We start from the raw sequence: 57671 nt of genomic DNA on the forward strand, positions 1-57671 counted from the left end.
ATTGCTGTGGATCCTGAGGGAGAAAAAACTGCCCCATGGCATAATATTTATCTTTTAGATTTACTAATAAATCGCGTGCTTCTCCTACTGAAAAATCTCCATTTTTCAGTAGTTTATTAAAAAAAAGAGACGACAACCCATAGAGGCGTATACCAGAACCATCACTCTCTTGCGTTGCTAAGTTATAGCCTGAGCGGTAGCTAAAACTGGTTAATACATCTAGACCTTCTTTGACTAAGTCATGACTATTTATCAATGAACCATCTTTTGAAAAATGAACAATTAGACCTACTCCGCATGCCGAGGAGTCATGTTGACCTGGTGGACTGATGCAATGTTCTATGTGTTTCTTGACCATAGATCTCTCTTACTCACTAAAATAGTCTTACTAATCAGCAAGAATGTTATGATTTTTAGTTTCTAACCTATACATAAGAGTGGGCCTAATAAAACATGTAATCTAAGTATAGAACTAAATGATCACATAGGATCAAAATACTTCCATTGATGTAAAATCCGGAGAAAAAAATAGCTGTTGTCATCTCGTTATTTTCAAGGTGATCACATACTGGGCAGCAATAAGCTCTTGTTTTTATTATGCATGATTGGGCAGAAAAGCCTTGATTGTGCTAACGCTACATCAAGGCTACAAAACTACATGATTAAGTAACAAAGAGGGATCGCGATTGACTTGGGGATAGCCACTTGCTTGGCGTTCATAAACCCATTAATTTCGCAGTCACTAATAAAAGCAAATAACTTTTCAAAATAATTATCAATATTCAAAAAACCTATTTTTTATCCAGCGTTGCCAAGGGTTTTTTGTCGAATCATGGTAATGGATATGCTTATTTTTAGCTATGTTATTGGAAGATAAAAATAAGCGCCACGTTTGATTTCTGCAAAGCCAAATCAAAGTCAGCGCCATGGATATAATCTAAAATTTGAAATTAGCTTCTATCTCTTTTATTTAAGAATATTAACTCTTTGTTTCAGTAATTCATCTAACCCATTGAACTCGTCTAAACATTGCTGGACCTCTTTTGTAATTACATAAGGCAGAGATAGCGTAACTGGAGTTAAATAGAGTAAATCGCCAAGAGTTAAATACTGAGGACTATGAACTTCTGTAATAGTGCAATACATGATCGATTCGGAGGTTTCGGGATGGCTCACAGCAAGTTGATAGATGTGGACCGCAGCAGAGTTTTCTTCTGTATTCATCTTGAGCTTAACAAATTCAGGTAATTCTGTAACACCTAAAAAAGAATCTTTTTTGGTTAAAAAAAACTTATCATCTTTAATGGTTTGGCCAATAGAACCACCATGATAAATTTTATCATGCGTGCCTTGAAACCAAGCAGGGATTGATGAAGTAAAATGAACCATAGCACAGGTCCGCATGATCCCCCTTGAATTTAAATTGGTAACCCGTAAACACCCCTCTTGTAACAAAACCTCCACATCATAATAGTCAAATAATAATTTAATCCGCTGACTATTGAGTAACCCGCGCATTTTGCTAAGTACCCCCGGATCTCGTGAAGGTATTTTTTGGTTCACTTCACTATTCTTGGATTTAAAAAAAATATCTGGGGGTACCACTTGAAGTTTTGAATACATAAGTAATTATCTAAAACGAAATTAAGCACATTTTAAATTTACATGATTGGTATGTAAACATATTGGCAGAAACAGAGTTGGTTACTCAACTGCATAACAACCCCGCTTCTTCTACATTTTTAAATACCCTTAGGGGCTCTATAAAGTCAATGTTCGCGAACATCGAACGCCTAAAAGCTCGCTCTTAAGATCAATGCATTGCTCACTATTGCCTCCAGCGGCAAAACATTCGGACCAAGCATTATCACTCGGGTTGCCTGATTGCTCTGTAGAACTCCAATGATCTCCGACTAAGCACTTCGAGCCGGCACAGTTATCAATGAGTATGGGTAAATTATCAACCATGTTTTGTAGCGCCGGAGATGGGCAAATCAGGGCGCCAGAATCAGGTCCCATATCGCAAATAGAAGGTAAATACCAATCTGAATACCCATTAATTTCTTGTTTACAACGACCCGCGGCATAACTTGATAACGGAGGAATAGAAATGGCAAAATTACTGTAATAAGTATAAATATTATTGGTATTGCAAGAGCCATCTGTAATGCCATTGCAATTGGATTGCCCAGGATATAAGGTCGCAGGTGGGCTGGAGCTTTCATTAGGACTTGGAGCATCAGCCGTTGAGGCATCATCAATTCCCCAAATGCTTACTCCATTATCATAATTACCGGAACTATCTGAACTCCAGAGGATGCCGGTATTTGGCGAGACCTGGTCGATAAGTGCGGTAACCTTACCCCCCACACTTCCTGAGCTTATAGTTGTATCATCAATTGCATACACATACCCGCCTTGATAAATACAGCCATAACTAAGTACTGCTATTTTAATTTGGCTTTCGTTCGTATTACTACCCTTTACCGTGAGGATAGCATCAACTGGAACAGTGCCCGTGGTGCACGCAGAGCTTGCTGTATTACCGGGTGTAATCGTTATGCTACACGAGTTTGCAGGCCCTAATGTGCCACTACATGTTGACGCGGTAATGGCGGTTCCTGCTGGAAGCCCAAAGGATGTAACCGACACATTTGTGGCGGAAATTAATCCATTGTTAGTAACTGTTAGTGTTCTGGATTGACCTGTTAATGCCTCATTTACATAGACACAACCAATTGCTCCTAACGGACACTTAACTGAGAGCGCTAAGGAGGTCTTATTTGATATCAATGTTGTTTGATTTACGGAGTTAGTCAGCGTTATTTTTGTAGGCACTGTATTGTTAACAGAGAATAAACAATATCCATTCTTATTTGGTGTACATCCAGTCAAGGAGTAACCCGGGGTATTCACCTTGATACCCGCTGCGGGATATACACGATTAGGTATTGTAGTACGGATGCTTAAGGATAGAGCGGAAACCTCATAGTTTTGGCACGATAAGGGCCCTTTACCATTCAGACATAGGGTTATACTCACCTGAGATACCGTACCCGTAGCAGACACATTAAAAAAAAGTTCACTTCATCTATATCACCTTTATTCTTAACGGTTTCAAACCGTTCAATAAAGTTCTTGGTATATTCTGCCATAATCTGAGCATAGTCATTTTCCTCTATTTCCCAGTCACCCGACGTTTCAAAAAAACCACCGTAAGTATAAACCGTCGTGTAAAATAGCTCTATTTCTTGTTCAGTATACGATTGATTAATACAATCCTCTTTATTGCTAAAGCAAAGTATTCCCGAGTTCAAATCTAAACTAGAACGATAAGCAGTTTCTTTTGGATCGGCACTTCGTTGTAATAATTGTTTTAAGCCATCGTGGGAAAAATTATTTCTACTTATGCTAAAACCCGCTGAACCAACCATACAACCGGCGTATGTTACATCATAAAACCCATCATTTTTATGCATGGTCCGAAAATGGATCTTTTTAAGCAAGTCATTAGGAATTCTTAAGGGCTCCTGGCCTGGACAGATACCATGCTGGATAGAGGCAAGCAAACCTTGCAATGCTTTCAATATTTCATTTTCATTATGAATTTTCCCGTTGTCATTTTCATAACGCCGGTCATACTGCAGAGGTCCTTGTTCATCTTTCAATTTGCATCCATCAACATACAAACGATAAAGTTGTTCTGTAGGGATATTTCTAAGAAATGTTAAGCCTTGTTGCAAATTACCAAGCCCTAGCTTAGGTTGGGTATTTTGAGGTGCCATATGTATGTCTCTGTTAAATAAGTAAAAATCCATTTAAAAATAGATAGCGCCCACTCTATAATAGTGGCAATTAAAGAACAACATAGATAATATCTAATACCTTTGCTTGTTTTTTGCCATTTCCTGGTCAAAACAATTTGAATAATACGGCTGATAACTTGGAATGAAAACAACCTAAACGAACAATTTATACACTCTCGTTACATATCAACTGTTGTTTTATGCGCTTTTTATGTAACATAGAACCAATAAACTTATTTTTTAACCAAAAGAGAAAAGTATTGTGCCCGAGAGTTCGTCGAAGAAAAATACAGAATCATTAAGTGATCAAAATGCAAGCCTGCTCGAAAAATATCGAGTTAGTTTCAACTCTATTGCACAGATTAATTACGTTAGCGATGCATTTTCCGATCGTATTACTCTAAAAGGTTCTTCCCACACTATAGAAGAATGGCTCACAACCAAAGATCCGTCGAAACGAGCAGGTTTTCAAGCTTCATCAGCCCGTTATATACCGGAGGCCTTATATTTTCTTGAAAAACTACTTCCCTATATAATGAAAATGCGCCAAGTTCTTCCTTTTTTAGAAGAAGAAGACCGCATATGGGATGTTTTAAATAGAGATATCTCAACCCTAGATATAAAACAGCTTGAGCAAGAATTAATAGAGCAAGCTAAAATTACGAAAACTCAAGATTCGTTAAGCCAATCTGCAATAAAAAAGCAGCAAGCCGAAATAAGATCCATCAAAGACCTTATTCGAATTAAAAATGCCCCTACTGAAACAAGAAAACAATTAGTAAAAGAAATCCATCAGCTACAATTAGAAACGACGCAAATCTTAAAACAAGCTTACCAGGATCTTCTGGAACTATGGAATGGCTGCCTTCGAGACAATTGCCCTTTACCACTTAATCGCTCTGAAACAGCTATTTCTGATATCAAAAACAGCAATATAGAACAACTTATTAATGAAATCGAAAGCCTTCTACATTCCGAAGTTAGGCTGAAAAAACCCATATTCGGGCGTGAAATTGATAAAGATAGCTTTTTCAATGATACCCACAAAAGAACCAATACGCTGTCTCAACCAATAACTAAAGACGAAGAGAGCGAAATAAAAGATCCTGTGGAATTATTTTTAAAGCTTCAACAAAAACAAGTTTGCTTACTTGATGGATTTAATAAGGTTTTGAGCTCCATAGTTTATAATGCCGTGGGAACAGAAGGAATTAGACAATGTGAGCGTTACGAATCTGATTATGAAAAAGGAGCCCACAAATGGCATGGCAGCAAAAAGTTGCCTGTCCCTATTCAAGCTAATGATAATAATATTGCCATAATTGCCAAATGGATTTACAAAAATATTATGAACATGCACAACACGCTCACTAGCCAGGAAACACTGCAAAGAAGAACTAGCATTTTTGGTTTTTTAGCTAAAAAACCCTCTCGAAGCGAACCAAGCACACCACGGGTAAATAAATTAACATCTTATTCACAAAAGGAGTTAGAAGAAATTTATAAACTTGAACAGCAGATAGCACCTGTAGCAAAAAAACTAATGGATAGCCAACTTCCCTTAAATCAAGAGGAACGCCAAAACTATTTAGATCTGCATGCCAAGTTTGATATCTTAGTAAAACTAAGACCAGAGTATAAAACGTTACAAAACGACATAAGAAAGTTATTAGCCCCACCCGAGACTAAAGCCAAAGTAATGAGTACTGATGATGCAACTCAAGATATTAATCTAGTAATTTAGCTTAATTTAATGATGTTGTATCGTTTAAATACAACATCATCATTGGCCTCTAGCCTAATGGCTCTGAGGTTCAACGAGACGGACTTTTAATCCCATTATATATCCACTAATAATGCTTCTTTGCCCAAAATACACCAATCCTCCTCCAACTCCCAAATCACAACTTGCACAAAATTTGTATTATTCAGATATTTCAGCCATTGATTTTGCACTATTGCATATTTTTAAAATATAGATAGAATGCCCCGGCGCAATGGAAAAAAACAAATAAGCCCAACAATATCAAGGATATTATTATGGAAAAAATTACAAGGCTAGTGCCTCAAGCATGTATTGCATTACTCACATCCCTTTCTTTAACCGCATGTACATCTATTGGTCGTGTTCCACTTGATGTGAATCAACAACACACCATCCACCAAGCTAATGAAATATTGGCAACAAATCAAAAAACACTAGAAGTAGAGCCAATGGCTTCTCCCTCGGCCGCTTATGGTGGTGCATTTGGAGCTCCCGGAATTATTGCTGCCGCAGTGATAAACGGTGCCGTTGTTCATAGTGAAAATAAAAAAGCGGAAAAACGTTTTGACCCAATTCATAAGAACCTTGTCGGCGTAGATTTTAATCAACAAATGAATCAGCAACTTTCTAAAGAATTAAAAACCATAAAATGGTTACATTTCAATAAAGGCAAAGTTGATGGAGAGGTTTCTTTAGCCAAGAAAAATATACTTATCAACGAGTCTAAAGGTGATGCATTGGTCTATGTTGGTTTATCTTATAAACTTTCCCATAATACCCTAGATACACTCATGATGGCTGCGGATGTGGAAATATATAAAAAAGGTGTCCCAAGACCGACTTTAATCTACCAAAATAAATTCCAATACTTTGAAAAACTCGCTCCCCTACCAATTAACGAAGCCATTAAACATTGGGCTGATAATAATGCTGCCAAAGCTCGTCAGGCAATGCAAACAGGAATTCAATTCTTATCAAAAGCGATAGCCCAAGACATTCAAAATCCAACAACCAACTCAAATATGCATTATCCCGTGAACATTTGGTATACGGATGTAAGAGAGGGGCACGGAATCATTGAAGCAGGCCATCTCGAAGAGAAAATTGGTGATAAAAATGTTGTTCGTAACCGATTTGGTGAACTAACGATTATTAATGACCGATTAGTGACTAAGAGAACATAATTTTTGTCTTTCTCGTTTTCCTGCTTCTTAGTTTAAGAGGCAGGAAAAAATGGCCTTGTACTAATGACTCCAGCAATACACGTTTTTTGATGTATTCAATTTTAATCCCATTGAAATAATGGACATAGACCTACATAATGATCGCCCTTTAAACAAAATTCATTAACAAGGTGCATCATGCCCAAAAATAATGTTCCACGTCAAAATGTAAAAACCAATAATGATCCAATGAGCAAAAATCAATTTGTCTTTAAATTGACGCCGCCCCCCAGAAACTTAGATAATGATCCCTCCGTAATGAAATATCAATTTCACTTCAAAGTTGGTAAGGACAAAAATTTAGGCGATGCGGAACCCGTATATAAATCAAAGAAACGTTCGTCTCAATCCACAATGCCAACAATAATACAGTCTACTTATACGACCAGCTCTGTTTATTCCCCTGCATCCGAGGTGACCCCAAGCCTTTATAACAATGCGAATTCGCCACTATTCTTTACAACTCCTCCAAGTACGAATCGCACTTTATCACCACAAACAAGCGCTCTTAATACGTCGTTCACTAGAAATACAAAACTTCCTATCGTTTCCAGTATTAAGGCTGAGAAAATCAAAATGTCGAATTTGGTCAATGACGAAATGGTGGATGAGAAAAAATTAGACGTACTAACAATCCATACATTAGCTGAAACATTTCAGGTGCCAGCGAAAACTCTGGAAACAGATTTGACCATTGCAAAACGCTGGTAAACAAATTTAGTCCTAATGCACCCATCTTTTGGTAATAGAGTTTAAAAGTTATCTATTACCAAAAGACATACCTCAAGGCTTTTGTCTTCCTCTATCATAATTTAAAACCAAATTTTTAAAGCAGCTGCAATGTCTGGCTTTTTTAGTATTTATAGTCATGTGAGTTATTTCTTTAACAGATAATAAACGAAAAAATACTTATAAACTAAGCCCCGCACTACCACTCGATTCGAGGCTTGTTTATTTTATCGTTCAATGCTATCAATAATGTTCTGTAACATCACAAAATGGTACTACTATGGACGGTAAAATTGAAAAACAACCATTAACATTGACCCTGCTCGGCACCAATACAGAGTATTATCCAGAGCTAAAGAAAATAGCGAAACGCACTCCCTATACCAAAGGTGCTAAGGTATCCGATTATCCTAAAGGTGAAACCCTAAGCATTCTCTCTTCATTAATAAAAGCCCCGGCAGCGAAACGAAGCACGAAGACAGATGCCAAAAATCCCTACGCCTTGCAAGCAGACGAAATTACCGTAATTAATGGCCCCAAAACCGATGGCTCCAATGTCGGGGAAAAAATTGCCCATGGATTAGCAGCCATATTAAATGCCGTGAGCCGCGGGCAAATAAAAATCAATCTATTGGCCCATAGCAGAGGAGCAATAGAAGCTATTTTAATCGCGCATGAATTAGAAAGTATCCTCGCCATAATAGGTAGCTGCGCTAGCTTTAACGAGGTATTAAAAAATCTCAGCGAACAACAAAGTAAACGGCGTAAGGGCCCACCAGCCAATAATACTCCCGATATCATCGAACCCTTAAAAGCACAAATCAATCTAATCGCTCAGACAGAACAAGAATCCTGGTTTAATAGCTTAAAAAGCAACATAGGTGATATATCTTTAAGCTTATTCGCCGTTGATCCAGTTCCTGGCGATTGCTTTCCGATTACCTGGTATGACGAGCGATTTTTTGTCCTTCCAGCACTCATAAAGCACAGCGAATTCATCTATTATAGCAATGAACATTCAGACAGAGGATTTACGCCAGTATTTCCAAGTTTAGCCGATCCAGAAAAACAACGTTTTGCTTTTTATTCCATGCCTGGACACCATGGTACCGGCTCCAGCGGAAATAATGGCTCGCAACAAGACATCATAGTAGCTCCACAAGGCTACAAAACCACCCACGTGCAAAAATTAATGATTTACAAAATAATTCACTTTTTAACCCAACACAACGTGAGTTTTAATGATGGCAAACAAATATTCTTTCAACACAGCGCCTTAGGTAAAAAGTATATGGAAGCTGGCGAGGAAGCACAAAATATCAATTTAGCGAATCTCGATTTTCCTGCTATTTTGCGCATGCTATATAATAAAATACAAGAAAATCAAACAGGCTACGAAGCCTACAATGCCACCCACTACTCCTTCATGGGCCATAACAAACAGCGCATGATGCTCTATCAAGGCCATCGCTACGCGCTCTTTGATGATTACTTTACCGCCTACACCGGTTATGTCAACGAAGAGCATGCTTTACTAATACAGGCCTATTTTTTTAACTTATTTGGTCTTGATAATAACAAAACGAATCTAATTGAAATGCTTAATACCGCCGGAGCGGTTTTAGAAAAAAACATCATCAATCTCGTCAATGACGAACCCTCTATTTTGCAATCAGAATTGACTCGAGGCAGGATATTAGAAACCTTTGGTATCGTCATCCAATTAGTGAGCCAACAATATTTAACCCACTACTGGGATGCTAACCGCAAGCAAGAAAAAACCGAACTTTATCAAGCGCTACTGGCTATTCTTAATAAATTCGCAACCCTACCCAGTGCGAACCATCTAATCATGCAACAGTTTTGCGCCGCCTTGATGAACTTGTGCTTCGTCAACATCAACAGTACTTTAGTTTTACATGCTCAAGAATTAGAAAAGGAATTTAATTGTCTACAAGAGTCCGTAGACGATAGGCTCCAGCATTTCTTTACTGCAATTTTGACCCAATTAAATCATCTGGAAAACAGTCCGCAAGCAATGCTCGACGAAATAATCAATAATACAGCTTACAAACAATTACCCAATTCCCCGATAACACCTAAGCTAAGCTACATTTATCATCAACTTCTCGGTAAAGGCGTAGAGCAATACAGTATAGAACAGCTAAGCAAAAATTATGCGGAACAATTTAGCCATAGCATAGAGGAATTCAGTAAGCTTTATTTGCGCCTGCAAACGCTGATTGAGGACTTGGCCACGCTAAGGAGTATGGTCCCTACCGCGTATATTGAAGTGGAAGAGCTTTCTCTACTAACTAAAATACAAGCACTAACGGCCACGGCTGCCGAACGATATTACCAAGTCCCATCTCCAGCATTACCACCCAAAGCACCCAAAGATTCATTCCCCTATCTAGCCGAACAGCATGCAATAAAGCATTTTAATTTAGTCGATCGCTATCAAGAACCTACGCCTCCTAGTCTATGGTACAAAATGTTTTCCTTTTTCAGTAGCACAAGAAACTCGACTGGTGAACAAGAAGGCAATTGCGTCGAACTAGAAATAATCCCCGCCGAACCCCATTAAATTGAGCACGGGACTGGAAACTACGCAGTATTATCTCCTTAGCGTTTTCGCAAGTCCTTCATTTTTTTTAAAATATTACTTGTAATAATTTTTATGCGTACTAAAGTTAAAAGTTCCACTAAAATAAAGACGGAGAGATAATTTATGACGGAGCATCGGTGTTTCTTTAATCATGTTAAAAAATACTGCTCATATATAACCTTGACTATATTTACGCAGATCAATATGGCGCAGGCAGAAACTGCTTTAGGCCAAGGAATATATTATGACAATCAGCAAATTTCTAAATTAGCACAAACCTATCCTTCTCGGGTTTCAAAAGATGCTGGTTACCCACTAATCAATAATTATTCCACTTTAAAAATGTTATTTAGAGGCAGTCAATTTGGATTGGCTAATAAACCTCCAACTACAGGTATGTGGTGGACGCCTTTACTTGCCGTTGATAAACCTAGCGGACAAATTCAAGACAGTGATTATTTATCACCATTACTTTTGATTCCTAATCCTCTTACTGTGGGTTTAAGCGATCAAGGTATTGCCATGGGAATTCCATTACAAAAAGCGAATGTGGATACGGCACATATAGACAGAGGTTATACCAATACTCTAGACATTACCGTGACCACAGGGGATTTAAAAGGCACCGCCCCTTTGGTTTCTGATTATTCAGACTGGATGGTCAAAGCACAATGGGCCACTAATAATACGCCCTTATTAACAGCGAATATTATTGAAGGCTCGCCTTTTATCTTTGTTGAAAAGAAAAACCGGCAAGCTATTTCTTATTTGCAATTCAATAACTCCCAAGAGGCGAAACTCCTGGCACAGCAAAATGGAGCGAGTCTATTTAAAACTAAGAATGCTTCCGAGGGGAACTATCATTACTACGCCTATTATTCTAATCCTAATAAGGCAGCTAGCAGCTGGAAAACTGCCTCTGGTGTAGTAATTGTTCCCACCAATCAAGGAGGAAGCGGAACTATTGTTCCTGCAACATTAATCAATACGAATGATACGGATAGCTATTTTACTCTAGCAGCTATTCCTGCTGCATCCGATGCAGAAGCCATTCAATTGATGGGCCAATTACAGGCATATGCATATACCGTAATTAATAATACGACGATTAGCTATGAATATGACAAAGCAAATGCGCAGGTAATAACGCATTTTAATTTCACGACACAAACTACTTATAGCAATGCATCGGTACAAAAGCAGCCTGCGATAATGCTTTATCCCTGGCAAATTAAGAATATGAGCAGTGCGGATAAAGCCAATTGTTTATTAAACGATGAATGCAGTAGTAACAAGGGAGTAATTCAAACCTTGAAAGGAACCATGCACTTGTATGCCGTTCCCGGTACTGCATCCTTTACTACTCAAGTACCATTTAGAGGGATATTACCGGTATTACCCAGTAAGTTGAGCCAGAGCGATTTAACTAAAATTGGTAGTTACTCTTTTGCAATGCCAGCTGATCCACATCTGGATTCAAAAAATCCCTGGACTGATACTTATGCTACCGGCAAGTTATTAAGTCGCGAAGCACAATTAATTAAAATCGCTGATATGTTGATGCGTGCAGATAGTGCCTCCGCAACAAAATATCAAAATATTAGAAATACATTGCTAAAGCAACTCAAAGGACAAGTTACTAGTTTTCTAACCGGTTTAAACTATACGGATGCATGTCCTGGAGGCGCTAGTGATTGTGCACGCGCTCAAGCAAGCTGGTTTTATAGCTACAATAATGACTGGCATACAATGATGGGTTTTCCTAGTGGCTTCTTTACCGCCACCACGTTAACTGATCATGGCTTTCACTGGGGGTATTTATTAGACTCAGCAGCCACTATTGCTCAATTTGATAAAACTTGGGCGCAACAATATGGAGGAATGGTTAACTTATTAATTCGTGATATTTGTAACTACAAATATGGCGAAGATGGTAATGAAGCCACGCAATTCCCTCATTTCCGTAGTTTTGATCCCTACTCAGGTTTATCCTCAGCGCTGGGCATGCCTTACAGCCTAGACAATATCAATGAGGAAGATAGTGCTGAATTTATGAACTTAGCACAGGCAATTGTACTTTGGGGTATAAATACTCAGGGGCTTAGTTTTGCTGGTGATAATAGCTCTCCTCAAGATCTTTTAGAGACTGGTTTATATTTGTATACCACTGAGGAGCAGGCACTCAATCATTATCATTTTAATCAAAATCCGAACTCGGGAGTGTTTCCTACTGGTTGGGCTAATAACACCACAGGGCAAACATACCTTACAGTAGGTAATGTGTGGGGTGGTAAGCAAGACCGTTCTACTTATTTTTGTGCAGGACAGCCTTGTTATTATCAAAATTTAGCGTCAAACACCTTGCCTCTTACTGCAGGCTCGTTGTATTTAGGATTCGATGCGAGCTTTGTTAATAGGGTTTACACTCAAGATGCTAAAAATCCTTGTAGTGGCGATCCTAAAAACTCAGCGTATTGCGGAACTTTACTGAAGTATTTGGCCTTAGGTAATCCCACCCTGGCATCTCAGTATTACGCACAATATTTTGAGCAACAAGGTAATATTCCTGATCCAGGAGAAACATTACCAAGCATCTATTATTGGATTCAAAATTTAAGAAACTTAGGTAACTTAAATTCCAATATCACTGCCGATACCCCCAGTTACGCAGCCTTTGGTGCAGGTAGCTCATTATATGTAGCTGCTTATAATGGAGAGAACACCGCAAAAACTGTTCATTTCTATAATAATGGAGCTCTAGCCTGTACCTTAGAAAATATTCAACCTGGAGTTACACAAGGAAAACTTTGCGATGGAGACACTCCTCCTCCCACAACCCAATTTTCTTTTACGCTCTACCTGGGTTATCCCTTTAAACCAGTATTAGTTAATAATACGATCCAATGCCCTGATCCGGTGACGAAAAACCCTGCATGTTTGCTCAAAAACATAGCAGCACCTTCAACGATGACCGTTGCAGGAAGTAATGGCAATTTATGCACCTTAACGATTGGTGGTGATGGTTCAGTAACCCCTGTAAATGAAAAATCTAAGGGCTGTTACATTAATTCCAATCCTGCTACACCGACTTCAGCAGGAACGATTAATTTACCCGGTGGATTTTAAACTCATTTAGCCCGCCTTTACTGAGCTATGAGTTAAACTATGAAACGCTACGCCCATGGTGCATTAATGCACCATGGGCGTACAGACGCCATAATCGCCTTGTCGTGTCCCCACCAAAAGATAGTGGTTAGACAAGCTCACAGAAACCGTCTAAATTAAATACTACGTTAAAAGTATACTTAACAAGGAAGATGAAATGAAAGAACCTATAGAACCTCCTCGTCCTCTTGAGCCCGACGAACCACAACCTGTTCATAATCCAGAGGAACCATTAAAATAATAGTAATTTCGGCGTTTCATGTGGCCAAATAACTCTTGATGCAAACGTCAATCAAGAGCAATTCTCTTAGCCGGGGACTTTAATGAGCTCTCCAGGTAATGTTTTACTGCAACCATATCAAGTTTATTAATTCCCTTGCTCAAAAATTTTTATATAAAGCCTATATAATCGCGCATCGAGTTAGCTATTTTAATATCCGACTTTTCAATCGCGTCACCTCATCTTGGCTCTAAGATTGTTGAAGGAATATACTGATTATTGTTTAAACTAGACATATAATCCCTATCAATGTTATTGATGTAGTTTTTAGCCTGCCAATTGATCAAAATACGTTCACTTTGCAAGTTATTATATCCTCTATAAAAGTGATGCATTCAGATGAAAAAAAATATTTTTATAATGGCCTTGTGGATTGGTTTATGCAGTTTATTTTCTTTACATAGCGAGGCGGCAATACCCGTATTTGAAATAAAAGCGGTAACGAAAGTTCCCCCACAATTATTAGCAAACCGTATGCTATCGGTTCAATATACCGTAAAAAATAACAGTAAAAAATTGCGCACGTTAACATTAAAACCGATACCCGGAGTAGAGGAAGTAGCGGGAACGGCTCTTTGTCACAGCCCATTTAAGCTGGCGCCAGGTCAGTCTTGTTTTTTAAATTTGAAACTTAACGCCTCCCAAATGGGAGCAGGGATTCACTCAGGTCCGGTGCTTTGCCAAACTAAAGGCACTACCAATATTCCTAACCCTCTGCAGTGTTATAGTCCATCATTGGCGGAGCAATTGAATATCAAGATTATTCCTTGCGCGAACAACAGCTGCCTCAATAAAACAACCGAGCTTTTATTGCGCAACATAACCCGCAGTTATCAACAACAATACCATATCCCTGGCGTATTGGCGGGCATCTGGATACCTGGGCAAGGACAATTAATCATTGAAGATGGGGTGGCCGATATCAGTACCAGCCGGCCAATTAGTGCATTAGATCATGTACGAATAGCCAGTCTCACAAAATCGTTTACAACCACGGTAATTTTACAATTAATTGAACAAGGGTTAATAAATTTAAGTACACCGATTAGCAATTTAGGTTTTACGATACAAAATAATGGCGCAACCATTGCCCAGTTGGCCAATATGCGTAGCGGAATTTTTAATTACAGTGCCGATCCTAACTTTCTGCAAAACTTAGTTGATAACTTTTTAAGAAAATGGTCGCCACAAGAGCTGGTTACTATTGCAAATGGCAATGCTATTTATTTTGCGCCAGGAAGCGATTGGCATTATTCCAATACGAATACCATTATCCTGGGAATGATTGTCGAACAGTTAACTGGAAATTTCATTGGTAAGGAGATTTACCAGCGAATCATTCGCCCCTTGGGCTTAAATGAAACCAGTTATCCGACAACACCGGCAATGCCAGTTCCGTTTGCAAAAGGATATGCCGGCACTGATTTGGAAGAAGTAACGTATGTAGACCCATCTTTTTCAGGAGCAGCCGGAGGAATGATTTCCACCCTCGGGGATTTAAAAACCTGGGTAGAATCTCTAGCTACAGGAAGCCTCTTATCAACACCAATGCAACAACAGCGCATCAATAGTCTTTTACCGATTAGTTTCGACCCTTGTGCTGATAATGATCCTTCACGCCCACATCCAACCTGCCCAGAATATGATAATTATGGCTATGGGATGGGCTCAATTAACGGGTGGCGCGGACATACCGGAGATTATTTTGGTTATTTATTATTAATGATGCATGAGCCCAATAGCAAAGCAACCATTGTGATTGTAGTTAATCTATCTGGAGTAGGAACTCATATTCCCACGGACTTATTTAGAGAATATCTAAACATTATTAACCCTTAACCGACACGAGCCAGAGGGATGAACATTTTGAAGCAAAGGCGTTTCGTTCCTTTCTGGCCTCTCATCAAATTGAATATTTAGGGGGAAATAACTCTAAAAACTATAAAATCGTCAATCGCGACACCAATCTTTCCTATGTGTTGAAAGTAGACCATCGACTGAATATGCCAAGAAATGCAGAAACCTATTTACGAAATCAAATTCCCGAAAATTTCACGCCAATCACGGCCGAACGTCAAGTAAGCGCTGCCGATAAACAACAGACAAAATGCTGCACCCTACTGGTTATAAAATCCTATCTTCATAGATACAGCTCTCCAGGATACTCTATACGTAATGCTCTATGTTGGACTTAGCTTGTTCTTATTTTTCCATATAAATCCATATTTAATTTATTTATTCTTATTACTCAATGAATTAATTCATTTTATTTTCTAAATCAAACGCAAAGACTGCCCCCATAGGTACCATAGGCACAAGCCTAAGGGCTTAGCCTCACATTTGGATTAATCATCAATTGCCCCCTAAAACTTAATGCATTATCATTATAAATGATAGGCTGCATTTGATGCGTCATTGTTATATCAATAAAATATCGTACAAAATAAAATAGACTGCTTCTACCTTTCATTAAACCAAGTAATTTATATTGAATCGTTAATAATGTGATATCTGTTTTTTGTACCAACAACATCAATATGTAAAAGAAATTCCTGCATATGAGAAATTTCAAGCTCATTTCAAAATTAAACTTAGCCAGATTTAAACTATTATGCTCCTATGCTAAAATCACAGCTTAATTAATAAGAGAGCTGCTGTATGAGTATCGTGACGCTTTTCGAACAAATGGCCAGTACAGTTCACCATAAAGTGAATTTGAATGAATTACTAAAAGAAAAAAACTCTGATTTACAACAAATAATAGAGAATAGTGATCCTTCGAAACTAAAAGCTCTGTTTAACGAAAAGGCGATACTTGCTGATCGCACCACAATTTTCGAACTGTAAACATCAAGACCGTTGTAGATATGGAAATAAGTCCAAATGTGTCCTCGCTCGTTGTAGTTGGGAGTGGGATTAAGTTCTTTTCTCATTTAACTACCGAAGCAATTACCTATATACAGCAGTCGGATGTTGTTCTTTATTTAGTAAATGACCCAATTTTAAAATTATGGATACAAAAACAAAATAAAAATACTGAGACATTGGACTTTTTATATAATTCGAGTTCTTTACGCACGGAAGTTTATCAGCGTATTACAGATTATGTTTTAGGTCATTTATATCAAAAAAAACATGTCTGCTTTGTTCTGTATGGTCATCCAAGTCTATTTTCCAGACCAGGATTAAAGGCGGTAAAACAAGCACAAAAAGAAGGTTATTTTGCAAAAATTTTACCTGCGATTTCCGCAGAGGCCTGCCTTTTTGCTGATCTACTAATCGATCCGGGCTCTTTAGGATACCAATCTTTCGAAGCAACAGATTTTTTAATTCACCAACGCAAGTTTGATGCCTCATCCCATTTGATTTTGTGGCAAATTGATGCGATAGGTATTGTTGATCAGGAGTCCACAAATAATAAAAAAACAGGTATTTTGCTCTTACTAGATTATTTAAAACATTTTTATAACTCTGAAGATAAAATTATTATCTATGAAGCAGCGCAATATCCTGGCTTTGAACCCAAAATAACTCGAATACAATTACAACATTTACCTGATATCCAATTATCAGCTATTTCAACCTTATACGTCCCACCAATAAAAAAAGCTCGGTGCAATGACATGGTATTAAGCGCATTAGGATTAAAATAAAATGACGGATTATTTAATAACCTTCGCTAAAAAATATGCAACAAACTACAAAGGATTACCCATACTTTGTTGGCAAGGTATTATTTTAATGATTCTCAATACGCTTACTATCGGTATTTGTTTTTTCTTATCGCTGTATTTCGTTAATGTTCGGCACTTTACCCCTTCCATCTCCGGATTGCTTCTCTCCTGTTATGGATTAGGTACAGTATCTGGTGGACTCATCGCGGGTAAACTATCAGACAAATTTTCGCCTAGACTTATTTCGCTCGTTAGCCTTTTCGCGCAATCTGCGGCGTTTTTTCTTTTAATTTATTTACAATCGTCTTTTACACTAATGGCTGATTTATTTTTGCTTGGACTAACTGCTTATGGATTTAAAACATCCAATAATGTTTGGATGCTTAGCATGTGTAGAAATGATACTGACTTACGTTATAAAACCATTAGTATTTCTCATGTTGGAGCTAATTTTGGGCTAGGATTATCTGGTGTTCTCATTGCTAGCATGAGCCCGTATGGTTTTCAGTCGATTTTTTATCTATCAAGTTTATTGCTTTTATGCTCTGCGCTTTATCTTCAATTCCAAAGCCATACAACCACCCATGTGTCATTATCAACTTCAGCCCAATATCATAACAAACATTCTTATTCAAATGCATCATCAATGATCTTATTATTAATTATTTCATGTGTTTTTCTTATCGGATTAATTATTGCACAGTTAAGTGCTACTTACCCTCTATATATCCAAGATTCATTTCCGCAGTTAGGTATTAATGCCGTGAGCATTTTATTTATTTTAGACACCCTCCTAATTGTCTTTTTTCAGGCCCCCTTAACTACGTTAGTAAGCAAACAAAATAAGCTATTGGTAACAGGATTTGGCGCGTTATTAATGGGATTGGGAATGCTAGTTTTAGCTTATTCTAATGTTTTTGCGCTGGCTATTCTCTCTTGTATTATTTGGACAATAGGTGAAATGCTGTTTATCTCTACAGCCCAGCTTCTCTGTTATGAACTAGGAGGCAATCAAAAAAAGGGACAAAGCTTAGGGTTATTTCAAACTACATTTGCTGCAAGCAATGTGATAGGCCCAATTATAGGCGGCATCATTTATCAAAGTTTTGGCGGGAACTTACTCTGGTATTGCAGCATGTTCATTGGGACAATGTGTTTTTTGTTGTGTTGGTATTTCAGCAGAACCTATTCTGACACACCCTCTTAAAAAAGATGCGTCTGCGGCAAAGGATGCTTCTACTTTTTCTGGAAAGAGGGTCTCGTTGAACCGACTATCACTATTTAATAACTCAAGAGAATTTCTAAGTATGTTATGGCTATCTATAGCATTATGAAAATAGCTGAAGTTGACCATTTTAGCTATTTGCCCAAAAACAGTATCAGAAGATAATGCCTTGTCTTTTGATAATTCTTCAATGAAAATATTCATGATATGTTCCAGCTCACGCATTTCATTTATTGTGCTGGATGCAAGCCTTGATCTTGGCGAGAATATACGCGTAGCGGGGTGCTGTAACGAATAATATGTAGGAAAGTAATCCGTTTCAAAATTAAAATATTTAGGTTGCATCACCGTCGGCTTATATTTTTTTAAGCCATAAGACTCCACAAAAACTTGCTGCAAAATATCTACAGGTAAAGCATTATTATCTGTTGCCGGAGCATACCCTGGAGTGGCTCCCAAGGCCGTAGCGAATAAATGTTTCGCAGTATCAACAAGGTAAGGGTTAGGTTTTAAATTACGGTTTTTTTGTATGACTGAAAAAGTAATGTCATAGTAAATTCTATTTCGTTCATATTCATATCGATACCATGCCAATTCATGCAAATATTGTTTTAACGTTTTCCAAGCAACATCATTATGCAAGCTGGTTAGCCAATTTTCCGAAAAATAGACAATACAACAACGCCAATCTGAGTTAATTATATCGCTATTAACAACCTCTTTAAAAATTTTCCAATGCTCATATAGAGATTTTGCTGGTCGGCTTTTAATATTAAAATCACGTTGTAAATTTGTATGATTTGCCGTTGCTCCTATATTAGGCAACATAAATGCTGAGCGCGCTCCAGCTGTTGAAGATAGTAATCCATTAGGCGTATAAATATGGCCTTTCCTTTTGTTTAAAATAGTTGAGAGAGGGAAAATATCCCCTGGTTTAAAAACAAGCCATGGGATCGTAATTTGTTCATTTTTCAAATCGATAAAACACTCAAGCTCCTTCTCAAGAATCATACCTAGCGGCGTACCATTTGCACTGTATCCGAGATGTTTAACAATGTCTTGTGGAACATCGAGATCCGTAATGCGATAGTACCCCCCCTTTATATTGGGAAATAAGGAACTACATGTATCCGCATCAGTATCACCATACGGATAGTAAGCGATATAGAGAGGGAAAGATTGATCTGGGGACAACTGATCTACAATCGCCGTAAAAGTCGGCTCTACTTTGGCGAAGCGTTGACGAATATCTGACCAAAAACATTTAACCAATCCATTTCGCTCATCAACCGCTGTAAACATCAATCAACATCCTTGCTCTATAGATAATTTCTAACAAAAATCATCCGATTCTAATTCTACAAAAATAGCTCTGTCAATTAAATAGAGTCGATATTGCCCAAATTGGGCATTATTAGGTTTTTAAATTTACATGAAAATAAAATCATTTTTTTGTTTTATCTCCAATGTTTTAATGCACTGAGTCCAAGCTCTAATGGAAAGAACATCTTTAGCAATCTAAGAGTGAAATGAAAAAAGATGTTGTAGTCATCAAGCCTAACTTCAATGGAAAACTTATCTTAAGAGGTTGCACAGGCACCTCTTAAGATAGGGATTAATTATTTTTGAAACAGATATGTACACTATTCAAGATTAAATGCCATGAATTACTTCGAAACTGATGAATCTACTTGACGGCTCTCATTATTGGCACTTGATTAAAATAAATTTGAAAAGAACGTTGGAGTTATAGCATGGGATGTATTGTAGAGTTTAATGACAATCTAAGATTTGATTTTATTCAAAATAAATGTAGGCAAAAACTATGGATTGATGCTCTATTACAAACTACTAGAACAGGTATTGAACATTTAGCCTTTATTCTTGACCTATCAACGGAAACAATAATTCAAGTACATCAAGGCAAGCATTATCTTGAGCCGGTCTCAGCTGAGCGCTTGGGGCAGTTATTCTTAATAACTTTTGGAACTTAAAGTTAACTCCAATCACATTCATGGGCACCGATGCCACCTCAATTACTACTAGAAGGTATTTCCTCTCCTGATATAGATATATGTATCCTGACTTACTTACTATGGACACTGGTGTTCTTCATTAACACTAGAAAAGTAAATGCTTGCTTTAGGCTTATTGATGAGTTTTATCTATTTTTACAACAACAATATAATCCAAGATACTCACCAATTTTTGACAAACTAAATTGCCCAGTGGCATAAGATAGTCTGATGCCTATTACTTAGTAGTGTATTGATACAATCAAAAAATTATGAGCTACGCTTTTTGATAATCGAATTTAAATATGTCTATGATCAAAATAGCACGCCCATAATTTTTTCAGTTGAGGAAACATTCGCTGCTTTTCTTTATTTTATCAAGCATTCCCCTACATCAGTGAACAACGTCATTTGAAACCTATAATTACTTTCTATACCCCACATCTATGACCTTTCCATTTGTAGGATCTACTAATAACTCATCCCCATCCCAATTAAAAAGTTTAACGAAGTGATCTTTTGCAATTATCGATGTATAAGGACTATCATCATATATATGCCTTCTTTTTTCGACCCGCCATATAATATTTCCAGATTTTGAAACCCCATATACATTTTCATTAAAACATGTACCCGGGTCTGGCTCGATTCTGATTACTAAAACATCGTCGATGCATAATACATCTGCTATTGGCCAATCAAAAATAACATCTATTCCAGCTTCATTCATTTGTAGAATATTATTGTTTACAATATGGTTAATCGAGTGATTCATTATAATGGCCTTATATCTTTGAATAATTGAGATGGTAATCGCTGTAGCAACTCGTATTGAATAGCTCCTCCATGTCCCCAGTTTAGTTGAGGTGCCACACGACCAATACGGATATTAGTACCTGCAGGAACATAAACATTAGATACGTAAGTTGGCAGCTCGGGTAAGGCAAATTTATCTTTAATTTGCATTGGTGTTAGCCCTTCAATTTCATGAGGTCTCATCATCCAGGATCTTGCTTGGTTTCCTTCTCCATGAACCCGAGAGAATACACGTTCTTTTTTCAATATGATGTCACGGGCCCTTGAGCCTACGGTATAAGGAGGGAAGTTACCTTTTGTGAGATAGGGTGCATTTGCCTCAGCAGCAGGAAGAGAGCCAGTTAATTTCTTACTGTTTGATATCTCTTTTACAGACTTGCAAGACTTGACCCCATAGGCATACAGGGTATGCTAACGTGCCTCCAGATAATGAGAGGACTCAAAAAATAGAGGAAAACCCACCTACCTTGCGCCTTGAGGAACCAGACATTGGCGCACTTCCGCTGCATTACAGAATAACAAGTGAAACCAATTTAAATTTCTACAAAGAATATAAATGACAAATAAATTTATTTACCATTTATATTCTTTTTTCAACTCATTATACATAAAGTCACATGCATCATTTTCATTATCAAATTCTGCAATATCAATTATGTGCCCTCTGCTATTATAAACAACCTTCCATTTATCCTCATTTGAAACAAGACACATACACTCCCCTTCTTTTACTCCATTCACATTGAACGAAATTGAGGGTACATTGCGATCTAATAATTTTTTTTCTAATTCGTTTCTATTCATAATTTAAAATTTCTCTCGTAAATATCCATTATCTAAATACCACTTAACAGGCTTTGGTAGTTCATGTTGAATTGCCATCCCCTCTTTTCCAAACCACGGAGCAGCCCTCCCTGTAGGAATGTTCCGAATTTCTTTAACTACTTCATACACATTATAGGGATCATTTATCTTAGCTGAAGGCAGGCAACTATTACTCGGCATATTTAAAGAGGGTTCTGATAAGAAATGCAAATTAGCTAACTCAGGGGTTAAGGATGGTAACTTGTGACTTATAGCCCTGCTTGTCATAAACATGTTGTTCAGTGACACGCCCCGCTAAATCATAGTCTTTGGCTTGAATCCTCTTCCCATCCAAAGAAAGCTCTACGAGCTGATTAGCCAGATTATACGCGTAATGATATTTTTTTAACTTCCCGTTCTCATAACTTTCTGCATCGCTCCGTGATACTCTATGCTTAAGGCCCTAACCATACTGGACTTACCTTGCTCTTATTTTTCCATATAATGGTTTCTGTAAAAGGTAGCTATTTCACCGCCGCTAAATTTTTTAACTGAAACATACCCAGAGAACTGGACACAGATAGCTCAAATTTCTCTTTTTTTTCTGCATCCGCTTGAAAAATGGTTATTTCTTTATCCTTATTAGTCTTTTGCTGAATTTTTCCAAAAATTTGAAAAGCCTCACGCCCCTTCCCTTTAAAAGAATATTGACTTAACGATGCCCCATCATTCCAAAAGCCATAAGCTTCATACATTCTTGTGCTACAACCAGTTGATTGGCTAATAATTAATGCATCCGATTGCCCCGGATTCCCTCGAAAAACAAAGGGGCGCGCACGTTTACTGCTCATATCAGTAGGCGAATACGTTCTTAAAACTCTAGTGCGTGAAGGAAAAAATGAATCTGCTTTTACATCATAGAGATAAAAATAATAATCTCCTGTTTTGATAGTCCCTTTGAGTTTCTCTGCTGTTCTGCATGCAATAGAGTTATGTTGCTCGATTCGTTCATTTTCAGCATAAAGATATGCTATAAATAGCTTGCCATCCTTCCTACGCAAAGAGGCCTTAAGGGGCGAATTCATAATCTGTTTTTTTAACATTGGGTTAACTTTAAACGTCTCATCATCAGGATTTCCCTGTCCATTTTTACACAGAGAAGGCGAAACAGCTTTATCCGATTGAACAAACAGCTCGTGACGCTCCTTGTCTCTCCATCCAACATTAATTCTTAAATTATCCTCTTCACTGACTAAAGCATAAGGAAAAAATGAGTTTGCTTTTAAGATCGCCATATAAATTTTTTTATAATAAATCTCCGAAACAGGGGCTCGAGGATCCGGACAATATTTAAGCCTGGCATAAAAAGTAGGACATGTTCCGTCAAGTGAATAACTTACTTTATACAATGAAATACCATATTTTTTAAAAACTGCCAAAACAGGATGACTCCACTGCTCATAACGCTCTACCACAATTTTTTCTGCTGAGCCGTATGTTGTAAAATGAACAGAAAAAAGTAATATATAAAAAAATATCTTAATCTTATAATTAACCATGCTTTTTTCTCGCACGTTCAATAGCTGCTCTCATCGTAGAACCTTTTGAAACATTAGCCAAATCCTGCACATAATTAGGATTTGTTGCATATGTGGCGTTAAGTAAAGCTTTAGCTTCTTTTAAAAAATTTCCTCTAGTCCCCTCTTGGAACACTGCTGAATATCGTTTATTCTCTTTTAAAAACTGAACTCGATCTTTTACACCCTCCTCAATATTATCATAGGCTCTGAACCTATCATATACGATTTCCCATTTACCCTTACGAAACTCTCGCGTTTTAACTGGCTCTGTTTTCGCTCCATGCCATCCGTGATCTGCCTTTATATTGTACATATTATTGCTACCTGGAATCACGCCCCCCCATCCTGTCTCTAGGGCTGCTTGCGCTAACATTAACTCTAAAGATAAGCCTGTTTCTTCAGATACAGCTAAGGCGAATGGATATAAATCGACAATATATTGTATCTTATCTTCTCTTCCATAAAGCTTGGAGCGCTTTTTTCATTAACATTTTAGGTATTTCTTTTTTCTTAATATTACTGCCTTCTTTGGAGATTTCAACTTGACTATTATCCTTAGCAGGCTCCCTATTTTTTGCCTAAGCGCTGCTTTCATCGCTCTCTTTATTACCCACATATTTAACTTGTTGAATCATAGAGTTGCCAGAATCTTTTTGTGCACTCTCTTTTTCGCTTGATTCCATAGGCTGCTGTCCCCATAGACCTGCAAGGCTATTGACTCCAGGCTGTCGCCTGATTTTAAAGTGGATTTTCTAAAATTAAACGCAAAAAGCAAGGGGCCCCCATAGGATTACGGGGCCCAGATTACCCAAATAGCAGTTCAATTATCTACTTGTTTTATTTCTCTTGGTTTATCTGATAATGTAAACTTATATTGAACTATTCCCTTCTCAAGCACAGTATAACCATGGAGATTTGGAGAAATAACATGATTGCCCTCTTTTTTACTAAGATAAATTCTTCCTGAAAAAATATCGAGCAATTCATCATCAACGAAATTATATCGTTCTAAATGTGATTCATCTTCTGAAAGACCATATGCCTCATACTGATTACCAACACTACATGCAACAAGTTGACTCAGAAATATTATATCTTTTTTATTTTTTCCCGTACTAGACCATAAAAAGAAATTGGCTCCCTCCATATTCATAACTGCTCTACGGAAATCAGGAAAAACATGTTTTCTGATGGGTAAAAACTTTTTAGTTTGTAGATCATATAAATAAAGATAAAAATGCCCGATCTTAACTATAGTTTCATATTCATCTCCATTAAGACAATGGGTTTGTTTCCAATTCTCACTATGCCCATCTTCAGCATAAAGGTAAGCTTTAAATTTTTTACCATTATGCCCTTTTATTAATAAATTAAATTGGGAATCTTTAATTTTTGTTTGAAGATCAGGGGATATAATAAAACTATTTTGCATTGAGAAACTATCTGCATAGCAATTGGCTACTATAAAAAAAATGCTCGCAACAAAACCAATTGCTATTTTTTTATACATTATCATGTATTCACTCCACTTAACGATACTCAGGTACTATATATTTAGGGTGATAAGAACTATCAATCTGACTCAATCTATTTATTTGCTTATGAATTAGTGTCGCTTGTGCGTTTGCCAATTTATATCTGTTGCATATTACTTTGCCCTGGACTCATAGGATTCCAACGCATAGCATATAAAGTATTTTGTGTTTTATCCGGCCGATTTATCCATTGTTTTGCAATGATTGCGGCTCCAAGCCCCAAAAATTATTATGCTCTTTAGCAAGGTCAGATTTCCCCTTATCAGACTCATGTAAAGCATGAGCTACAAGGTACAGAGCATTAACATTATTATCTTTCGCATCTAATTTATTTATTCTTATTACAATGAATTAAAAGACGTATTTTCTAAAATTGACACAAAAAGTTCCTTTGAGAGCCCTAGGATGGTTATCCATTATGGCTAGAAATCCAGACCCCGCCCACATAGGGTAGCTCTAGATTTTTTGCGATTTAATTTCAAGTTTATTGTACCTATTCCTTAAAAGTTGATAATTGTTTTTAGGATCTTTTATATATGCATGTATATCAGCAATAGTTAAATCAATAAACCCATAAAGACGACTATACACATCCTCGTTAAAAATATATTTGTCTTTGTACCGGATAAATACCAAAGGATAAGTATACTTAAGACTTGATAGATGATTACAGGAACCAATAACACTCACATCTCTGACACCATCCCCATTCATATCATAGAACGATATTGCATTAATACGACAAATGCCTAGCCATAACAAATCAGAAGGTTTAGGAAATTCAATAATATGGTGGGGACTACTCAATTTATAATACCCGTACCACATGGCCTCATCTTCAAAATTATCATCATGGTTTTCTTCCGCATAATTTAATTGAGCTTTATCTACATAAAATGCAAAAAAACATGCTTTATCTTTATCAATCAAAAATGGATATACTGAATTTTTAACTACTTTATAGCCATCAATTGTTGTTGAACAATCGCCTTTATTTGCAAAAGAAGGCCATGGTTGCAATAAAATAAACACCGCCAGAATAAAATTTTTCATATTCCCCTCTATCTTGCTAACGTATTTTTATGCTTAAGAAGAGAATAATAAACTCCAGGGGCAGCAATATATGCCCGTATATCGGATATATTTAATCCCACAAATCCAAACAAATTACTATACACTTTTTCATCCAAAACATAGCTATTCCCTTGGCGAATAAACACAAAAGGATAGGTATAATTAATTGCATTTCGTTTATTACAAGAGCCAATAACTGTTATATCTGCTTTACCATCACCATCCATATCGTAAAAAGAAACGGCACTGATATCACAAACAGCTCCCCATAACTTATCTAACGGCCTAGGATATTCATAGATTTTTGAGGGATTTTTTATTTTATAATATCCATACCATATAGCATTATCATCCATTCTTGACTCACCGACCACATCAGGCTTAGTCGTATAAAATGCAAAAAAACATGCTTTATCTTTATCAAAAGAAAATGGATATAAAGAATTACTTACTAAGTTATATCCTTCAACTCTTGTCGTGCATGTGCCTGAAAAAACCATAAGTGGGTATATAAGAAAAAAATATAAAAAAAATCTCATCATATCTTGCTCATTTTATTTATTGTCAAACAACTGAAAATATTTATTATATGCAACAGCTCGTCTATTTATGTTTGATAATCCTGCATTAATAGAATATACCGCTGCTCTAAAATATTTATCCTGAACAGTAGCCTCCGATGAAATAAAGATTTTCCCACTCAACTGATCAACTTTTTCACTTAATCCCCTTGTCCCCCAATAATCTATAGCCATCTTCACGCTATTTGATGGCGTTAGTATTAAATCGGGATTACTCACTAAATCCTTCCCACCAAATTTGAAATAATTCTCTTTTCCTGTAAGGTGAAACAATCCTCGCCCTAGAAAACGATATCCATCACCCGATGCGTCGTTACCATTTCCGAGCATATTAGCATAAATAACATTCGCAAACCGTTCCCCTGTTGCATTTAGCATATAAGATACAGAACACATATAATGGCCATTATGAAAGATGGCATTCTAATGTCGAGAGTCGCCAACAAGCTTATAAAAGGGAATTAAAATATGTAATTCCGCATATAACTCAAGAAATGATAAAAGGAAATAAATAATGTATGAGAGTTTTAAATTTATAATTTTTATTATTATTTTAATAAATATTAGCTTTATTCGGCGTGGTAAATCATAGTAATAATTTGAGTAAAATGTCATGTTGTCAGCTAATGCATGCCCTCATAGAGGAAAGTTCATTCGGTGACACCTTTAAAAAGCTAAATTTGGCATTAGCCTTTGAACGGGACAATGAACAGTATGTTGGAATTAAAATTGCAGAAAAAATGGAAAATGATAGGTATGGAGTTTATGGAAACTACGATCTAGATTTAGTAAATGCGACATTAAAGCATATTGACCGAGATCCTCCAATATCAATAAAAATTAATAAAAAATATATTCCTTTTGTTGCTGTTAAATGTACTCGCGAAGAAAATGAATATATCAATACCTTTAAGCGCTCCTACGCTCCACAGATCAAAAACAACGCTACCTAAGTCATATTTTAAGAATAAATGAGTATATCCACCATATGGTGCTACTACAGAATCAAATCTTCTTCTGAAGGGATTTATGTTGTTTTTATTAAATTCTTCCTGCTTATTATAAGAATTTATTAATTCAAGAAGCTCTAATTTTGAAATTTCTGATTCTGAAACGAAAATATGGGGAAAGTCTTCCATCTCATTGAGGGTTTTCATAACCCTTGATTGATGGGGAAAATTTAATGGGTCAGATATTTCTAATATTGTATTAAGCGAATATACCAATACATGTTTTTTTTCTAAAAAAAATTCTTTTATCTTTAGTCGATTTATAACCGAATATTTTTCAAATAAGCGAATCAAGTCATGCGTATCTAAAAATATTCGCATTGTAACTCCTGATAGGAACAACTTTATCTAGTAATAAAACATGTTATCTTGCAACATCAACCGCCTATAGTTTAATTTTAGCATTTTTAATGTACTTGGTTCCTTATTGTGTTGTTTGGAGTATATGAAATTTGGATAAAATGCCTCTTACGAACATAGTTTCTTTTTAGTAACGCTAAAAAAACAATTATAGATACCCCCCTACTTTTGAAAGGTCAAGCGTGGCTTTTAGTTCACTTTGCCCTCCAGGGCTACAGAAGATAACCGGTTCGCTTAAATTTTGAAATGCCTGGTAATGATTGAGAGTAATAATGTGGCTTTGGAATTACAATCCATTGATTATTTTTGAACGTTACATTAACCTAAAAAAATTTTATGTACTTGATTCCCAATACAATCCCCAGTTGCTTCATGACTTATCTGGCCTTGAAGATAGTGGCAGAGACATATCTTTTGAGAAATGCACCCTCGATTAATATTTAAGTGAATTCGACTACCAAAAAACAAAGGCTATTACAGGCCTTAAATCGCAGCATTATATTATGCCTTTATTCTGATATGCCTAATCTATGACAAGTCTACCAAAAATCACTTCCGAAACTGGATTGGTCATATTTCATCTAAACGATCTGTAGCCGAACTTCATTCAACGATGAGCCAGCAGAAAAGTTAAAAGTTAGATTTGCCTATTTAATTCTGACTTGGCAATTCTTGATACGTATACCCCTATTTGAATAATATTTTTATATTGGAGTGTGTCCCAATCCATACTATCGGTACAAAATATTATAAAAGTTTTGGCAGCCATCAGTAAAACATTGGCATCTTTATCTTGTCTCAATACATTAGCCAGATTAATAAGATGATTTTTTAGATAGTGCTCATGCGATTCTTTATCCATGTCTTTGCTATTGATTTCATCTATAAGAACTGTAATTTGATTTAATCCTTTAAAATCTAGTATTAAATATTGCTCGTGGCATAGATATTTCTTTGAAACCGTATTGATTAATATTTCCAGTCAAAAATAACTGCTTTTCCCCACCAACCATACCTGAACTAAAACGAAGTTGTGGAGCAATTTTTCCTTCAAATATTAAACTGTTTTTGGGAATATAAACTTCTCCCAACTTTGTAGCTGAATTATTAGGTAGTGCTAATTTTGTTATGCGTTCTGTTTGGTTGGGTAATACAGTTTCACTAAGATATCTACCAACCAAAGTAGCACTGGAGTCATCAAAAGTTCTATAACCAATTCGAGATCCTTGAGTTTTAACAATTCTAAAAGTTGCATGTTCAAAAGAGTTTATAATTTCATTTCTGGCTTCTCGAGGCAGTCCAGCTTCTTGCAATAATTTTCTTGCTTCCTTAATATGACTGGCAGCAAGACTTCTTTCAGCGTTATTTGAAATCGTTTTAATACCTATTGAACCAGCCTTTCCTAGCCATTTAAATGCAGTGGATATTGATTTGCCTCCTGGCAACAATCCTACTGCGGGAGAAGCTGTGCTCATAGGTGTCCCAGTGAGAAAATCTTTACCAGACCACATCTGCTCTGCAGCTTTTAATTGTCCCACAATAGGAATAAAATCCAAAGCAATAGAGCCTGCTATTTTTAAATAATCAGACGTGGTTAGTGATGTGCCTGTCTCCGAAGCAGGTGAGCCTGAACCCCAAATTACTAACGCTTTTGGACCGTATCTTAGAATTTCATCGCCATAATTTTCCCAGCCGCTTCTCTAAGCTGGGTTTGTTGAGCTTTATCATAAAAACCATCTGGGATGGGAGAATAGTTATTATCCTCTACCGGAATAGCACAATATTCACCATTGTACCCTTCTGAAGAGTGCTCAGTAACATTGCGCTCCTCTTCAACCAATTGCGGTGACTCCCGATAGTCATTAAGCTTTTGTTTGGTTTCTTGATAATCACTTAACAAACCATCGATAGATAATTCATTCATAGTCTCATTATACTCATCCAGATAATGAGGCGATACCATACCGGACACCACAGCGTTTCCTATCACACTACCTAAATTATCTCCTAAAACTTGCAGTGCATCAAAATGAGTGCCTGTAGTGAGTGATTGAGCGCCTACTCCTGCCAGGGTTTGTAGCTCTGCGCGCAGCAGGCCGGTATGTATATCTAGGGTTTCGAGCTTGTTGCCGAATTCTTTTCCAGCTTTTGAACCCATTACGCCTCCGGTTAGGGTGGCTACTCCTAATTCAGTCCAGTCGAAGTGTTGATGGCGTCTTAAGCTCCATACCAGCGCTCGTTAAAAATACCTAAAACCATGCCTTTCATCAACATATTAAAACTATCATTTCAATTACCATTGATATCCGGAAGTCTTCCTATATTAACATATACATTGTTTTCTTTTGTGCATGTTTGGCTAATATATGGAATGTATTTCGTATTAATTTTAATAGGTTTTGGAGTTTCACCATCTATATTATTTAGAGTTTTATTTACTAAATCAAGTTCAAGATTCCCCCGTACAGCCATCCTATTTTCTTCAATTTTCTGAACTAATGTGAGCATCATATATTTATCGTTAGTACGCTCAAAAGAAAAAGACAGATCTAACTTTTCCATAGTCACACCATACGAGCTACCAAAAACAAGAGAAACCATTAAGTCATAACAACTCATTTTAGAGAGTTCTTCTGTTTTGTTGATTTCTGCAGAATATAAATAATTATTTGTAAATAATAAAGCAACAAAACAAAGTAATTTAATGTAGTGAAACACTATTTATGCCCCCTTTTGAAATTCATTTGTCATAGACCAACGCACGCCTTTCAATTCATTACGATAAACCTGCTTATTACTAGCAATACTAGAGTGCCAGCGTGCGTAATCCCCATTATATTGGTTTTTTATCTTATACGCTAAATGCATCATACCGGCCTCTACAGATGGAAATATTATATAGGGGGTTAAGCCTTTTTTTTGTGCATTCCCTCCTTTTTTAGATGCACCAATCCCATCATGAAGATCTGTTGTTCCAATTGGAGTATATTCTGGATGTTTTGTGAAAAACTCCTTAGACCATCCATAATAAGGAGCTTTAGCACCTTTAACTGCCTCCATTCCTGCAGCACCAGTAAGAATATATTGTCCGGAGTTAAAATGCTTTGTCTCATATCGATACATTTTTTCTACAATCTTAGACATTTCAAAACCATATTCATCGAAAACTTTTCGCAATCCATTTTTTGCATCTTCAACGCCAAAGTTTTTCGGAGCAAGCTTGCTCTTTTCCAACTGAGAAGAACCTTGAAGCAGTGCTCCTTTTTTTAAATCTAATGGCATTGCTTCATTCGTAAATAAACCACTTCCATTAAAGAGTGGAGAATCATTATAAATTACATGGCCGACATATCCCGAAAGCACAGAACCAGAAAGGTACGTATCCCTATCATGAGGGGTAAGAGAAATATCTATAGCAAGATTAATTCCTTCATCCATATGATTCACAAGATGGTTGTTAAAATTTTGCTTGGATTGCTCAAAATCATCTAAAAGGCCATCAATCTCAAGTCCTTTGATATTCTCTTTAGCGAGATCTTGGCCCCTAGTCTCTAATCCAGGCCAAGCAAAACGCCCCACTACGGCATTTCCAATTGTACTGCCTAAATTATCTCCTAAAACTTGTAGTGCATCAAAATGAGTGCCTGTAGTGAGTGATTGAGCGCCTGCTCCTGTCAGAGTTTGTAGCTCTGCGCGCAGCATGCCAGTGTGGTTATCCAGAGTTTCGAGTTTTTTGCCGAATTCTTTTCCAGCTTCTGAACCCATTAAGCCTCCGGTTAGGGTGGCTACTCCTAATTCAGTCCAGTCGAAGTGTTGATGGCGTCTTATGGTGGTGTTAAATGCCTGGCTTGCTGCGTTTTGCTCCATCATTTCAAAAGCGCTGGCGGTATTAAAGTACTTATAGTTGTAGTTATTCAACTTATTGGAAAGGTTTTTAAAGATACCTATATTTTTTAAGCCATAACCTATGCCTGCAGTAGCCGCGGTGGCTAAACCGGATATCAAGGCCCCGCCAAAATCGACACCACTTTGCATGCCCATAAGATTGGCTGCAGTTTGGCCGGCTAAGCTGCCAACGAAGCCTGCCGCAAGGCCTACGCCAAGCACAGAGCCAATACCCGCAGCCCCCGCGGTGCCTGTAATGGTGCCACCTAATGCGGATAATCCTGCTGAAAAGATAGAACCCGTAACCCCCATGCCAATGGCGAGCGCGCCTGCGGTTAACACGGTTGCTACCGTAGCCACAACCGCAACAAGGAGCTTGCCCCAAAAATTCCCATGCTTGGGTTTCGGTGGTTTTGGCGTTGGCGTTGCGGCGTTCGCACTGGTGTTGCCAAGCATTTTATTCGCATCTAAGATACGATGCGTTGCGTGGGTGTGATGTTGCCCTGCGGCGGCAGGGGGAATGGTTAGGCGTTGACCTATGTAGAGCTTGCTATCTCCTCCGGCAATCGCGTTACGGTCGCTGATGCCATTGGCATCAGCGATTAGATACCATAGGCTGCTGTCCCCATAGACCTGCAAGGCTATTGACTCCAGGCTGTCGCCTGATTTTAAAGTGGATTTTCTAAAATTAAACGAAAAAAGTAAGGCTTGCCCCATAGGCATTAGACCCCTTGGGTCTACTTCGAATTACAAATTTATTTATTATTTACCGAATCAGCATAAGACAATAAAAGCGCGTTATATAAACTTTCAGGGGTCATTACCGAAGAAAAGCGAATGCCATCAAGTTCATATTTATTTATTATTTTAGAATCATTAATTACCCAACTTTTTCCAATCCACGGAGCAGCTAAAGTAAAACTATTATTTGCTACGGTACAAACAAAAACATTTCTTTCTTCATCAAAATATTGAAGTAAGCCAAAAACTAAATGGCGTTTTAAAGGATCAAATTTATTATTAATTGGTTTTATTAACTTCTTGTTCAGCCAATTTATGCTTTTCGGCTGAGCTTCAACAATACATGTTTCGTAAGAACTAATACACTTTTTCAATATTTTAATTTTTTCATATATATCATTATCTAATAAGTCCGGGTCCTCTGATATGCTTTCAGGAATAGCATATTCTACAATTTTATCAAACCCTACAAATTGACACGGTTTCAATGAATTTCCATGCAATATGGTAGTTAAAAATAATCCACTTAAACTCCAATAAAGCCTTATCATTTTTCCCAAAGATCTTGTTATTTTTTTACTATTACACATATCTAGAGCCACTATAGTTTCTATTATCAGATTAAGCGCCATGATTTTTTAGTTGAAATTATGTAACGCCCATATATAATCCCCACCTTCAAAAACTATATGGAAAAAAATTAGCTGGAGTCCATCTTTGGTAAAGGAAAGGATTAGATAAATTTACCATATAATCCAACTCCGAAAGAAATAATTAACGGATCTTTATTAATCACAGTGCGCTCAAATTTGATAAATTTATTACTTATAGAAGAGCCAATGTACCATATAAATTATATCCATGATGCGTTCAAAAATTAGGACTTTATTAAGTGAATAGTGCTCAAAAAGTTATTGGAATAATTGAATTAGGTGGAACTATTAGCAGTATTAGTGAAGATTCTACATCAGAATTTTATAAAGGGCCGAACAGCTCTATTTCTTCTTTTATTCAAGAACTTAAATTAGACGCTCATATTAAAATCATAGTAGGACAGTTCGAACAAAGAATCAGTCATGAAATGACTATTGAGGGGCTCATAAAGTTAGCCCAAAAGCTCCAATCCCTTCTTGATTCAAGTGATTTTGATGGCATTATAATAACAACTGGCACAAACGCTTTAGAGGATATAGCTTATTTTATTGGGCTAGTAGTAAAATCAACAAAGCCGATTATTTTTACCGGTGCCCATTATCCACAAAATAATCTTGCCTTTGATGGAAAGAGAAATTTATATAATGCCATCAATATAGCTAGTTCCGACAAAGCAATGAAATTAGGTGTTTTAGTAACATTTAATGACCATGTAATTACTGCTCGAGATGCTGTAAAAAATACACCAGGATTAAATAGTAATTTTGCACATGAAGGAATAGGAGTGATAGGACACGTCATTGGTGGCAAATTTATTTTGAAATCAATTCCAATGTACAAACATACCTATCAAAGTGAATTTTCCATATTAGGGCTAAGCAATTTACCAAAAGTCTCAATTATTTATGCTCATTTAGGTATGGATGACTCATTGATTAAGGCTTCTATTACATCAGGAGTATCCGGCATAGTCAGCGCTGGATTTGGTAAAGGCTATCAACCGACGAATATATCGCAAACACTAGCAAAAGCGGTGCAATTAAATATTCCTATTGTAAGATGCGCACGTTTTGGATTTAGCTATACAAGTATTGATCAGGCCTATGATGAAAAATATGGCTTCATTGTAGCAAAAGGCTTATCACCCCATAAATCAAGCCTTCTGCTATCTATCGCTTTACATAAGACTAATGAGATTAGTCGCCTACAACAAATATTTGAGGAATATTAATCTTATGGTAGAAAGGATTTCAAAGAATATCAGTCTGTACGCCCAAAAATTAAGAAGAATACTCAAAAAGTATAGGCTGGAAAAAAGTAAGTATAGATACAGCCTACTTGATGTTGTCTCACGAAGTAATAAAATTGAATTACATGTAATTATATTTGGAATTAAAAAACAAATTTTGAAACTTACACCCGAAGAAATACTTTATGATGATGAACTATTATCTGAGTTTTCTCCATATGATGTACGAGCCATTACATACCTATCATTTCAAAAATATATTAAACAAGAATATTCTTTAATAATAGAAAAACAATACTTAAATCAGGGGGAAACAATATTTAGCATAAAAAACACGCAAACCAATGCCTCACTTAATATCAGTGCAAAAAAACTATACCAAGATTATGATTCTCTAGTGAGTCTAAGTAAAAAAGATATGATTACCGTTATTTCTACTGCAGTGCAAGAACAAACGTTTTTAGACATAGAAAAAATAGGAATGTTATGAATCTTATGGAAAAAGAAAATCATCAAAATGTACTACTCAATAAAACACAAGATTATTTTAAATATATGCGTATTCTTTCTATGATCTATGTAACATTTCTGATGTCTGCAACAGTGATGGCATACAAGTTAGTTGACATATGGGGAATCGTAGAACCAGGCTCAACACTTATTTATACCTTTACCTTTTTTCTTGGCAATATTTATGCAGAATTGTATGGTCAAAATTATACCAAGAAACTAATATGGGAATCGATTATCACTGGTTATATTTTTGCCTTCCTTATAACGTTAATTAATTTTTTTCCTTCCCCAAGTTATTGGAATTTGTATGAAGAATTTAACAAGGTAATTGGCCATGTATTAAGATTTACAAATGCCGGGGTTATCGGATATTTGTTAAGTGCATTCTTAAATGCGTATTTATTCACAAAATGGAAATATAAATTAAAAGGAAAATATTTTTGGGCTAGAAGTCTTTTGGCATCCTCAATTAGTGAAGGATTCGCAACATTTATCGCGGGTTTCATTACATTTATAGGAATGATGCCCACAATGAAAATTTTAACCGTCATGGTTAATGCGCTTTTATTTAAAATTGCGTACGGCTTTATAGCCGTTTGGCCCGCAACATTTATTGCTTATGTATTAAAAAGGAATGAAAAAAAAATAACAGAGACCCCATTAGTACCTTTCTTAAATTAAATATTAAAAAAAGTGCGCGACTCCAGCAATGTTGCTAACACATAAATATTAATTGGTAATGGAATTACCGTATATAAATCACTAGTTGGATTTAAACATTTTATAAATTTCTTGTTCGATGAATTTATCATAATTTGGCGAAACACATAATGATTCCCTTCATCTTTTAACAAACAAAAATCCCCATTAAAAGGTTCTTTTTCTTTTTCAAATACAAGAATAGTATTTTTAGAAAACTTAGGCTCCATGGAGTCGTCATTCATGCTCGTCGCAAAATAATTCTTATTATAATCTAAGTCAGCAGCAATAAATTTTTTACTTTTTGTAAGAGCCTCACTTATTCCATAAACTTCTATATCCTTAAATTCAATATAAGGTATTTTCCTTTGTGTATTCAGAGAATGGGTATCATTAGTATCTAATTCAGCGTTAGAAATTAATTCATGTAATGAAATTTTGAAATAATTAGCAATTGGAGTTATTGTTGATAATTTTGGATTTTGATTTATTCCTGTGATTATTCTATTAATCATTTGCTGAGGAATACCTATTCGTTTCGATAGCTCGTTCTCACTAATACCTTCTTTTTTTAAAAGTTTTTTTAGATTTATTCCAAAATAATTCATAAGCAATCAGCAAATATTCAAAATCTCATATTAATTTTGTTGATTATTACACTTTAGAGTGTAATAATCAACTCTACACTCTAAAGTGTATCCTAAATATCCCAAACTAAAAATGGCCCAGGGAAAATATACATGATTATTGCAGAGGTCTTAATTAAATAAGAAACGCGTAATCATGTTTCACACTCTTGTATTCCTAAGCCTATTGCCTTTATTAGGCTCAAAGATACAGAAGGAAATGTAAATTTAGCGCATTTTAATTATTTTATATTGCCTAAAAAAAATGAAAACAGGTACTAAATAGATGTAAGAGAGGGAGTTGTGGATACAATAAAAAATAAACTTAATAGTTTTGAGCTTAATAAAAATACTAGGATATTCTTTAGCCTCAAAAAACAGAAGCTAATACAGCAGGTATTAATAAATACTATAATGATTAGAAAAAATTGTCTCATAGAGGATCTTGCCAAAATACTTAATATCGATCCTAAAAAGCTTCATCGAGTATGGCGGGGAACCGATAAATTGCCCGAAACAAAATCAACCGAACTTGTTCATCTCTTCTATATATTAACGAACTGAGCCTGTAAATTATTCTGTGTAACTGTCATGTGTTAAACAAACTCAGTCAACCGCTCTTCGAATTCAATCATAAATCGATTAAGGGCGGAGAGACTATGTCGCATTTAGGATCCATTTGATGCGCTCACGCTCATGAGGCAGTTACCCGATTGGTTCAATGACTACAATGAACATGCGCCCCATAAAGGGTTAAATATGAGGGCGCCAAGACAATTTATCAATAGTGCTTTGGCTGGCTAAGCGGTTCGGTTTTATAGGGGCAACTCCACTCTTAAACGTTTTGACGAATGCCTCAGCCATTCCATTACTTTCAGGGCTATAAGCTGGGGTGGTTCTCACATCAAAGCCAAGTTTCCTAGCAAATTAACCGGAAAAAGCAAGCCTTTCCCCTCGGATGTGAGTTCATTTGGGGCTTTATGCTACGTGATACTCCCTCTAATTTCCACCCAAGTTTTCTGGCAAAAAATCGAATTATTTTTTTCCGAAATTATAATCGATGGTGGAATTTCAAAATTTGAAGTAACTAACTTAAAATCAATTGGCATTTTAAAATCACATTTCCAACCATCTCGATCCATATAAAATCCTTTGTCTTGTAAAGGAAAACTAGGCAAAGGATCAGATAATTCATTTCCTGAGGCCAGTAATAGCTCAACAATAGGCTCAAGATGAGTGTATGGCTTAGCACCATTATGTGGTAATGATGAAATTATAGTTTTCATGTTATTTTCCTCTCATAAAACGGTTATTCAACGGGTAGCTTATAACGGGTTTTGTAATATTGGCATAATTAGGAATATATAATTGGGGTAATCCACCAACCCCATATTTTGGATTTGCGCGAGTGATTCCGAAAGCTGCTGGTGTATCCTCAATAATTTCAAATGCCGTTACGCCTGGCCGATATAATCCATTTCTTGGTGAAACCTGCAAGCCTTCAAACAATGCCGTTGCATCTAATTTTGAGCGGTGTATAGCACTTGACGTTGTGAAGAAGCCCGTTACTCCAGGTTCTCCGGCATAAACTATAGTTCCCTTTTTAAGAGTAATATCTCTATATTTATCAATCCCGGGATAATCTCTACTACCTTGAAAACCTTTTGCCGCCACTGAAGGTGACGACTTATTAGGAACCGTTTGTAGTAATTTCTCAACGGCAATCGTTTTTGAACCAGCCTTCCCTAGCGCTTTTAATGTGGATATTAATTTTCCTCCAGGCACTAATCCAAAAGCTGCCTCACCTCGATTAATCTCCCACCCTGTAAGTGGATCCTTACCAAACCACATCTGCTCTGCAGCTTTTAATTGTCCCACAATAGGAATAAAATCCAAAGCAATAGAGCCTGCTATTTTTAAATAATCAGACGTGGTTAGTGATGTCCCTGTCTCCGACGCAGGTGAGCCTGAACCCCAAATTCCTAACGCTTTTGGACCGTATCTTAGAATTTCATCACCATAATTTTCCCAAATTTTTCCAGCCGCTTCGCTAAGCTGGGTTTGCTGAGCTTTATCATAAAAACCATCTGGGATGGCAGAATAGTTATTATCCTCTACCGGAATAGCACAATATCCACCATTGTACCCTTCAGAAGAGTGCACAGGAACATTGCGCTCCTCTTCAACCAATTGCGGTGACTCCCGATAGTCATTAAGCTTTTGTTTGGTCTCTTGATAATCACTTAATAAACCATCGATAGATAATTCATTCATAGTCTCATTATACTCATCCAGATAATGAGGCGATGCCATACCGGACACCACGGCGTTTCCTATCACACTACCTAAATTATCCCCTAAAACGTGTAGGGCATCAAAATGAGTGCCTGTGGTGAGTGATTGAGCGCCAGCTCCTGTCAGGGTTTGTAGCTCTGCGCGCAGCATGCCAGTGTGGTTATCCAGAGTTTCGAGTTTTTTCCCGAATTCTTTTCCAGCTTTTGAACCCATTACACCCCCGGTTAGGGTGGCTACTCCTAATTCAGTCCAGTCGAAGTGTTGATGGCGTCTTATGGTGGTGTTAAATGCCTGGCTTGCGGCGTTTTGCTCCATCATTTCAACGGCGCTAGCGGAATTAAAGTATTTATAGTTGTAGTTATTCAACTTATTGGAAAGGTTTTTAAAGGTACCTATATTTTTTAAGCCATAACCTATGCCTGCCGTAGCCGCGGTGGCTAAGCCGGATATCAAGGCCCCGCCAAAATCGACACCACTTTGCATGCCCATAAGATTGGCTGCAGTTTGGCCGGCTATGCTGCCAACGAAGCCTGCCGCAAGGCCTACGCCAAGCACAGAGCCAATACCCGCAGCCCCCGCGGTGCCTGTAATGGTACCACCTAATGCGGATAATCCTGCTGAAAATATAGAACCCGTAACCCCCATGCCAATGGCGAGTGCGCCTGCGGTTAACACGGTTGCTACTGTAGCCACAACCGCAACAAGGAGCTTGCCCCAAAAATTCCCATGCTTGGGTTTCGGTGGTTTTGGCGTTGGCGTTGCGGCGTTCGCACTGGTGTTGCCAAGCATTTTATTCGCATCTAAGATACGATGCGTAGCGTGGGTGTGATGTTGCCCTGCGGCGGCTGGGGGAATGGTTAGGCGTTGACCTATGTAGAGCTTGCTATCTCCTCCGGCAATCGCGTTACGGTCGCTGATGCCGTTGGCATCGGCGATTAGATACCATAGGCTGCTGTCTCCGTAAACTTGCAAAGCTATTGATTCCAAACTGTCGCCTGATTTTAAAGTGTAGGTGCCAATGTTATCTTGGGGGGCTTCTACTGGCGTTGGTGCTTTGTTAAATGAGTCTTCTGTTGCGCCAATCATGGACATGAGCTCTGCCATCATCTCTCGCTGCTCTTTGTTCAGTTTAATATGGCGAGCAGTAGGACCTCCAGTGGGCGTAAAGCCCCCGTAAATATCAAGCTCTTGTTTGTCTGCATCCACGCGCAGAGAGCCTATGGTTTTTCCCGCAATGGATAAATAGCTGGTAGAGGAGCTGTTACCGTCTTGGCGTATGCGCAAACCATCGATAGAGCTGTATAAATACTTAATATTAGAGGAATGGTTGTTTTTATCTACATAAGCGTCCTCAACATTGTTTAAGAGACCATTTTGATCATAATTACGCGTACTGACTCCACGGGTTTTTCCTGTACTATGATAGTCGGTTCTAACCACTGAATCTGTCTTTTGCTGGTAACTATCCCAAAGCTCGTAGGTGTAACTATGGGCAATTGTGGAGCCATCCTTCTTCTGAGGACCGCCATTATTGGTAATTATCATATCGGTAATGTTATCTACCGTATCATAAGAATAATTAACATAAGAAATCTCTTTTTTATTCTGATCTCGAATCGATTGATGGGTTAATAAACCATCTGTGTAAGTAAGGGTGGTAACTTGTGACTGATGGCCCTGCTTGTCATAAGCGTATTCTTCGGTAACACGCCCAGCTAAATCATAGTTTTTGGCCTGGAGCCTTTTCCCATCTAAAGAGACCTCTACAAGCTGATTCGCCTGATCATAGACATAATGATATTTTTTTAATTTCCCGTTCTCATAACTTTCTGCATCGCTCACATTGCCAGCGTTATCGTAAGCCAGACGAGAACCTTTGGTGCCGAAAACAATTTGCCCATTTTGTAACTCGCCTTTATTTAGGGTCATGCGATTGTTTTCATCGTAGAGATAATAAGCTTCACTTGCCGTACCTGAGCGAGTGCCGCTTGCTTTGGCTTGTACTGCGGTGTGGCGGATATTGCCTACTTCATCATAGTCGTAATCGACCCACAGCAAAGACTTATCGGCATTAGGTAGGTCATCCGGATTATGGCGGCGTACCGAGCTTAAACGTCCTAGCTCATCGTAAGTGTAAAAGTCGGTTTCATAGAGCCAACTGTCTTTGATATTTTGCGAACGGCTGGATAGCTTGCTGCGCATTTGACCTTCCAGGTCGTAGCTGTAGCGGACGGTTTCCTTACTGGCTCTATCTTCGTAAGTAATTAATTGCCCATCGCCTTGGTATTGGCGATAAATATTTTTACCACTCGTAGAGGACTCATGGAGTAGCAAGCCATTGACGTTGTATTCATAAGTCGTGGTGTGATTGCCTAAATCGGTATGCCGCAGTAAATGGCCATAGGCATCATACGTCCAGGTTTGTTGTTTTTGGCTCGCATCAACCTCTTTGATTTTATGCCCATAGTCGTCATATTCATAGGCGGTAGCGAATCCGCGAGCGCTCGTTTTTCTTATCTGATTGCCTAAGGTATCATAAGTAAATGTTGTTTTCTCATTCGCTCCATTTTCCTGAACAAGTAATTGTCCCACTTCATCATAGGTATATTTTTGTTTGTTAAGCTCCTTTTGGCTGTTATAGGTGCGCACCTGGGTGAGGCGGTTTTCATGATCGTAGGTGTATTCCGTGATGCCATGTAATTCATTCTCGGTGGAACTTAATTGCCCTAAGAGATTGTACTTTTTGCTTCGTGAAATTCCTTTGGCATCGGTTTCCTGAATCACATGCCCTTCAGCATCATAAGCCCGGGTAGTGCGATGGTTTTTGGCATCAATTGCCGCAATTACTTGTCCTAATTCATCGTAAGCAAATTGATTCACCGGCTTAATACGGCTTCTTACGCCCTGCTCATTCATGAAGGAAACTTCGGGCAGCTCTTGCCTGGTCACTTGATTAAACAGATTGTATTCATAATGGGTGGTGTATCCCAAAGCATTGGTATGGGAAAGCACATTCCCCCACCGGTCTATGCTTTGCGTTTGCCCTGACTCGACGACCTTACGTAGTCCATCTTTATCGAGGACATCGACCGTGTACTCTCGGACTTGCGAGAGTAGGTGGCCAAGGGCATCGTAGGTGGCATTTTGCCGTTGTAGCCGTTGGTGCAAATTGCCATCATTAAAATCCATGCACTTGCTAAAATATTCTCCACCTAAATCAACTCCACGCTCACCACCCTCCGGATGAAAACCATTGGCCGAGGTGACAATCTGCGTTACTTCGTCGGTGGCATCATAAAGGAAAATTTGATAATAGCCTTGTACATTGGAACGCCAAGCATGGCCTAAAAGATCATAATCAATATGGATGTGGGACTTACCTTCCATCCCTTTTTCTGTCATTTCACCAAAAATATTATAGCGTGCCTCCTCTATATGCTGTTGGTTATTTTCTTTATAACTTCTGGTTTTTACCAAATTATGCTCGCTGTCATACTCATAACGTATGTCGCGAATCTGTTTTGAACCATCAACCCGCCCCACTGTTTGGAAACTGCGTACTAAATTGCCCACTTCATCATAGCTGTAGTTTACGGTATGGTTCATGGCATTCGTTTCGCTAATCACCTGACCAAAGGCATCAAATGTCGCAGAACTTACCTGGTCGGCAGCAGAGATACCTTTTACTACGAAGCCCTTATTCTCAGTCAATTCCGCTCCATTCGCCCATTTATGGGTTTGAAGCAAATTGCCTAAGGCATCATAGGAATACGTCGTCGCGCTACGAATTTTTTGACCGGGGCCGATTTTCGCCGTTAACTGACCTAAAGCATCGTAATAGCAATAAGCAGTATTGTTTTTCGCATCTGTGGTTTCCACTAAATGCCCCATCGCGTCATAACGGTAATAGGTGGGGATATCTTGGCGTATCGTTTCTAACTTACCCTTAACTAAACGGGAAAATTCTACATTTTTTAGGATCTTAGAAGTTACTTGTCCTAAAGCATCATAGGTAAAGGTTACGGTGCGATCTTTGGAATGACTTGCTGGTAGAGAATATCCATTGACATTGGCTTTTTGCGTACGCGAGGCAAATTCGGTACAGCATTCTACTTCGCCGAAGGCATTAAGTTCATACGTTGTGAGGTATCCCTCTGCATCGATTTGTGCGGTTTGCTGGCCATCCTGATTATAATACATTAGAGTGATTGCATTGCGGCTGGAGTCAAGTCGCTTGATTGTTTTGACTATCTCACCAAAGGCATTGTATTCGTTGCGAATACTTGGTTGTACTTTACTGTACGTTTTATCCCGCGGATTATAGGTAAGCACGGCATCGCGCCTGGTTTCAATGAGGCGATCATCTAAATCATAGTCATAAGACTCGGTGCGATCGGCATTGCCTTTAATACAAGCCCGGGAAATTTTCTCGGTGCTGTATTCATCCAACACCGCAAGCTCTTTATCATAGCGAATTTTTTTAGTTACTCGGCCAAACGCATCATAATCATATTGAGTTAAGGCCCCCCGAGTGTCTACCTGATAAACGAGCTGGCCTTGCATATCATAAGCAAAATGCTGCCAGCGGCCAGCACGGTCGCTGCGGGCAATTACTTCGCCAAAAGCATTGTAGGTCGAAAGCTCGCTTAAATCTTTACTAATTTCCTGACGCTGAGCAGATCTCGCCTCGCTGGCATTATTTACTTTTATGCCAGGATAAGTCGTTTTGGTGAGACGGTTCATTGCATCGTATTCAAAGCAACGTTTTTGGGCAATACCTTCAGCATCGCGTGTTTCACTAATCACATTACCAAAACTGTCATATTCTTTTTTGGTACTGATTGAGCGTGGCGTTGCTTCGTTCATGATCGCTACTTTAGGGGAGCGCGTTTCGGTTAATCGATTTAGTTCGTCGTAACGATAAGTCCAAACTGCTTTATTCGCTTCTATTTTTTGCGATACATTGCCATTGCTATCGTATTGGTAACTGGTTTCCAGGTTCTTGGCATTGACATCTTTTTCCAGGCGGCCCAGCGCATCATAGCTGTATTTACTACTACGTGCGTTGCTGTCTTCAGCCAGAAGCTCATCTAAGCGGGCTAGTGTGTTCTCTTTAGTAGAGGCTCGTTGGCCGTGGGTAATCTGAGAGATAACATTACCCACGTCATCATAGCGACGCTCCACTACTTGGCCCTCGGCGCTGATGCGATAGCGTTCACGTCCTGCCGTGTCATAAACAAAATAATTAGTGCGGTCTTGATTACTGAGCACCAAGGAGTCTAAAGCCAGGCTGGTAGCATTATCGCCCGTAATTAAAGTGGCGTAGCGCGTGCAGGAAATGACTTGGTTTAACTCGTTGTAAGTATAAGATTTGGCAATACCTTGCGGGCTGAGTTCGACCGTCATGCGACCGGCTTGGTCATAGGCGTAGCGGGTTATTTTATTTTGGCTATTGCTGGTGCAATTTTTCTGGAAGTATTCCAGGTTGATTTCGGCTTTTTTACTGATAGAAAGAGGGGTTGCATATTGAATACGTTCGATAACCTGACCATGCGCATCATAACGTGATTCCGTCACTGAGCCAGTGTTATATTGAAAACATAACTGATTTAAACCATCGTAGGCAAAATACTCATGGCGCACCCTGGTTCGCTCTAGCTCAATCGGTTTTCCTGCTTTTAAATCCTCGAGAGAAACCGCTACCGCACTTTTAGTTATGCTAACAATATTGTCATTGCTATCATACTTATATAACGTAGCATAACCTAAAGCATCAAATAATTTTTCCAACCGCCCAGCTGCATCCCATTCGCGAAAGGTGTATTGATCTTTAGCATCCTTGGCCAACAGGGTACTTAAGCTGGACTCGGAATAATTTCCCCCTAATGTTATCGGTTTTGCATAAATGATGGTTTGTGCTTCACAACCATTGGCATTGTAAATGTGCTCGGTAACAACCCCTCGTGCATTAATTTGGTAACGGCATTGATTATTCACATCATAAACGTAATGCGTGCTATTGCCGCGTGCATCGGTTTGGCAAATCAGATTATCATTTTCGTCATATTGGTAGTATGTGGCGAGATTTAAATTATCAGGATCTTGAATGCTTGCCGTGCAGCGGTCTAAATTATCCCAGGTGTACGCTGTTACTTTGTCATGTCCATTCCGATTCACTTCCGTTTTGCGCAACAACAGGCCTCGCGCATCGTAGCTGTACTCAGTGATGAGATTTAATCCTTTAGGGTCAACACAGGATTTAACTAATAATCCCTGATCATTATAAGTAAACTGAGTTACTCGTTTATTTTCGCTGATTTGTATTTGTCGACCAATAGCGTCATAGGCATAGGAGGTAACAAGATTCAGCCCATCTGGATCGAGCGTTTTGGTAAGGACATGGCCTTGGGCATCATAGGTGTAGGCTATTTTATGGCCGCCGGAATCCTCTTGCCACTGTAATTGCCCGGCGGCATCATAATGATAGGCTTTAGTAGCATTTTCCGGGGCATCTACACGGATGAGCAAACCCCGTTCATCATAACTAAAGGTGGTGGTATTTTTATTGCCATCGATCAAACTTAACTTGTCACCAAAAGCATTATATTCAGTAATAATTTCTGAGTTTCGTTGAGGGTCTTTCAGGGTTAATTTATTATTTTGATCGTCATAGGTATAATGCCTGATTTCTCTTTGCAAATTATCCGACTCACTAATAACGCGACCAAATGCATCATATCCTGTTTTTTTAAATTTATTTTGGGGATTCGTAATCTTAATTTGCTCTCCACGTTTATTCCATCCATAACGTGTAGTCTTTCCCCGCCCATCAGTATATTTATCCATAAGACCAAAGGCATCGTAGTGCATTTTTACCGCCCGATTTAAACCGCCAAAATCGTCAGTTCGCTGCGACAATAAACCGCGTCGGTCATAACTATATTGTGTACTCTTACTATGAGTCGCATCAATAAATTCAATGCTCTGTTCTAATTCACCAAAAGCATTATATTTGGAAGTGACTACTCCTTTGGCTCCCTTATGTTGCGCGACGACCTGACCGATGGAGTTATATTCATACCAGCTGGTTTCATCAAAATGCTCATCTTTTACCTGTTCTAAATAAGCCTGAATGTCTTTAAGCGTTACGGTTTTCAAACTCTTTAATGATAGTGGCGCACTGTATTTACAAGTGGATTCGATTTGATTCAAAGCATTATAACGAGTTTCTACGATACCTCCTTGCGCATTGACGGTAAATTGCAATTGGCCATATTCATTATAAAAATAGCGGCTCGTGCGTTGCAGTGCATCGGTCTTGGAACGCAGTAGACCGGCATTATCATAAGCATAATGAATACTATGCTCTTGCCAAATCTGCTTAATAGCCTTATCGGTTAAGGATTGCTGCTTGAGTTTAGCACAACCTAATTCGTCCAATTCCTGAATAATACGCCCTAAAGCATCATACCGATATTGTTGTTCTCTGATAGCACGGGTTCTTGCATCCATCCGGCTTTTACTAATAAGCAGCCCCATCTCATTATAGGTGTAGGTGGTAGTTAAGCCATTAGGGGATTTCTCTTCACTCAATTGCCCCAAATCATCATAGGTGTAATAACTATGATGATCGTTCCCATGCTGCGGTGGGCGGATGGTTTCCAAAGATTCACTGCCAAGTTCAAATTCAGCGGCAATTGCGGTGGCATAGGCAATACGTTCTATTAATTGGCCATTAGCATCATAACGGTATTCGGTCAGATAGCGCTCACCATCAACGCTAGCAATTTTTTGCCCTTGCGCATCATAAAAGGTGTAGGTATGAATATCAGCGCTTTGCGCACTGGGCTTATCGAGTTGCCAATCCCCGCTCAATGCGTTGGTGATTGCTTGACTATAACGAATGGTTTCAATCACATGCCCTTGGCGATCATAGCGGTATTCACTAACATAGCCTTCAGCATTAAGCTCAGCCACAACATTACCATTTAGATCGTAATAATAATGAATGCTGCGATCGTTCGTGCTGGAGTTTAGCTTTAAAGAAGTTTTAGTCAATAATGTTTCAGGTTGATAGTCCGCCAGGCGTTGTGCATAAGCCGTTTTACTGACTATTTTCCCTTCAGCATTATAGGTGTAACCAATCACGGCTCCAGTCGCATCGATGCTGTAAGCAACGCGTTGATATTCATCATAAATTATTTGACTGATACTGTCTTTTTTTGTGCTCACAGGAATAATTGATGCAAACGCAGGATAATGCTCCAACCAACCTTCAGTACTTATTCGTTGGCTATATTGATGAGTTTGCACTAACAAGCCTTCCTCATTATAGGAGTACCTTGTTAGTTGACCTTGTTTATTTACCTTGGCATTTAGGCGACCTTGGGCATCATAAAAATAAAAAATGTTTAAACCATCTACGCCAGTTTCAGCAATCAAGCGGCCAGCCTCATCATATTGATACGAAGTGGTGCCAAAATCATGGTGTGCATCCAAACAATGAGTTGCAATTAACAAACCGCTCCGGTCATATATTTTTATTGTTTGTAAGCCATTGGCATCGGTTTGGATGATTTGTTGATGAGCATCATCATAGCTAATATTTTGCGTGTGTCCCTGATTATCTATGGTTTGAATTAAGCGGCCCATATCATCATAGAAATAATAGGTGGTACTCCAGCCATTTGCTGTAGGGGTACTTTTCTCACACAAACGCCCAGCGGCATCATACACCGTATGACTGCGCGTGGCTTGTGCATCCAAAATGCCGAGTCCTTCCGCGGTTACATGCGAATAATGAGTCTCTTCGCTTAATTGACCACGCCAATCATAGCTGTATTCCACTAAACTAATTTGTTGCGGATTTTGCTGAGCACTCCATTTCTCCATTTGCTCCTGATTGAGGCAACTATCTTCTGCTAAGGAACTTAAATTATAAGCAACCTTTAGATAACAGCGGCTACTGGTCAATTGCCCCTGTAGATTATAACGATACTCGGTAACGGTGCCATCCGCAGCAATAATAAAACGTAAATGCCCTTGAGCATCATAGGTATAACGCGTGGTTTTCGGCTTAATGGGATGATGATTGCCGTCAAAGGCTTGATAGGTAGTTTCTAAAAGCAAATGATGTTCTGCATCAAAACTACGTTGGGTTATGTGTCCATTAGGTTCCTGAATGTAGATGCAATCACCAGCCTCATTATAACGATAATGCCATACTTGCGTACCTTGAGTAACGCTGATTAAGTGATTTCCCTCATAACGGTAACTAATGCGATAATTTTCTGGACCTTCTACTGCAATCAAGCGATCACGCTCATCGTAAAAATAGGTCCAAGACTCCCCAAGACTATTGGTTAAGGTAGTATGTCCTGATGCATATGTATACGTGGTACAGCACCCTTCCCCGTCGATTAACTTCTGCACGCGTCCTTGAGCATCATAGTCAATGCTTAAGCGGGTACCATCAGACTGTTTGACCGTACTAATGCGGTTGGAGTCGCCTACATAATCATAGGTTATCCAATAGCTTTTCCCATCGCCTAAATCACGGCTGACTTTATGTAAGCGCTGGTGCTCATCATAGTCGTAATGGATGTGATGCACTTGTTGCTTATCGCTAGACGTTGTAATGTCGGTAAGTAAACCACGGTTAAAAGTCCAGGTAACTTTCTGCCGTTCACTAGTACTGACAATCGAGCTCAAATGCCCATCCACATAGTTAAATTTAAGGTGATGATTATCCTGATCGCTAATTTGCATTAGCTGCCCATTGCGATCATATTCATAGCTTGTTTTGCCACTACCATCCTTATAAATCCATCCGTTGGTGGTAAAACGCAAATTAGCGGTACCACCTTCTTCAGGTACATATTGTTGACGGGTAGTATTCCAGTTAAAACGTGCCCGATGCCCATCTTCTCCAATGCGAATAACATAAGAGCCCTCCTGGTTTGCCTCACCATGTAATTCAATCCGCGATTGCACGTTAAAACACCAGGAGCCACCCCGCTCGCCTAAAGAGTTGTAGGTTTGAAATAAATCAAAGCCAAAACCAATATCTGCGAGAAAACCATCGGAATGTCGTAAGATTAAGTTTCCATTAGCAGCATTAACATAGGCTGACTCACCACCTTGGCCTAAGGAGGAACTCCCATGCGTTGCATGCCCTCCCATACCAATAGATGAGCCATAAATTCCTAAACCAGTGCCAGTAATTGTTTGTGTCATGATACATCCTACGAGTAATTTTTCTTTTTTATACATCTCAAGTTGGGTAATCGCACCGCGAACTTGCACATCATTCCATTTCTATCAAGGTACGCTTAAAAACAGGGTTATTGGATGTGAGGCGCCCCCGGGAATATTTTTAATAACTAAAGTAACCTCAATATCTTTCGTTGCCATTGGCACATTGGCCTCTGAAAAAAGTTTATTATTTTTCAACTTTAACCATGGTGGTGGGCTATATCCCTCAACAAAACGGATTTCATAAGGCATATTTTCATATTCAGGCCATACATCACGATTGGCTACAAAATCATGGGCAAAAGGCTGTCCTGGGATAAGTAACGGTAGTTGGGGATTATCCTGCCTAAATCGAGGAGTAAGAGTTTCGTCAATACTTACTTGCAAAGGAACTCTTATTTGTGCAGAATCTCCTCCGGTATGCGTATTGGCATGCAAGGTAATATAATATTTTTTGCCCACGGCACTTTCAGGAATATATCCCTCTAATATTTTTGGATTTTGTGGAGAAATTTGTATTCTAAATGCTTTTGCAATATCAATTTTTTCAGGTTCGGGCTCAATTTGATCAATCATTACTGCAAGAGAGGAGTCTTGAGCAGGATTCTTAAGATATTGTGATAAATCAACGGAAAATTGCTCCTCAACTGATTGCTCTAATTCAAACAGCTCGATGCTTGGTGTTTTACTGCTATCGTAGGCTACCGGTATTCTCAGTTCATATGGATTTTCTGAATCACCCCCAGTATTAGAGGTAGCCGTGACGGTTAGGATTGCCATATCGCCAGCCAAGGCCGGATTTGGCTTTCCTTCAAGTACCAAATTATTTTCAGCACTCAGCAACAAATTTGACTTAACTTTTGAATTGTCATCAATTTTAAACGTTATTTGATTGGTGACATTAAACCCAGGGGTATTCTCGAGCAAGGTCATTAAATTGAGTTGGTATGTTTTATTAAGCGTGGCTCCGGGGATAGGGACATTAGCTTTAAAGCGGGGTTTATCTTGTGTTTTGTATTCCACATTAATGGTCATATCGACTCGGGATGTAGACCTTTGTCCTTTAGTAGCCCCTACCTGAAATTTAATACTCCCGACTTTTTTCGGAGTTCCTTTGAAAGAAAAATCCAGAGGATCAAAAGAAAACCCGTAATTATTTAATTTTTGTTTATCAGCGTCACTCATAAGTAGAGAAACAGGAGCATTTTCAAAATAATTGTTTACAACATTCCTTAACGGATATGTAAACTCAATGCCCATAGTAGCTTTTTGCGGTGGAATAACTTGCATCGATAAAGGGCGGGGAATAATAGTAACTATAGATTCCATCGGATAAGAACGAGGTTGATCTCGATGATACGTGACAAAAACAAACTTAGCCGAATATTTTTGCCCAATCTTCAAAGCGTTGGTGTCAAGAATTACATTCATGTTACAAATAGCATTAAGGTAGGGTTTACAACCTAGGTCATATGGAAGAGTTGGGCATGGAGCTCCCAGACTTTCAACGCGAACATCTACAGGAGAGGGAATGAAACCCCAGTATTTTGAACCATGCAAATAACTGTATGCCATAGTCATAGGGATAGTTTTTACCTCTCCCTTATAGGCCGTAAGCTCAATACTATTGGTACCGCTTTCCTTAAAATAAAGAGCGACGTTTTGGCGATGACGGCATTCGCTACCCCAGCAAACACTCCACAACAACATACAACCAAACAAAACTAATTTTTTCACCACCAAATCCTTTAAACAAAAATAACCGGGCACATCAACAGCAAACGCTGATGTGAATTAATGATTTTTTGGTTTAAAACTCATGTGTCACACATGAAGTAGAGGAAAAATAGGATGATGAGAAAAAAGGTGCGATGTTGGCTAACTAGCGATAATGTACATTCCATAAGTTGGTTCTTGTATATTTTCTTCATGATTTAATTCCGTAATTTCCATGGCATCTTCCAAGCCAAGTTTATCCTAATCAATTGGGGCTACGAGGTCAACAAAAAATGTTATTTTTTACTAACTTATTTATGTAAAATCAATACTATTTAATATCAAAATGTGTGAGTTAGGGATAATTTGCATCTTTTTTAATTAGTGCATGCAAATCCTTAGCTCGGGATTATATTCCCTTCCTCTGGCATTTCGTATTGAGGCATTGATAGAGCAAGAATGAAGCACAGCCGCCGAAGGATAGGAAGCAAATCCATACGCCGAGTAGTGGGTCAAGCAAGAAGCCAAGAAAAAAGAGCGCAGAAATAATAATTTGAATTATTAAGGTATAGAATAAAGCTTTGCCGTTTAAGCGCATGATGATAATCCTTTATGGGGTACTTGCTTTGGGTATGGTATATGAATATTTCTGTTTATTCAAATGGTTCAAAATGGTGTATTGAGTGTCAAAGCAGCTGCTGTTTACTTAGTAGTACGATTTCTCTTAGTCCCATGGATTCGCTGCGCTCATGGTTACCGGTTGCAAGCAACCAGGCTACGTTAGATTTGGTCGGGGAGGTGTGTTAGTTACGTGTTTTTTTCAAATCCTGTATAGTGACTTTAAGCCCCGCATGCCCTGCCAAAAATGAGCTATAATTTAACTATCCGCACTATAACAACGCATAAAGATAAGTGCTCTTAAATAAACCTTGTTCACTAGTGCAAACCAATGGTGAAGCTGTGAGGAACTCGTCGTATGGCAGCATTAGCAGAGGAAAATGAAAACAGGCAACTAAAGGACATTATCATTCAATTACGAGTGAAATTAGAAGCAAATCATATGAAGATGCAGCGGAGAATTGAGAAAGAGCGTTCGGATTATAACCAAATTATTATCCAGCTCCAGACCTCAATCGTTGAATTAAGAAATGAGTTGGAAAATATCAAACACCGTCATTTAAAGAATATCGAGGAATTAAAAAAAGATAAGAATAATGAGATTTACCAACTCCAAGAGACGATAAGGGAATTGAGAAGTGTATTAGAAAAGGTAAATGTCATTGACGGCCAAACTAAATAGGTTTTAGTTCTGGAGTCATTTTAAGAATCAGAAAAATACTTTTTGAGAAATTAAAATGCGCGATGTTGTACGTTATAAGAATATGAATTCAAAAAAATTTTACATGTTGCTGTCACAGATCTATCGTGATTTGGCAGCCACGTCTAATTTGAAAGAAATCACCAAAAAGCTAATTGATGTCACAGTCGATGTAATCGGCTGTGAACGTGGCACTATCTTTTTGAATGATCAAAAAACCAATGAGCTGTACTCTTTTATTGCACAAGGTGATCTGCATTTCGAAATTAGAATTCTCAACGACAGTGGTCTTGCCGGTTGGACGTTTACTAATAACGAAGCCGTTTTTTTAACTGATGTTGATGAGGATGAACGCCATAACAAACAAGTAGATAAAATTACCGGGTTTCAAACCCGCAGTATTCTTTGTGTACCCTTGAGAAATGCCAATAATGAACTCATTGGCGTTACACAAATGCTCAATAAAATCGACGGTGATTTTTCCGACTCTGACGTCAAATTTGTGCAAACCCTGACTGAACATGCGGCGATGGCGATTCAAAATCAGTTAACCATTGAGCAAATCGAATTGTGCCATCAGAAAGACTTACATTTTTTGGAAACAATATCCAATGTTTCCTCGGAAATTAATTTGTCGTTATTATTAGAAAAAATCATCGACACGGTCACCAAAGCCTTAGATGCGGAACGTTCCACTTTATTTATCAATGATGAAAAAACGAATGAATTATTTACTGAAGCTGGTATTGGTTTGGCCAAAAAACAAATACGATTCCCAAACCATTTAGGGATTGCCGGATCCACCTTTACCAGTGGAGAGGTAATTAATATTCCCCATGCTTATGCTGACTTGCGTTTTAACCCTTCCGTTGACCGTCAAACCGGTTTTTTTACGCGCTCTATTTTATCCGCACCGGTAAAAAATAAGAATGGCAAAGTCATTGGCGTCACCCAAGTTTTGAATAAACGACGCGGGGAGTTTAATTCCGATGATGAGTCACAGCTGTTAGCGATTAACTCGCAAATATCTATTTCTATTGAGAATGCCAAACTCTTTGATGAGGTACAAAGCATCAAGAATTATAATGAAAGTATTCTTGAAAGTATGACGAATACGGTGTTAACCCTTAATACCAACAATCAAATTGTCACCTGTAATCGTGCCGGGATGAAAATGTTGAATCTCACCTCCCTCAACCCCCTCATGTTAAAAGATATTTCCATCTTATTTAACGAGGACCCTAATAATTTGGTCGAAAAAATTACCACCATCAATCATGAATCATCCCAAGTAAGACAGGAGGTGATGATGGATGTTGAACTGGAGTTAATGAGTGTAAAAATTACCGCCAACATTACCATTGTTCCCTTAATCAATGCCAATAATGAACGCTTGGGTACCATGGTTATGATTGAAGACATTAGTTCAGAAAAACGCATGAAATCAACGATGTCGCGCTATATGAGTCCCGACTTAACCGAAAAATTATTGCAGTCCAGTGATTATTCTTTAGGGGGAACTAGTACGCTTGCTACCGTCCTATTTTCTGATATTCGCAATTTTACCACGCTCTCCGAATCACTGGGGGCGGAAGAAACAGTGAAACTTTTAAATGAATATTTTTCCTTAATGGTTGATTGCATTCAAAACGAAGGAGGGATGTTAGATAAGTTTATTGGAGATTCTGTCATGGCGGTCTTTGGCAATCCCTTCCCGCATGATGACGATCCTGACCGAGCCCTACGGGCTGCTATTGCTATGATGCATGCCTTGGATGAATTCAATCAACGCAGAATGGAGCGTGACTTGCCTCTGTTAGCTCACAGCATTGGCATTAACACTGATAAAATAGTCGCCGGGAATATTGGCTCAAATAAACGCATGGATTTTACAGTGATTGGTGATGGAGTGAACTTAGCCTCCCGCATTGAAAGCCTCTGCAAGCATTATGGTGCGCACCTTCTCATTAGTGAATTTACCTATGAACGCTTAAAATCTACCTACCGCATGCGCCCTATTGATAAGGTTATTGTGAAAGGCAAAAATAAAGCGGTTTCAATTTATGAAGTGATTAACTTTTACGATCAAAACGTATTTCCTCATCAAATTGATGTCATTACTCACTTTAATAATGGCATCGAATTTTATAATTGTGCGCAATGGGATAAAGCCATTTCCTGTTTTGATGCAGCGTTAGCCTTACATCCTAATGACAAACCTTCAAGCGTCTATATTGAACGCTGCAAGATTCTGAAAGAACAACCGGTTGATCCAGAATGGTGTGGGGTTTGGAAAATGTTAAGTAAGTAGTCTGGTTTCACCGCGCTGGCATTGACGTTCTGAACCGTGTAATCACCTCAAAGCTCATACGCTCATCTGTTTAATTTTTTATTTTCTTTAATTTTTAATGTATCTGCAGCTAACTTTTTGATACCCGGCAATGTCCGCAGGCCCTTTTCCTCCATTGCTCAATCATTCTCAAAGAGGGAAATTAAATAATTTATCTTTATCGAATCAACAATTAGGCTTTTATAGCCCTTTAAATTTTGGTGTAAATTATTGAATGGGTCGCATAACAGCGACCTTATCACCTTCCGTAATGCCCCATTTCTAAATTACATTTATCTCTATCCTGCAGAATCAATAATCATATGCTAGAGTAATAATTGTTAAATAAATATTGTTAACAATTACTTAGGATAAATGGCATTTAATATGGAATCGGCAAAAAGCACATTGTTAAAAACAAGTATGGTTGTGACTTTATGCGTTTGGGGAGCAACTGCATTTGCTACACCGCCAAACTCAGGGCAACTAGTAATAATTAACGGCTTGGATAATTTGACTGCCGCTGATGCGAATACGAATTCACGCTCCAATATTATGGTTCAAGTGTATGATACCCATACCCCTACCTCTCCCTGTTACACCGCGCAAAGACTGGGTTATTATAACGTTGCAATTATTAAATGGCAGGCGAATGGGATCCATAGCTCTACGTCCTGTGCAGGTACGGGTATTGGCACTGCGGCCATTTCTAAAGTAGTTATCACCCCACTAAACAAGCTGATAAAGAGCAGTGTCACCATTGTTTATGATGCCATAATCGACACCAGCGTGCCCAAGGGAATAGCCAGCCCAATTACCTTCACTCCGCCAACAACCATCTATACCAACATGACTTTGCTTATTAATGGCAGTGGTATTCCCAGCACCATTGGCCAAACTGCAAGCTCATCAAATTGGGGATTTACGGTAACGCCAAGCGCTCCTGTTTTTGATGTGGGTACTGGGGCCTTAAGTGCAACTGGTGTTCCAGGTGCAGTTGGAGCTTATGGGGTAAGCGCTGAAAAACTGATGCGACATTATGGCATTATTCCTTTTCACACCGCTGCGAATAACGATGAGTTGTTCTAGCTAAGAATAGAGATGAGTATGAAAAATAATTTATTAAAATCAACGGTATTTTTCACTTTACTCGCCTCGCAAAAACTCTTTGCTATTGCTCCACCAAGTACTGGACAATTAGTCATTGTTAACAATCTCGGTAGTAATGGGGGTGGGGGTAATACGGGATTAACACAGTCCAGCATCATGATCAAAGTGTATGACCATGCGAACAATACTCAACCCTGCACCACGGTTAAAAGCCTTACTTACGGTGGAATCACTATCGTCAGATGGGCAGCCACAGGAGTGCATAGCACCACTTTTTGTACGGGTACAGGCCCTGGGACAGCAGCCATTTATCAAGTGCAAATTATTCCATTGCCAAGACTTATTGGTAATACCAGTCAAGTCATATATGACGCAACCGCGCATACCCCGCAAGCCAGTGCTAGTCCGATTACATTTACCCCACCCACCACGATTTACGGAAACATAGTCTTAGTGGTTAATGGTAATGGCACCCCCGTTACGACCAGCGGACAAATGGCAGATGCAACGCATTGGGGATTTACTGCAAACCCCATCACGCCGGTTTTTGATTCGGGTAATGGCTCGATATTAACTACTGGTATCCCGGGAGTTTCTGGAGCTTATGGGTTAGAGGCAGAAAAGATTTTAATGCATTATGATATTCAAACCATATTGTAGGTTCGGGCCATGACTCGACAAAGGTATCGAGCCACTCCCCGAATGTTGAACCATGGGCTCAACCTGCTACTTATTTAATAACAACTTTAAGGAATTAGGTAAAAAAGCTGAACTACCGGCAGCGCTTCCCTTCTCATAAAACAGGCCACCATCTACATAATCTGCTGGCAATGCAGGAGAAACACCATCCACTTTATAGGCCCAGGTGATACCTCCATCACTACTTACCGCCAATAAAGGGTACGAAGTTCCAGACGATGACACATAAGAGCCTGCCGCCATACAATAAGTTCCTTTACATGAGGCCGTATTGAAATAACCATTATCCATAGTATCGCCAACTAACACCGGATAAGTACTGTTAATTCTATAAGCCCAAGTTTTTCCTCCATCAGAACTTGCTGCTAATAAAGGAAAACTATGTGCGGAGTCCCTCATATAAGAACCTGCTGCAATACAAATAGTGCCACTACAACTCACCGCAGAAAAATAATTATCATTACCTGCAAAAAAATCTGAAGGAAACTGTGGTGTGGTATCAGTGATAGTATAAGACCATGTATGCCCAGCGTTGGAACTGGTTGCAGCTAAAGGATAAGAGTTAATAGAGCTAAAATAGCCTACCGCAACACAAACACTACCACTACAACTTACAGCATACATTTGCCCATAGGTAAAACCCGCAGGAGGAACTGGAGTCGTGCTTGTAATAGATGCACTCCAAGTCGCCCCATTATTGGAACTCGATATTACCAAGGGTTCAGTATTTCCTAAAGTGGAGAAATAGCTTCCAGCCGCTACAAAATTAGTGCCACTTGCAGCAGAATCAGAGAGAGTACCTGACCCTACATAATCAGAAGGCAATGGAGAGAGTGCAGTCAAAGAATTAGTCCATAGAGCTCCTTGATTGGTTCCCGTAGCAATCAAAGGATAAGAAACAGAGGAATCAAAATAGGAACCTACTGCAATACATGCGGTACTCCCGCAACTCACATTATTAAAATATCCGAAAGTAAGATCTGGCGGTATTGTCGAGCTGGTATAGGTAGAAGACCAGTTCGCCCCTAACCCTGTACTAGTTCCTACAAAAGGCACAGACATACTACCAGTAGAATATGATCCTCCCGCAATACAAAAAGAATCGGCACATGCTACAGCATTGAAATAACCATTAGAAGAATAATCTGGTGGCAATGCTGAGAAACTAACCTCAGTCCAATTCTGTCCAGAAGAAGAGCTAATAGCGACAAAAGGACCAGCCACCTCCCCTCCAACAACACAAAAGCGCCCGGTGCAGCTCGCTCCATATAAATAAGTTCCCACCGGAAAGCTCGCAAGTGATGCCAAGGGATAAGCCCAGTTTGCTCCTGTA

The 57671-nt window shown here is 38.4% G+C and carries 45 protein-coding genes (2 of these 45 running past the window's edge); 17 read left to right on the top strand and 28 right to left on the bottom strand.

The features are described from left to right. From J2N86_RS13600 to J2N86_RS13615, 4 genes are all read right to left on the bottom strand, one after another. Window positions 1-358 carry the 5' portion of a glutamate synthase-related protein gene (locus tag J2N86_RS13600; protein ID WP_252580010.1) on the bottom strand. 6431 nt of this gene lie to the left of the window's left edge, so only the first 358 of its 6789 coding nucleotides appear in the window; it begins with the start codon at window positions 356-358; the stop codon falls past the left edge of the window. Window positions 359-966: 608 nt separating this feature from the next. Further along, on the bottom strand, window positions 967-1563 hold the full coding sequence (locus tag J2N86_RS13605; protein ID WP_252580011.1) for a hypothetical protein: 597 nt from the start codon (window positions 1561-1563) through the stop codon (window positions 967-969). Between the two features lie 198 nt (window positions 1564-1761). After that, window positions 1762-3042 carry a DUF11 domain-containing protein gene (locus J2N86_RS13610; RefSeq protein ID WP_252580012.1) on the bottom strand — a complete coding sequence of 427 codons (1281 nt, stop codon included), beginning with the start codon at window positions 3040-3042 and terminating at the stop codon, window positions 1762-1764. Continuing rightward, window positions 3039-3785, bottom strand: a complete 747-nt coding sequence (locus tag J2N86_RS13615) for a hypothetical protein (RefSeq protein WP_252580013.1) — start codon at window positions 3783-3785, stop codon at window positions 3039-3041. Before J2N86_RS13615 ends, J2N86_RS13610 begins: the two co-directional genes overlap by 4 nt. A 283-nt stretch (window positions 3786-4068) precedes the next feature. Here J2N86_RS13615 and J2N86_RS13620 point away from each other — a divergent pair, with 283 nt between their 5' ends. From J2N86_RS13620 to J2N86_RS13660, 9 genes are all read left to right on the top strand, one after another. Beyond that, window positions 4069-5550 (top strand): hypothetical protein, encoded by a 1482-nt coding sequence (locus tag J2N86_RS13620; protein ID WP_252580014.1) that lies wholly within the window; start codon window positions 4069-4071, stop codon window positions 5548-5550. Between the two features lie 296 nt (window positions 5551-5846). Continuing rightward, window positions 5847-6755 carry a hypothetical protein gene (locus J2N86_RS13625; protein WP_252580015.1) on the top strand — a complete coding sequence of 303 codons (909 nt, stop codon included), beginning with the start codon at window positions 5847-5849 and terminating at the stop codon, window positions 6753-6755. 177 nt (window positions 6756-6932) lie between these two features. Beyond that, the gene (locus J2N86_RS13630; RefSeq protein ID WP_252580017.1) at window positions 6933-7505 is read left to right on the top strand and encodes a hypothetical protein; all 573 of its coding nucleotides are present in this window, start codon (window positions 6933-6935) and stop codon (window positions 7503-7505) included. A gap of 298 nt (window positions 7506-7803) precedes the next feature. Continuing rightward, a complete protein-coding gene (locus tag J2N86_RS13635) occupies window positions 7804-10110 on the top strand; it encodes a hypothetical protein (RefSeq protein ID WP_252580018.1) in 2307 nt (768 codons plus the stop codon). Window positions 10111-10335: 225 nt separating this feature from the next. Next, window positions 10336-13257, top strand: a complete 2922-nt coding sequence (locus tag J2N86_RS13640; protein WP_252580019.1) for a glycosyl hydrolase — start codon at window positions 10336-10338, stop codon at window positions 13255-13257. Window positions 13258-13915: 658 nt separating this feature from the next. Beyond that, complete coding sequence (locus J2N86_RS13645) at window positions 13916-15415, top strand: serine hydrolase domain-containing protein (protein ID WP_252580020.1); 1500 nt, start codon at window positions 13916-13918, stop codon at window positions 15413-15415. An 819-nt stretch (window positions 15416-16234) separates the two neighbouring features. Beyond that, window positions 16235-16423, top strand: a complete 189-nt coding sequence (locus J2N86_RS13650) for a hypothetical protein (RefSeq protein ID WP_252580021.1) — start codon at window positions 16235-16237, stop codon at window positions 16421-16423. A gap of 20 nt (window positions 16424-16443) precedes the next feature. Further along, on the top strand, window positions 16444-17229 hold the full coding sequence (locus J2N86_RS13655; protein ID WP_252580022.1) for an SAM-dependent methyltransferase: 786 nt from the start codon (window positions 16444-16446) through the stop codon (window positions 17227-17229). Between the two features lies 1 nt (window position 17230). Further along, the gene (locus tag J2N86_RS13660) at window positions 17231-18457 is read left to right on the top strand and encodes an MFS transporter (RefSeq protein ID WP_252580023.1); all 1227 of its coding nucleotides are present in this window, start codon (window positions 17231-17233) and stop codon (window positions 18455-18457) included. Here J2N86_RS13660 and J2N86_RS13665 read toward each other — a convergent pair. Next, window positions 18368-19777, bottom strand: coding sequence for a hypothetical protein (locus J2N86_RS13665; RefSeq protein ID WP_252580024.1), 1410 nt, complete (start codon window positions 19775-19777; stop codon window positions 18368-18370). The two genes, J2N86_RS13660 and J2N86_RS13665, sit on opposite strands and share 90 nt — an antisense overlap. Before the next feature lie 452 nt (window positions 19778-20229). On the opposite strand from J2N86_RS13665, the gene J2N86_RS13670 reads away from it, so the two are divergent. Next, on the top strand, window positions 20230-20469 hold the full coding sequence (locus tag J2N86_RS13670) for a hypothetical protein (RefSeq protein ID WP_252580025.1): 240 nt from the start codon (window positions 20230-20232) through the stop codon (window positions 20467-20469). 445 nt (window positions 20470-20914) lie between these two features. Here J2N86_RS13670 and J2N86_RS13675 read toward each other — a convergent pair whose 3' ends face one another. From J2N86_RS13675 to J2N86_RS13755, 18 genes are all read right to left on the bottom strand, one after another. Then, window positions 20915-21265, bottom strand: a complete 351-nt coding sequence (locus J2N86_RS13675) for a hypothetical protein (protein WP_252580027.1) — start codon at window positions 21263-21265, stop codon at window positions 20915-20917. After that, entirely contained in the window at window positions 21265-21552 is a 288-nt protein-coding gene (locus J2N86_RS13680; RefSeq protein WP_252580028.1) for a hypothetical protein, read from the bottom strand. Before J2N86_RS13680 ends, J2N86_RS13675 begins: the two co-directional genes overlap by 1 nt. A gap of 327 nt (window positions 21553-21879) precedes the next feature. Beyond that, window positions 21880-22110: a hypothetical protein gene (locus J2N86_RS13685; protein ID WP_252580030.1), complete on the bottom strand. Its 231-nt coding sequence runs from the start codon at window positions 22108-22110 to the stop codon at window positions 21880-21882. Window positions 22111-22113: 3 nt separating this feature from the next. Further along, window positions 22114-22398, bottom strand: a complete 285-nt coding sequence (locus tag J2N86_RS13690) for a TNT domain-containing protein (protein ID WP_252580031.1) — start codon at window positions 22396-22398, stop codon at window positions 22114-22116. A 236-nt stretch (window positions 22399-22634) separates the two neighbouring features. Further along, window positions 22635-23669, bottom strand: a complete 1035-nt coding sequence (locus J2N86_RS13695; RefSeq protein ID WP_252580032.1) for a hypothetical protein — start codon at window positions 23667-23669, stop codon at window positions 22635-22637. Beyond that, window positions 23662-24063: a glycoside hydrolase family 73 protein gene (locus J2N86_RS13700; protein ID WP_252580033.1), complete on the bottom strand. Its 402-nt coding sequence runs from the start codon at window positions 24061-24063 to the stop codon at window positions 23662-23664. The genes J2N86_RS13695 and J2N86_RS13700 overlap by 8 nt, the downstream gene beginning before the upstream one ends. Before the next feature lie 447 nt (window positions 24064-24510). Further along, window positions 24511-25206, bottom strand: coding sequence for a hypothetical protein (locus tag J2N86_RS13705; RefSeq protein ID WP_252580034.1), 696 nt, complete (start codon window positions 25204-25206; stop codon window positions 24511-24513). A 202-nt stretch (window positions 25207-25408) separates the two neighbouring features. Further along, window positions 25409-25573, bottom strand: a complete 165-nt coding sequence (locus J2N86_RS16265) for a glucosaminidase domain-containing protein (protein ID WP_407658995.1) — start codon at window positions 25571-25573, stop codon at window positions 25409-25411. A gap of 108 nt (window positions 25574-25681) precedes the next feature. Next, the gene (locus J2N86_RS13710) at window positions 25682-26278 is read right to left on the bottom strand and encodes a hypothetical protein (RefSeq protein ID WP_252580035.1); all 597 of its coding nucleotides are present in this window, start codon (window positions 26276-26278) and stop codon (window positions 25682-25684) included. Window positions 26279-26286: 8 nt separating this feature from the next. Further along, complete coding sequence (locus tag J2N86_RS13715; RefSeq protein WP_252580036.1) at window positions 26287-26841, bottom strand: hypothetical protein; 555 nt, start codon at window positions 26839-26841, stop codon at window positions 26287-26289. Window positions 26842-26853: 12 nt separating this feature from the next. Continuing rightward, window positions 26854-27258 (bottom strand): hypothetical protein, encoded by a 405-nt coding sequence (locus tag J2N86_RS13720; protein WP_252580037.1) that lies wholly within the window; start codon window positions 27256-27258, stop codon window positions 26854-26856. A gap of 452 nt (window positions 27259-27710) precedes the next feature. After that, window positions 27711-28211, bottom strand: a complete 501-nt coding sequence (locus J2N86_RS13725) for a hypothetical protein (protein WP_252580038.1) — start codon at window positions 28209-28211, stop codon at window positions 27711-27713. 676 nt (window positions 28212-28887) lie between these two features. Further along, window positions 28888-29112, bottom strand: a complete 225-nt coding sequence (locus J2N86_RS13730) for a hypothetical protein (RefSeq protein ID WP_252580039.1) — start codon at window positions 29110-29112, stop codon at window positions 28888-28890. A gap of 49 nt (window positions 29113-29161) precedes the next feature. Then, entirely contained in the window at window positions 29162-29806 is a 645-nt protein-coding gene (locus J2N86_RS13735) for a hypothetical protein (protein ID WP_252580040.1), read from the bottom strand. Window positions 29807-29913: 107 nt separating this feature from the next. Beyond that, the gene (locus J2N86_RS13740) at window positions 29914-30408 is read right to left on the bottom strand and encodes a hypothetical protein (protein WP_252580041.1); all 495 of its coding nucleotides are present in this window, start codon (window positions 30406-30408) and stop codon (window positions 29914-29916) included. A gap of 131 nt (window positions 30409-30539) precedes the next feature. After that, entirely contained in the window at window positions 30540-30968 is a 429-nt protein-coding gene (locus J2N86_RS13745; RefSeq protein ID WP_252580042.1) for a hypothetical protein, read from the bottom strand. 3 nt (window positions 30969-30971) lie between these two features. Then, window positions 30972-32858 carry a LysM peptidoglycan-binding domain-containing protein gene (locus J2N86_RS13750; RefSeq protein WP_252580043.1) on the bottom strand — a complete coding sequence of 629 codons (1887 nt, stop codon included), beginning with the start codon at window positions 32856-32858 and terminating at the stop codon, window positions 30972-30974. 32 nt (window positions 32859-32890) lie between these two features. Further along, window positions 32891-33478 (bottom strand): hypothetical protein, encoded by a 588-nt coding sequence (locus tag J2N86_RS13755; protein WP_252580044.1) that lies wholly within the window; start codon window positions 33476-33478, stop codon window positions 32891-32893. Between the two features lie 290 nt (window positions 33479-33768). On the opposite strand from J2N86_RS13755, the gene J2N86_RS13760 reads away from it, so the two are divergent. From J2N86_RS13760 to J2N86_RS13770, 3 genes are read left to right on the top strand one after another with little or no spacing between them, the layout of a single operon-like run. Further along, window positions 33769-34761, top strand: coding sequence for an asparaginase (locus tag J2N86_RS13760; RefSeq protein WP_252580046.1), 993 nt, complete (start codon window positions 33769-33771; stop codon window positions 34759-34761). 4 nt (window positions 34762-34765) lie between these two features. Then, window positions 34766-35269: a hypothetical protein gene (locus J2N86_RS13765; protein WP_252580047.1), complete on the top strand. Its 504-nt coding sequence runs from the start codon at window positions 34766-34768 to the stop codon at window positions 35267-35269. 5 nt (window positions 35270-35274) lie between these two features. Continuing rightward, window positions 35275-35973: a queuosine precursor transporter gene (locus J2N86_RS13770; protein ID WP_252580049.1), complete on the top strand. Its 699-nt coding sequence runs from the start codon at window positions 35275-35277 to the stop codon at window positions 35971-35973. Here J2N86_RS13770 and J2N86_RS13775 read toward each other — a convergent pair. The 4 genes from J2N86_RS13775 to J2N86_RS13790 all read right to left on the bottom strand — a co-directional run bounded on the left by J2N86_RS13775 (window position 35970) and on the right by J2N86_RS13790 (window position 50903). Further along, a complete protein-coding gene (locus J2N86_RS13775) occupies window positions 35970-36599 on the bottom strand; it encodes an XRE family transcriptional regulator (protein ID WP_252580051.1) in 630 nt (209 codons plus the stop codon). The genes J2N86_RS13770 and J2N86_RS13775 overlap by 4 nt on opposite strands. A gap of 1001 nt (window positions 36600-37600) precedes the next feature. Then, a complete protein-coding gene (locus J2N86_RS13780) occupies window positions 37601-37903 on the bottom strand; it encodes a hypothetical protein (RefSeq protein ID WP_252580052.1) in 303 nt (100 codons plus the stop codon). A 1-nt stretch (window position 37904) separates the two neighbouring features. Continuing rightward, entirely contained in the window at window positions 37905-49148 is an 11244-nt protein-coding gene (locus J2N86_RS13785; RefSeq protein ID WP_252580053.1) for a pre-toxin TG domain-containing protein, read from the bottom strand. Between the two features lie 84 nt (window positions 49149-49232). Then, window positions 49233-50903, bottom strand: a complete 1671-nt coding sequence (locus J2N86_RS13790) for a hypothetical protein (RefSeq protein ID WP_252580054.1) — start codon at window positions 50901-50903, stop codon at window positions 49233-49235. A 955-nt stretch (window positions 50904-51858) separates the two neighbouring features. On the opposite strand from J2N86_RS13790, the gene J2N86_RS13795 reads away from it, so the two are divergent. The 4 genes from J2N86_RS13795 (at window position 51859) to J2N86_RS13810 (ending at window position 56299) form a co-directional block, all read left to right on the top strand. Continuing rightward, complete coding sequence (locus tag J2N86_RS13795) at window positions 51859-52182, top strand: hypothetical protein (RefSeq protein WP_252580055.1); 324 nt, start codon at window positions 51859-51861, stop codon at window positions 52180-52182. A gap of 55 nt (window positions 52183-52237) precedes the next feature. Beyond that, window positions 52238-54511, top strand: coding sequence for an adenylate/guanylate cyclase domain-containing protein (locus J2N86_RS13800; protein WP_252580056.1), 2274 nt, complete (start codon window positions 52238-52240; stop codon window positions 54509-54511). A gap of 393 nt (window positions 54512-54904) precedes the next feature. After that, on the top strand, window positions 54905-55618 hold the full coding sequence (locus J2N86_RS13805) for a hypothetical protein (protein ID WP_252580057.1): 714 nt from the start codon (window positions 54905-54907) through the stop codon (window positions 55616-55618). Between the two features lie 18 nt (window positions 55619-55636). After that, entirely contained in the window at window positions 55637-56299 is a 663-nt protein-coding gene (locus tag J2N86_RS13810; RefSeq protein WP_252580058.1) for a hypothetical protein, read from the top strand. Window positions 56300-56365: 66 nt separating this feature from the next. Here the strand turns inward: J2N86_RS13810 and J2N86_RS13815 are convergent, their stop codons facing one another. Continuing rightward, window positions 56366-57671, bottom strand: partial view of a sialidase family protein gene (locus J2N86_RS13815; protein ID WP_252580059.1) — the 3' portion only. Its footprint extends 485 nt past the window's final position; the window shows 1306 of its 1791 coding nt (coding positions 486-1791); the start codon falls outside the window, past its right edge; the stop codon is at window positions 56366-56368.

The sequence above is a fragment of the Legionella lytica genome (genome assembly GCF_023921225.1).
Classification (GTDB): domain Bacteria; phylum Pseudomonadota; class Gammaproteobacteria; order Legionellales; family Legionellaceae; genus Legionella; species Legionella lytica.

What these genes read in the sequence shown, in the direction of transcription:
- J2N86_RS13615 (WP_252580013.1), bottom strand. Translation starts at nt 3,785, where the DNA reads ATGGCACCTCAAAATACCCAACCTAAGCTAGGGCTTGGTAATTTGCAA.
- J2N86_RS13625 (WP_252580015.1), top strand. Translation starts at nt 5,847, where the DNA reads ATGGAAAAAATTACAAGGCTAGTGCCTCAAGCATGTATTGCATTACTC.
- J2N86_RS13630 (WP_252580017.1), top strand. Translation starts at nt 6,933, where the DNA reads ATGCCCAAAAATAATGTTCCACGTCAAAATGTAAAAACCAATAATGAT.
- J2N86_RS13635 (WP_252580018.1), top strand. Translation starts at nt 7,804, where the DNA reads ATGGACGGTAAAATTGAAAAACAACCATTAACATTGACCCTGCTCGGC.
- J2N86_RS13640 (WP_252580019.1), top strand. Translation starts at nt 10,336, where the DNA reads ATGGCGCAGGCAGAAACTGCTTTAGGCCAAGGAATATATTATGACAAT.
- J2N86_RS13645 (WP_252580020.1), top strand. Translation starts at nt 13,916, where the DNA reads ATGAAAAAAAATATTTTTATAATGGCCTTGTGGATTGGTTTATGCAGT.
- J2N86_RS13650 (WP_252580021.1), top strand. Translation starts at nt 16,235, where the DNA reads ATGAGTATCGTGACGCTTTTCGAACAAATGGCCAGTACAGTTCACCAT.
- J2N86_RS13655 (WP_252580022.1), top strand. Translation starts at nt 16,444, where the DNA reads ATGGAAATAAGTCCAAATGTGTCCTCGCTCGTTGTAGTTGGGAGTGGG.
- J2N86_RS13660 (WP_252580023.1), top strand. Translation starts at nt 17,231, where the DNA reads ATGACGGATTATTTAATAACCTTCGCTAAAAAATATGCAACAAACTAC.
- J2N86_RS13665 (WP_252580024.1), bottom strand. Translation starts at nt 19,777, where the DNA reads ATGTTTACAGCGGTTGATGAGCGAAATGGATTGGTTAAATGTTTTTGG.
- J2N86_RS13670 (WP_252580025.1), top strand. Translation starts at nt 20,230, where the DNA reads ATGGGATGTATTGTAGAGTTTAATGACAATCTAAGATTTGATTTTATT.
- J2N86_RS13675 (WP_252580027.1), bottom strand. Translation starts at nt 21,265, where the DNA reads ATGAATCACTCGATTAACCATATTGTAAACAATAATATTCTACAAATG.
- J2N86_RS13685 (WP_252580030.1), bottom strand. Translation starts at nt 22,110, where the DNA reads ATGAATAGAAACGAATTAGAAAAAAAATTATTAGATCGCAATGTACCC.
- J2N86_RS13690 (WP_252580031.1), bottom strand. Translation starts at nt 22,398, where the DNA reads ATGACAAGCAGGGCTATAAGTCACAAGTTACCATCCTTAACCCCTGAG.
- J2N86_RS13695 (WP_252580032.1), bottom strand. Translation starts at nt 23,669, where the DNA reads ATGGTTAATTATAAGATTAAGATATTTTTTTATATATTACTTTTTTCT.
- J2N86_RS13700 (WP_252580033.1), bottom strand. Translation starts at nt 24,063, where the DNA reads ATGTTAGCGCAAGCAGCCCTAGAGACAGGATGGGGGGGCGTGATTCCA.
- J2N86_RS13705 (WP_252580034.1), bottom strand. Translation starts at nt 25,206, where the DNA reads ATGATAATGTATAAAAAAATAGCAATTGGTTTTGTTGCGAGCATTTTT.
- J2N86_RS13710 (WP_252580035.1), bottom strand. Translation starts at nt 26,278, where the DNA reads ATGAAAAATTTTATTCTGGCGGTGTTTATTTTATTGCAACCATGGCCT.
- J2N86_RS13715 (WP_252580036.1), bottom strand. Translation starts at nt 26,841, where the DNA reads ATGATGAGATTTTTTTTATATTTTTTTCTTATATACCCACTTATGGTT.
- J2N86_RS13720 (WP_252580037.1), bottom strand. Translation starts at nt 27,258, where the DNA reads ATGCTAAATGCAACAGGGGAACGGTTTGCGAATGTTATTTATGCTAAT.
- J2N86_RS13725 (WP_252580038.1), bottom strand. Translation starts at nt 28,211, where the DNA reads ATGCGAATATTTTTAGATACGCATGACTTGATTCGCTTATTTGAAAAA.
- J2N86_RS13730 (WP_252580039.1), bottom strand. Translation starts at nt 29,112, where the DNA reads ATGGATAAAGAATCGCATGAGCACTATCTAAAAAATCATCTTATTAAT.
- J2N86_RS13740 (WP_252580041.1), bottom strand. Translation starts at nt 30,408, where the DNA reads ATGGGTTCAAAAGCTGGAAAAGAATTCGGCAACAAGCTCGAAACCCTA.
- J2N86_RS13750 (WP_252580043.1), bottom strand. Translation starts at nt 32,858, where the DNA reads ATGCCTATGGGGCAAGCCTTACTTTTTTCGTTTAATTTTAGAAAATCC.
- J2N86_RS13765 (WP_252580047.1), top strand. Translation starts at nt 34,766, where the DNA reads ATGGTAGAAAGGATTTCAAAGAATATCAGTCTGTACGCCCAAAAATTA.
- J2N86_RS13770 (WP_252580049.1), top strand. Translation starts at nt 35,275, where the DNA reads ATGGAAAAAGAAAATCATCAAAATGTACTACTCAATAAAACACAAGAT.
- J2N86_RS13775 (WP_252580051.1), bottom strand. Translation starts at nt 36,599, where the DNA reads ATGAATTATTTTGGAATAAATCTAAAAAAACTTTTAAAAAAAGAAGGT.
- J2N86_RS13780 (WP_252580052.1), bottom strand. Translation starts at nt 37,903, where the DNA reads ATGAAAACTATAATTTCATCATTACCACATAATGGTGCTAAGCCATAC.
- J2N86_RS13785 (WP_252580053.1), bottom strand. Translation starts at nt 49,148, where the DNA reads ATGACACAAACAATTACTGGCACTGGTTTAGGAATTTATGGCTCATCT.
- J2N86_RS13795 (WP_252580055.1), top strand. Translation starts at nt 51,859, where the DNA reads ATGGCAGCATTAGCAGAGGAAAATGAAAACAGGCAACTAAAGGACATT.
- J2N86_RS13800 (WP_252580056.1), top strand. Translation starts at nt 52,238, where the DNA reads ATGCGCGATGTTGTACGTTATAAGAATATGAATTCAAAAAAATTTTAC.
- J2N86_RS13805 (WP_252580057.1), top strand. Translation starts at nt 54,905, where the DNA reads ATGGCATTTAATATGGAATCGGCAAAAAGCACATTGTTAAAAACAAGT.
- J2N86_RS13810 (WP_252580058.1), top strand. Translation starts at nt 55,637, where the DNA reads ATGAAAAATAATTTATTAAAATCAACGGTATTTTTCACTTTACTCGCC.